Consider the following 57,671-nt stretch of genomic DNA (forward strand, 5'->3'; position numbering starts at 1 on the left):
TCGTGTTTGCCATAAAAGATGGGCTGAACCATAAATATGGCGATCCTAACTACGATATCAAACAGTTAGCCTTAGAATGCGCCAGCAAACGTATGTATCCAGATATCCTCAATTACGATCGCGTGGTTGATGTCACTGGCTCCTTTAAAACACCGATGGGCTGCCGCAGTTTCTTGGGTGTTTATGAAGAAGATGGCAAACAAATTCACGATGGACGTAATAACCTCGGCGTGATCAGCCTGAATTTACCGCGTATCGCGCTGGAAGCTCAAGGTAGCGAAGAGGCATTTTGGGCACTTCTCGATGAGCGTTTAGCCATCGCCAGAAAAGCATTAATGACCCGCATTGCGCGCTTAGAAAATGTCAAAGCTCGTGTCGCCCCTATCTTATATATGGAAGGTGCCTGCGGCGTTCGCTTAAAAGCCAATGACAGCGTCGCGGAAATTTTCAAACATGGACGCGCTTCCATTTCATTGGGTTACATTGGGTTGCACGAAACCATCAATGCCCTATTTGGCACGCAAACTCATGTGTATGACAGCGAGCAATTACGCGAAAAAGCGGTCGCTATCGTCAACCGTCTACGCCAAGCCACTGACGAATGGAAAGCCCAAACAGGCTATGGTTTCAGCTTATACAGCACGCCGAGCGAAAATCTGTGCGACCGTTTCTGTCGCTTAGATACAGCTGAATTTGGCGTTATTGATGGCGTAACCGACAAAGGCTACTACACCAATAGCTTCCACTTAGATGTGGAAAAACAGGTTAATCCTTACGATAAAATCGATTTTGAACAGCCGTACCCGGCGCTCGCCAATGGCGGTTTTATCTGTTACGGCGAATACCCGAACTTACAGCACAACCTCAAAGCCCTCGAAGATGTCTGGGACTACAGCTATCAGCATGTTCCTTACTATGGCACCAACACGCCAATCGACGAATGCTATGATTGCGGTTTTTCCGGTGAATTTTCCTGTACTAGCAAAGGCTTTACCTGCCCAGCTTGCGGCAACCACGATACTAACCGTGTTTCCGTGATCCGCCGTGTCTGTGGCTACTTAGGCAGCCCAGATGCACGACCGTTTAATGCGGGTAAGCAAGAGGAAGTGAAGCGCCGTATCAAGCACTTGGGTAATGGACAGCTCGGTTAACAGCGGATAAATGCCATGAATTATCACCAATATTATCCTGTGGATGTGGTTAATGGACCCGGTACCCGCTGCACATTATTTGTCTCGGGCTGCGTTCATCAGTGCCGAGGCTGCTATAACCAAAGCACATGGCGAGTGGATTCCGGTATCCCTTTTACTCAAGAGATGGAAGACCAAATTATCCAAGATTTGCAAGATACGCGTATTCGCCGCCAAGGGCTCTCCCTCTCAGGGGGGGATCCTTTGCATCCTGCCAACTTGCCTGCCATTCTAGCGTTAGTGAAGCGAGTGAAAGCCGTCTGTCCAGATAAGGATATCTGGATGTGGACAGGCTATAAATTGGATGAGTTGGCACTAGAACAGCAAAAAGTGGTGAGTTTGATCAATACATTGATTGATGGAAAGTTTGAACAAGAACGGTATGACCCCGCGCTGCTATGGCGCGGTAGCAGTAACCAAGTTATTCATCGACTGCGTTAAGCTTCACGCGACCTAAGCTTCATGTAACCAATGTAATTTGGTACCAAACCCCAGCGTGTTATCCACCATTTTCACCGTCTGTAATTGGAGCTGCCAAATCGGCAGCTTCGCCTCTAAGGCGACAGGAAATCGCTGGCAATAAAATGCTTTCTGTACATCCGCTTCTTCATCAGCAAATTGGCGAATTTCTCCCACAAATTGAATACCTTGAATTTTGCCCACTTGCTTAGTTTGTGCAGAGATCGTTCCTGCCACACGAGGATTTTCCTGCATTAATTGACCGTGCTGCGAATCGGGGGATGTCATAAAAACCAAACGCATATTTTGGCGGTCAAAGGCGTAGTAGCAACTGGCAGCCCAAATATCATCTTGGTGAGAGGTAAACAGAGAAAAAACGTGTTGGCGAGCAATATAGCGCTGGATATGTTGTAAGGTGTTTTCGGGTGTCATTGCGAATGTCCATGTTAGACCGTTCAGAACACGCCCATAAAAATGGCTGGGCGTGCTTAAGCTGTTCTGAACGTTATCTGTACTTAGTTCGCACTACTATAACTTACTCATTCGAATTGCACCTAACATAAGGTTCTATATCAACAATGCTAGCATTCGAAGCTACTAATACTTCCCCTCTAATCCCTCTCGCTTTTACTCTAAATAATTCGAGTTGCAGCTAGGCGGCAAGCGAACGAGTCGCTAGGAGCATACACTAGTATGTGACTAGTGGGAGTGAACGCAGCCAACAACGCTGCGGCTCGAAGTATGACGAGTAAAATTATTTATAAATCGCTGCGGTACCATTCATCTCATTCTCACCGCTTGCAGAAATCACACGGAAAGATTTTGCGCCAGCTTCATCAGCTTTTTTGGCTAATTGTGCAGTCAGGTCATTTACACTTGCAGCACCACTTACAGACACATAACCAACTGCTGGCTCACTAGCTTGTCTAACTTCTTCAGCCGCCATTGAGCCAAATGATACAGCACCTAAAGCTAAAGCAGCAGCAAATAATGTTGATTTTTTCATGGTAAACTTCCTCATTGTATGTTTGATATTTACAGGGGTTTTTTCGTGTTCCCCTGTGATATGGATCATACTATGCCCTTTATTTTGAGATGAAAATTAGCTAATTTTGCTATAGTTATTCAAATTAATTGAACAATAACCTATATTGAGGTTACAAATTTGTGACAGGTTTATATCATTTTTTATTTATAATTTAGTATGTTATAAACTTTATGATCCGCGAGAAAATTCGCTGGAAGCCAACTAAATTCTCCTTATAAATCAGCACAGAATGCTAAATTCAATAACAAGAAAAACAAAATGACACAGCAAAATTGGTCGCTTTACTTAATTCGGCAGAAAAATAACGCGTTATATTGTGGGATCACCACCGATGTTCAGCGGCGTTTTCAACAGCATGAAGCGGGAACAGGTGCCAAGGCACTAAAAGGTAAAACACCTTTGACCCTCGTTTTTCATTGTACTGCGGGGGATCGTTCTGAAGCGTCTCAATTAGAATATCGAGTTAAGCAATTGAGTAAGCAGGCAAAAGAAAGGCTGGTCACTGACCAGCCTGATGATTTACAGCATTATTTAGCGGCTTACACATTGTCAAAATGCGATGAGTAAGTGACTTCACCTTTATGCTGGTCAATGGCGCCATTTTCGAGTCCGTAGACAAGAAAATGTTTCTGTAGACTTGGCCATTGGCAACGTAATTCATGGTTGGAAGCGGGTTCGAAACCAAAACGCCCGTAGTAACCCTCATCACCGAGAACGACGACAGCCCCATAACCAAATTCATTTAGGCTATCTAACCCTTCATAAACCAATTTTTCCGCGATACCTTGGCCTTGATAGGCTTTTTTAACGGCTAATGGGGCAAGTCCTACCCATTGAACATCTTCACCATTCACATCAACCGGGGTAAACCCGACATAGCCAATAACTTCGCCGTCATCGTTGGTCGCCACCACACCGAGGGTCAGTAACCCATCTTCACGCAGGTGCTGAACAAGATCTGCCTCCCCTTCAGTTGGGAAGGTTTCACGTAATAGCGTGTCGATACCCATGGCATCAACCGGGATTTCTACACGTATCAGCATGAGGTTAACACAGGCGTTTTATGCTCTGCGTCCTCACTGTCTTGCACTGATTTAATCACATCAGCGAGCTGTAATAGACCAAAGCGCAGCGGCGCAGGCATATTTTCAATTTCGAAGGCATCCATCAGGTTTTTAACATACAAACCTAATTCAGTATCCCCTTCAATCACCAAACGGCGTTGGAAAAAGAGCGTATCGGGATCTTCTTTGCGGGCTGCGATCAATACCAGATCATTGGCATTGCCGCTGACACTGACATCCGGTTCAGCCTGCTTTTGTACCACCAGCTGACCGTCTTGTAAGCTGATAAACCAAACAAGCTCTAAATCTCGGATCTCAACTTTCAGCCATTTCCCTTCCAGAAAATCGAGTTCGCCTTCTTTAACAGATTCACGAAACTGCCAACTTAATAGTTGTTCGAGTATTTGACGCTGTACGACAAATGGGGTCACTTTCAATGGAAACTTCAAAAATGAAGGGCCTTGAGTGATCAGTTGAGAACGAATTTTACCAAACACAGTACTAACTCCCGTATCAATTATCTGTCCACCACGCATAACTACTGGTTAAAGCAGCCGCTTGGACAATTTTAATACCTATAATGACTAAGATTATAGATAACATTGATGTGTAGATGTAAAGATAGTCAGAGATATATCGTTATTTATCCGATATAAGGACATATTTTGCCAAAAAATAACGTGATGATACCGATCCTATATCAATCTTTATCCATCTCGCCAATATTTATTTCCAATAATCTCTACACTTTTATAATAGTCACGAAATAACTATCTCGCCTACAACATTCCAAGCTTCTCTGCGCTAAATCAAAACCTCTACCAGACCCCTTGTCTAGAATGATCAATTGCTAAATTTTTATACAGAGAAAAAGCTAATGGAATTACTCTGCCCTGCGGGGAATTTACCTGCCTTAAAAGCTGCTGTTGATAATGGTGCCGATGCGGTGTACATCGGACTCAAAAATGATACTAACGCGCGTCATTTTGCAGGTTTGAATTTTACGGAAAAAAATCTGCATGAAGCAGAGCGTTATATCCACCAGCGTAAACGTAAATTGCATATTGCGATAAATACCTTCGCTCACCCTGATGGTTATCAACGCTGGCAAAACTCTGTTGATTTGGCGGCTGACTTAGGAGCCGATGCTCTGATCCTCGCCGATATAGCGATGTTAGAGTACGCGGCCAATAAATACCCGCATATTGAGCGCCATGTTTCTGTGCAAGCTTCCGCGACCAACACGGAAGCCATTCGTTTCTATCAGCGTAACTTTCAGGTACATCGCGTGGTGCTTCCTCGCGTGTTATCCATTCACCAAGTTAAACAACTCGCCAAAACCAGTCCTGTACCGCTGGAAGTGTTTGCTTTTGGTAGCTTGTGCATTATGGCTGAAGGCCGCTGCTATCTTTCTTCCTACTTAACGGGAGAATCACCGAATACCGTCGGCGCTTGTTCTCCTGCACGTTTTGTTCGCTGGCAACAGACTGAAAATGGCATGGAATCCCGCCTCAATGATGTGCTGATCGACAGCTACCAAAAAAATGAAAATGCCGGTTATCCAACCCTGTGTAAAGGGCGCTATGTGGTGGATGAGCAGAAATACCATGTTCTTGAAGAGCCTACCAGTCTCAATACCATTGAGCTGCTACCTGAGCTAATGAGTGCCAATATCGCTTCAGTAAAAATTGAAGGTCGTCAACGCAGCCCTGCCTATGTCACCCAAGTGACCAAGATTTGGCGTCAGGCAATCAATCGCTATAAATCCAATCCAGACGGTTTTGTGACGGATCCTAGATGGCTCAAAGCCCTTGGCGACCTTTCTGAAGGTAGCCAAACCACCCTTGGTGCGTATCACCGTAAATGGCAATAACTGGCACACATCATTCATCAGCATGGATTAATGGGTAACATAATGAAATATGCATTAGGCTCAGTACTGTATTACTGGCCAACATCAACCTTACAGGATTTTTATCAGCAGGCAGCAGACAGTGACGCGGATATTATTTATCTCGGGGAGACGGTATGTAGCAAGCGCCGTGATATGAAACCCAATGACTGGATTGAGCTTGCTAAGCAGCTAGCGGGAAGCGGTAAACAAATTATTCTCAGCACCCTTGCGCTGTTACAAGCGCCCTCCGAGCTGAAAGAAATCAGTAAGTTAGTCGATAATGGTGAGTTTTTGATTGAAGCGCACGATTTTGGTGTCGTCAACATGCTGGCAGAGCGCAAATTGCCTTTTGTGGCAGGTCATGGGCTTAACTGTTATAACGCCCCCTCACTGAATATTTTGCTACGCCAAGGCATGATGCGCTGGTGTATGCCCGTTGAGCTTTCCCGTGACTGGCTGGTGAATTTGCTCAATCAATGTGAAGAGTTAGGTATTCGCGATAAGTTTGAAGTAGAGGTTTTCAGCTACGGTCACCTACCACTGGCTTATTCTGCCCGCTGTTTTACCGCTCGTTCGGAAAACCGCCAAAAAGATGAGTGTGAAACCTGCTGCATTAATTACCCGCAAGGACGCAAAGTGATGTCACAGGAACAACAGCAAGTGTTCACGCTTAATGGCATCCAAACCCTGAGCGGCTACTGCTATAACTTAGGTAACGATATTTCGTCCATGCAGGATTTGGTGGATATTGTGCGGGTTTCCCCTGAAAGCCTTGAGTCCCTCGATGTGATTAGGCAGTTTAAAGCCAACCAATACGGGCAGTCCCCACTTCTCATTCCCGACCAAAGCTGTAATGGCTATTGGCGTAATATTGCCGGATTAACCCTAGAGGCGTGATGGGCTTTTGTCTATTTTGACTTGATGAGCTGTGATTAGTCTTATTCTTTAAGTTAAATTTAAGTTCACCATTGAAAATTTAAGTTAAGTATAAAATAATCAGTCCTCCATTATGGATGAGGACTGATTATGGCAATAGGATATTTTTTGCGGGTGGGTGATAAAACAACCTGCGGAGGACAAATATTAACGGGAGACAATACCATGCAATGGTATGGTGTTGCCGGTGCTCGTGAAGGCGATATGGTCAGTTGCGGCAAGCATTCTGGACGATTTTATATTATTGGCGGCTGCCAAAGTGTTTGGGATGAAGGGCGGAAAGTCGCGGGAACACTTGAAAGCATCAGTTCATGCCCCTGCCGAGCTCGTTTTATTAATTCAATTCAAGACTGTTATAGTGATGAATATAGCGATAAAAGTAGCGCTATCCCCCCGGTATCACCATCAATTTCCCCTTCCATTGTTACCAAAAAAATCTGCATTAGTTGCTTAATGAAAGCGGCTGAATCCGGCCAAATGCTTGTCGTTCGGGAAGGATGATGATTAATGAATAATTCGCATCCTATTTTTAATTATTCCAAACGTTATCCTACTGCAAAGCATTATTGTTTAATTTGCGGCTTACAGTATGAACGTTATTTTGATAAAGAAATTCAACACCATTATGGTGCCGCAAGCCCGCTTTTCAAGCAATCTTCCGAGGCTGAAATCGCGTGGGCTGGCCCGTGGTTGATTGATGTGACTCATCGGCATGACTTGCTGGCAGATTTAATACAATTAGAGTCTAAATCTCCTGCATTATCTTGGCTAGTCAGTGACGTATCGCTGGATAAGTTAGCGTCTCACTTCTCTGACCTTCTTAATGTGAGTTTACCTGATAACAAAACGGCCTTATTCCGGTTTTATGATCCCCGCGTGACGCACAATATGCCCCAAGTACTCACTCTTGAGCAATTTAATGAGATAACGATGCCTCTTATTGCATGGTATTACCGCTTTGAAGGGCAATTTTATGCATTACAAGGAGGGCGATTAAATGCAGTTTAGCGAAGAACAATTAACCAAAATTCAAAATATCGAACAAAGTGATTATGTCGCCCAAGTTATTGCTGACTTTTATCAACATCACCCTGATAAATTACAAGTAATTGAAACATTAAATAGTCGTCTGCAATCTGTTCTTCGGTATTTGTTATCCCTAGGGTTTACCAAAGAACCTTTAATTCGTTCTTTTTTGTTCTATGAAGCGTGCTCCCCTTACTTTTATTTGAAGCCTGAAATTAGAGATATGCTTGAGGAAAACGGTCGAAATCCAGAGCAGCAATACCAAGATTTTTTACGGATAGCCATGAAATTGATTGAATGGAGAACTTAATATGCCAGTTCCTTTAATTATTGCAGGGGCGGGATTAATGACGCTGGGTGGACTCGCCGCAGTAACCCATGAAGCCTCAAAAATCGGCTTCCCCTCTTCATCAGGTAGTGGCGATGATGAGTGGGGAAATACTAGTTATGAAGATAAAATTCGGGAATATGAAAGCATTGCGATCGGTGGCGAATTTGATGACGAAGGAAAGAAACGAGGCAATAATCAAGGTGCTGCGGTAGGTGCTACAGCCGGGGCATCTGTTGGTGTTGCTGCCATTGAAGCCAGTAAAGGCTGTCAGGACTGCCCTGCGATCCCTTATATTGTTCCTCATCAAAATGATATTACCAATACACGCACTCCCAATGCTTATGCGTATCAGGCAAGAATTTGTAATACACAAATCAGAACTGTCGATACCCCCGCAGGGCAAATGCGATACATTGATGAATGGAAATGCACAATTCCCGTGCCAACCAGAACCCGAAACCTGTTAGTAGAGTTTGATGGCTGGAAACCTGATGAATGCAACTTTATTGAAACGAAAGATAATTATGACTTTCTTTTTGATAGTAAAGGAAAATTAAAACCATTCGCAAAAGATGGAGGCGGCATTTTCAAGCAAGCAAATGATCAGAATTGGCTATGTGAATCTGCTTTTAAGCAAAAGTCATATATAGACTGGCATTTTTCCCAAAGAAACATGTATGAATTTAGTAAAGGACTACTAAATTCATTATCGCAAGTACGTACACATTATTCACCTTAGGAAAAATTATGGATATTTCAATAAAGATAGATATTGAATTAAATGACCAATTATCATTAAAAATGCTAATGAGCATATTCAGTGAAATGATTGCATTTACTGATTTAATAACTAATAGCAAAGAGCTAGTTTGGTATTTCTGTGGTGACAGTCTTGAGGAAGCCTTAAATAAACCTGCATTTGAAAATAATTCTCCAACTTTATTTTTCAAAGAAAAACAAGATATTGATATTATTGAAGGTATATGGAGTGGTGATAGCAAAGCCCTTGTTATAAAAGGAAATAGTGTGAATTTAAAATATAATCTGGATTTTGATTTACGTGAAATTCAAAGTATAGCTATAGATAAAATAAAGGATATTTTATGTTCATACCTTAAGAAATTTGACATATTCTGCATTCGAGTAGATATAAATGACTATGAATATAAAAGCAGAAATGTTTTCCCGGACAGACTTCCCGTTGGCTGGATGCTTTATTTAAATAAAAAAATAACGCCAGAACAGATTCCCATGGCAGCCCAGCTTATCCATATCGATAATGAAAAAAATCACGGAACATTAATTATCAGTACCGAACATGTTTTTGATGGTACAAATAAAGAGGATATTAAAAAAGCCAATGAAATCGAAATTCAGCTTGCTGGGTTGGGGTTATTACCGTTAATTCGGGAAATATATAGTTAAGTTTTTAAGCGGTATTGAAAGTGTACAATGGCGTTCTAATAATTTACTTACTATCCCGACCAAAGCTGTAAGGCTATTGGCGTAATATTACCGGATTGACTCTAGACGGTCGTACTTAATAAGGCAAATACACAGAATTATTTACAGGGTCAAGCTGGTGAGTGAAACGTGAAATACTATCACCAGCTTATACCACCAGAACTATTTACAGATTCTTCGAGTTACCAATCGCTAGGATTTAATCATCTTCAAATCGGCTTTTCGTTGCTTCTTTTGTACTTCATAGAAGTTCTCGTGAGAACCTACATGAAGGAGATACAACTCAAGCTTATTTGAAACCCATGAATAACCTAATAAAACTGTTAGTTCATTTAGCCTGAATTTATGAACTCTCATGTGAGCCAAGTCACCTTTCTTTAGCTCACCGATTAATGGATTATCAATAATCCGATCAATTTCGTCCTCAATAATTTTCACATCACTTTCTGGCAATTTTTTCATTGCCTTTTCAAACCTTGCCGACTGATAAACATCAATTTCGTTTTGTGGTTCGGACATATCGAGACACCTTATTGTGTTCGACCTCTGCCTGCGCTAATAAAAGTTCCTCGATAAAGCTATATGGCAGATCCGGGTTATCTTCGGCTATACGCCCAATTTTAGCCCAGTGCTCAATTTGTTTAGGAACAGATCTGCTTTTTGCTTCCGCATGAACCTTAGCGTCAGACACGAAGTCGTCGTCTAATCTAACGGAAATAGCCATTTTAATTCTCCCCCGCCAATTGGCGCATTTAGTAGCTAGTCTTTATCACTGGCCAAGATATTGCGACATTTAATCGCACATAGCAACAATACACTACATTATATCCATTGTAAATACTTTTACTGTCACACCCATATCTGCAAACACGCCGCGAAACCTTGTCCGATTCTTCATCAATAACCTGTCTATACTCAGAATATCCCCCAAACAGATACGGAGTTATCTCCTTTGAATTCAGTTGACGTGCTGTAGATTAGATAAGCAACTAAACTCACAAACTAATAAGGAAATACCCGTGATAAAACGTACCCTGCTCGTCATGACACTTTTTTTAGCGGGATGCTCAACATCCCTTGAGTACACCAAAGCGGATCTCGAAAAAAACCAAGAGGTGGGTTACTCCGATTCTGGGTACTATCGCGTGGTATTTAAAGGGAAAAAAATTCTTTCAGTCCCTGAAAATGCCCATATTGTGGCAGGCACTGAAGATAATGTGGTTGGAAAATTGACCCAAGATGGCAAAACGGGTGAGTTTGTGATTGCAGGGCTTGCCGCCAAAAGCAATGGCAACATTAGTTCCCAAGTGGGTGGCCACGATTATAATTTGAGTTTCCTATTAACCGATGAAAATGATTTACCTCTTTCATCAGTCAATTACATCATTATCAATGACTGTAATGGGGAAGCCTATTCGGGCAAAACCAATGCTAACGGACGCACATTTTCGGTTTCAACTGCTGAAGAATGTAATTTAAGTCTTAGCGTTGTAGAGTGATTCTCAAAAAGTAAGCGGTCTAAAATCAACCGCTTACTTTTTATTTATGCAGATGTTTACGCCACCGATGAATGACATGACTAAGGTGGCGCAGTTCGCCATCTCGTAACATGCCAATAAACACACCAATAAACGAGTAAATCACCCCAAGCACCAGCATCATCACAATATCCATCAAGATATCTCTAAATGGCAGTCCCATTTGGTTGATCCCCGCCATCGCGTTAGTCGCCCATGTGGATGGCAACGCAGAGGCTATCATCCGTACCCAGTCCGGCATGGCCTGCAGTGGCCAAATCGTACCGGACATATAGAACACCGGCGTGGTGATAAACGCCAATGTCAGGTAGATCATTTCCACACTACGCAAACATTCCGTGACCAGCTTCCCTAACCCAATAACGGCGAGTAAGAATGGGAAGGTCAGCATCCAAATCTGGTACAACGGCGCTTCTTGCCGATAACCCAAAATCCATGGCCATAAGGCAAAAAACACGGTCGAAAGAAATAACCAGATAGGCACCAGCGCCGACAACGCTCCAAGGTAAACCGCTAATGGGGGTTTACCTTTTGGTGTGGAGCGAATGGCAATACTGACCCGCACACACGCAATTAATAAGGAGTGCTGCAATAACATCACCAGCAAGCCAGGGAAGATAATCGCCGCAAAGCTAATACCGGGGTTATACAGCGGCTCAGTCTCACTGCGAACAGGGGCAATAATCACTTTTGCTTGTTCAGGACTGAAACCCGCTTTTTCCAGTAACTGGGTGTTATAGGCGCTCAATAGCGTTTGATACGCTTTCGATAGCTCTTGCTGGATTTGCCCGCTGGCTAAGCGGTTTGTGGCATCCCCATAAACCGGTACCGTGATATTTTTGCCACTAAGCAGATGCTTTTCAAAATCTGTTGGAATGATCACGATAGCGAATAGCTGCCTCGCAATCATATCCTGCCGCGCTTGGGCTAAATTATCGTAACTGTGTAGCTGAACTTTGGGTGTGGCGTCTAAATCGCGGATCAGCTCACGACTTGCGCCTGAGTGATCCATATCGATAACCGCCACAGGCAGATCCCACAATACCGGGCGCGCATAGACCAAACTCATAATACAGAGAGAAACGAGCAGCAGCAGCCACATCGGTTTCTCCAGCATGCCCAGCAGTACCTTTTTAAACGTCGCAAAATAGACCGTCATCATACGATACTTCCTTGGGTTTCTAGCCGTTTCACTAAGCGCTTACGGATCAAAAATGCCGTCAGTAACGGATAAATCAGCAAGAATAGGCACACTTGCACAATGCGCTCAAACGAGATTTCCCGTAAGAAAATATCAAACATGGCATTTAAGGTGTGAGTAAGCGGCTCCGCGTTCGAAATAATCCGTGCGGGCAAAATCATCGAGAGCTCCGGTACCGCCATGCCTGAAAACGCCAAGGCAATACTCACCAGCATCCCGATTAAGCTGTACGCCATTATCGCGCTGGACGTGAAGCTAAAGAGTAATAACCCGATACTTTGCGCCGCTATCACATAGAAGAAGCCCACCAGCATCATATACAGCGGGTTCCCCACCACTTTTGCATCGAAGATAGTGACCAGGGCCGCCAGCTCAACAATCAGTAACGTCGTGAAAAATAACGTATATGGCGCCATTTTGCCTAACAGTGCCATTGAAAATGGCTTCACGCTTTGAAGAATGGTGCCGCGAGACATGGTGTAAATAGTGGCAGTGACCACAAACAGTTGCAGCATATGGATGGTCGCCGCAAATTGTTGGTAATAAATATAGCTGCCACTTGGGTTAAAGAGGCTATCGTAAGAGAGCGTGACTTGCGCCAATGCCGGTAGCGATTGCCCCATCGATTTTGCCATTTCTTGACGGTATTTGGCGTTAAGTTCCGCAACCAAGCCGCTAAAATCTTGAATAGCATAACTGCCAGATGCGTAAAATAGCGCATTGTAGTACATGCGCAATTCAGGCTGGCGTCCTCGTAATATATCCTCCTCAAAATTTTGGGGGATATAGAGCAAGGCATAATCTTTGGCGCTGCCCAGCTGTTTGATGGATGTCACTAAGTTGCCATCAATCGCTTTCACTTCCGCATGAGGACCCGCATCAAGATCACGAATAATTTGCCTTGAAATGGGGCTGTTGTTGTTATCTACCACCGAAACTGGCACATCCATCAGCGTTCCTTCTGAGAAGTTAGCACTGACTAACGTAAACAGCATCAAAGGGAATAGCCAACTCAGCCAGTGAAAGACTGGGCTACGGATCGCCATTTGGGTTTCGCGGCTAAAAGCATGTTCAAAACCATGCCAAGCGAATTTGAGTTTCATGCCGTCACCTGTTATTTATCCCAGTGCCACAAGACGCTCATCCCCGGTCGTAATCCTTCAATCGGTTGTTGTGGATACAAGCGAACTTCAAAGGTTTTCAGGTCGAAATCCCCTGTCGCACGGGTGGCTCGTTTAGTCGCGTAATCCCCTTTCGGTGCAATATAGCGAACTTCGGCTTCCACGGTTTTATCCCCTAAGGCTGGAACCGTCAGCTCAATTTTGTCCCCTTTTTTCACCCCCACTAAAATATCTTCACGTAGGTTATAAACAAAATAGGCTTGAGGAAGACTGATCAATGAGATTAGAGGGCTACCTGCATTGAATAATTCACCAATTTCTGCAGGGATTGGACCGACTTCACCATCCACAGGGGCTTTAACTTGCAAGTCATCCAGTTGAACTTGGAGTTCAGCCAGTTTTTGCTCTGCTTGCTTCACTGCGGCTTCATATTGTTGACGCTGCTCGATACGATCGCCGTTTTTCCCTTCTTCCAAACGTGCCTTAGCACTTTGGACTTGTTGGAATGCAACATCTTTTGCTTTACGGGCGGTATCTAACTCATTCGCGGAGACATACCCTTTGCCTGAAAGATTATTTAAACGGGTAAATTCACGAGAAGCATTTTGGTATTGAGAATTTGCTTGAGCTACCGCAGCTTGCAGGTCACGCAGCGTCTCTTCACGAGTCCCATTTAAGGATTGGTCGAGTTGGGCTTGAGCTTGATCCTTAGCCGCTTTTAATGCCGCATATTGGGCTTGTAACTCTGGGCTTTCTAAGGTGATCAGTAACTGCCCTTTTTTCACATCATCCCCGCGTTCTACATGGCGTTCAATGACTCTGCCTTTGGCTTTTGAAGTCACGATGACTTCCGGTGCGTCCACTTCCCCTTGCAATAATAAAAATTGATTATGGGAATGAAAAAGCGCCGCAGCAGCAATTAAGATCAGCATAAGCAAGATCAGTATGATGGTTCTTTTTTTCATTATGTATGTGGGCCTTGAATAATAACGGAGGAAACTACTTTTTCATTATGACAACAAATTAACACTAACGTTAAGAAATTTGTGCGCAAAATCACGCTTTAGCGGTCTTTTTTAGTCTGAGGGGCTTTGGCGCTTATGTCAAATAATGATGTTTTGCTAATTATTAAATGACGATTACTTAACCAGCCCAATAAGATACAATATCCCCCAAAATATATAGCTAAACCCACTGAGCGCAGTCAACATCCCCATAATGTGAAATATAGAATCTGAAATATAATGAGCCATGCTCTAAATAGTTCGCATTATGGGTAGGCAGCAAGAGAAGATATCTCTAGGAGCATACAAAAGTATGTGACTAGAGGAGCTGAGCGCAGCCAACACCCCCATAATGTGAAATATGACGAGCATGTACGAATTCGACTTGATTTTATTACTACTACAACAAATGTGCGTCTACCTTGTTATCGCTTGGGCACTCAGCCGCACTCCGTTGGTCACCCCACTTCTTAAGGTTACTATCCGCTTACCTCATAAAGTGATGTGCTACCTGATTTTCTCAGTATTTTGCATCATCGGTACTTATTTTGGTTTACATATCAATGATTCCATAGCTAACACTCGTGCTATTGGCGCCGTACTTGGCGGATTATTAGGCGGCCCTGCAGTGGGTTTTGCTGTTGGGTTTACTGGTGGGATCCACCGATACTCTTTGGGTGGAATGAGCGCTTTCGCTTGTATGATCTCGACCATTGTCGAAGGCTTAATTGGTGGACTGGTCCATCGATACTATATGAAGCGCGGGGAAATTAATAAAATTTTTAACCCTGTTACCGCCAGCTGCGTTACCTTTTTCGCTGAAATCATCCAGATGCTGATTATTTTACTCATCGCTCGCCCATTCGATGAAGCCTATGAATTAGTGAAAAATATTGCCGCACCGATGATCATTGCCAATACCATCGGGGCAGCCATGTTTATCCGTATATTGCTGGATAGACGTGCCATCGTCGAGAAATACACCACAGCATTTTCTGCTCAAGCCTTGAAAATAGCCTTATGTACTGAAGGTATTTTGCGTAAAGGCTTCAATGCGGATAACAGCATGAAAGTGGCGAAAATTATTTATCAAGAGTTAGATATTGGTGCGGTGGCCATTACGGATCGAGAAAAAATTCTCGCCTTTATCGGACTAGGCTCCGATCACCACATTCCGGGGACACCTATCTCATCCATTCAATCTAGGCAGGCCATTGATAATAATGAAGTGGTCTATGCCGATGGTAACGAAACTCCCTATAAATGCTCATTAAGCTCTTCATGCAAACTGGGCTCGACCCTCGTGATCCCACTGAGAGGTGAAAACCAGCGAGTCATTGGAACCATCAAATTATACCAAGCCAAAAATAGCCTCTTTAGCTCCATCAACCGTACGCTAGGGGAAGGAATTGCCAGCCTATTTTCTGCCCAAATTTTGGCGGGACAATATGAGCGTAATAAACAATCCTTACTGCAATCGGAAGTCAAACTGCTTCACGCACAAGTGAACCCGCATTTTCTCTTTAATGTGCTCAACACATTACAGGCTGTGATCCGCAAAGATAGCCAGCAAGCAGGACAGCTTGTGCAATATATCTCCACCTTCTTTCGTAATAACTTAAAACGTCCAGAGCAGAATGCGACACTAGGGGAAGAAATTGAGCACATCAATTCATACCTACAAATTGAAAAGGCGCGATTCCAAGAGAGTTTGCAGATCCATTTAGATATCCCCGATGAAGTTAAACAGGTGGAATTACCCGCGTTCACACTGCAACCGATTGTCGAAAACGCAATAAAACATGGCACTTCACAGTTATTAAATACCGGATACATTACAATACGTAGCTATATTCGCTGTGAACATGTCTATATTGAAATCGAAGATAATGCTGGCTTATACCAGCCAAGTGGACAATCTGACGGCTTAGGAATGGGCTTAGTCGATAAACGCTTGCGCCTGAAATACGGTGAAAAATATGGAATAGGCGTGGAGTATGAACCTGAAAAATTCACCCGCGTGAAAATTCGATTGCCCTACATGTCCACTTAATCACATTGCACATAATAAATGATAATAACGCTATGAATGTATTGATCGTTGATGACGAACCCCTAGCACGTGAAAACGTGCGCTGCTTACTCGAGGAGCATGACGATATCGAAATTATTGGCGAGTGCGCCAATGCCATTGAAGCCATCGGTTTGATCCACAAAAAAAAGCCTGATGTGGTGTTTTTAGATATTCAAATGCCCCGAGTTACGGGATTAGAAATGGTGCGTATGCTCGATCCTGAAGAGCGCCCACATATTGTTTTTCTGACGGCATTTAATGAGTTTGCTATCCAAGCTTTCGAAGAGCATGCTTTCGACTATCTACTTAAACCCCTTGAACCAGAAAGATTGGCAAAGACTTTAGCTCGTTTACGCCAAAATAAACACAAACAGAATCTCGAGCTTCTCGATAACAACGAACCGCTCAAATTTATTCCTTGTACCGGACACAGCCGCATTTATTTGATGAAATTAGATGATGTCCAATATGTCACTTCACGTATGAGCGGCGTGTATGTGATGAGTACCCAAGGACAAGAAGGCTTTACCGAATTAACCTTGCGCACATTAGAAATGCGTACGCCGTTAGTGCGTTGCCATCGTCAATATTTAGTGAATATGGCCCAGCTCAGAGAGATTTTATTTGGGGATAATGGACAAGCCGAATTGGTGCTATGCTCAGGTGGGCATATTCCCGTTAGCCGCCGCTATTTAAAACCGTTGAAAGAGGCGTTAGGGTTAATTTAACGAGTGACTCAGGAGAAAAGGTTATGGCTGATTTTTACCTGCAAATTCGAACCAATTCGATGACATTGAAAAATCTCGACACCCATGAAGAACGCAGTGCAACGGGTGAGTTTTCAGTCCAAAGGATGGTTATCGGGGATTTTTTTAAAGCCGAGTTTGTGCTGTATCAGTTGGTCTGCGATATGGGTCTAAAAGTCCGTCGTCCTTTTGCGTCGAAACATCGTGTTTTGGTTCAAGCCCTCGAAATTATTGAAGGTGGCGTGAATATGGTGGAAGAGCGCCTATTTAGCGAAATTGTTTACGGGGCATTTAATCAGCGAGTGAAAAAAGTGGTGGTGAGCCGATCACCACTGCCTATGCCTCAGCGAGAAGCAAAAGCCTTATTAACTGCATAAAAAAACCCGCATTTAAAAAATGCGGGTTTTTTGTATTTATCTCAGCCACATTTACGTGGCTGGATAGCGTAATTATGCGTTGTGGCTGCTGCTACGACGACGTGGCGCTGCATTGTTGCCATCTTGGCGCGGTGCAGAGTTACCACGGTCACGGTTGCCACCATCGCGATTTCCACCACGACGGTTGCCGCTGAAGCCTTCACGATCACCACCGCTACGACGACCATCACGATCGCCACCACGGTCATTACGACGACCTGCACCGAAACCACCTTCGCTGCCGCCTTCACGACGCGGGCCACCACGACGTTCGCCACCGCCACGACGCTCAAATGGTTGAGCATCACCGATCAGTTGCATTTGCATTGGTTTGTTCAGTACACGCGCACGGCTTAAGTGAGTTAACACTTCGCTTGGCATACCTTTTGGTAACTCGATAGTTGAGTGAGTACCAAACAGTTTGATATTACCAATGTAGCGGCTGCTGATGTCTGCTTCGTTCGCAATCGCACCAACGATATGACGAACTTCAACACCGTCATCACGACCCACTTCGATACGGTACATTTCCATATCGCCAACATCACGACGCTCACGACGAGCACCACGGTCGCCGCGCTCTGCACGGTCAAAACCGTTGCCGTTGCTGTTGCGGTCGTTACGGTCACGACGGTCGCCACGACGATCATCACGGTCGTTGAATTCACGACGCGGACGACGCGGTGCATCTGGTGGCAGGATCAGAGCGCGTTCGCCTTGAGCCATTTTCAGTAATGCCGCTGCTAAGGTTTCCATATCTACATCTTCAGATGGAGACATTTTCGCTAACAGTGAACGGTACTGATCTAAGTCGCTGCTTTCTAATTGCTGTTGAATTTGTTCAGCAAATTTCGCCTGACGACGTTGGCTTAATACGTCAGCATCTGGCAATTCCACTTCAGGAATAGTCAGTTTCATTGTACGTTCAACGTTGCGCAGTAAACGACGCTCACGGTTCTCAACGAACAGTAATGCACGACCCGCACGACCCGCACGACCGGTACGACCGATACGGTGAACGTAAGATTCCGCATCCATTGGGATGTCGTAGTTAACAACTAAGCTGATACGCTCAACATCCAGACCACGTGCTGCAACGTCAGTTGCGATCAGGATATCTAAACGACCATCTTTTAAGCGCTCTAATGTTTGTTCACGCAGTGCTTGGTTCATGTCACCATTCAGTGCCGCACTGTTGTAGCCATTACGCTCAAGCGCTTCTGCAACTTCTAAGGTTGCGTTTTTGGTACGAACGAAAATAATCGCCGCATCGAAATCTTCAGCTTCTAAGAAACGTACCAGCGCTTCATTTTTACGCATGCCGTAAACAGTCCAGTAGCTTTGAGCGATATCTGGACGTGTAGTAATGCTCGACTGAATGCGGATCTCTTTAGGATCTTTCATAAAGCGACGAGTAATACGACGGATTGGTTCTGGCATTGTTGCCGAGAACAGCGCAGTTTGGTGTTCTGCTGGAATCTGGCTCATGATGTTTTCAACATCATCGATGAAGCCCATACGCAGCATTTCATCAGCTTCGTCTAATACTAAGCCTTTCAGTTTAGAAAGATCTAAAGTACCGCGCTTCAGGTGGTCTAACAGACGACCTGGAGTACCAACAACCACTTGTGGTCCTTGGCGTAATGCACGAAGTTGAACGTCATAACGTTGACCGCCATATAAGGCAACCACGTTGACACGGTTCATGTGTTTAGAGAAATCGCTCAGTGCTTCAGCAACTTGCACCGCTAACTCACGTGTCGGTGCCAGTACTAAAATTTGTGGCGCTTTTAAATCAGGGTCGATGTTATGCAGTAATGGCAAACCAAATGCAGCGGTTTTACCACTACCTGTTTGTGCCATACCTAATACATCATTACCATCCAATAACAATGGAATACATTGTTGCTGGATTGGAGATGGTTTTTCGTATCCCAGGTCGCTTAGTGCGTTCAAAATAGATGCTGATAAACCTAGATCAGCAAAAGACATATCGGTCTCAGTCGTCATGTAAAGGTGCCTCATACTTAGTGGCGGCCAGTTTACATAACGGAGCGAAAATCATTTCGGTCATTATCATTTAAAATGTGAACTGGCTCAAATTGTGTTATTAAACGAACAAATAAACCCTCACCCGGGTGGATGATGGCTTAAAAATGAATAGAGAAATGTTCGTCAGCTATTGCTGGCCCGATTCTAATAGGTCGTCTTGTTCTTGGCCTAACAGCGCCAATTCCAACAATGCGTAGCGGTGCTCAACAAAGCTGTGTGCGTTGTTAGCTACCGTCAGTTTGAATAACGCAGTTGCGCTATCCTTATCCCCCAGACTTAGGTAATGCTTACCTAAATAGAAGTTAGTTTCACTGAGATGCTCAGCGAGCGAAGTGTTATCCGTAGATGTCTCTTTCAAACGCTCCATCAATGTCGTTTCATTGATATTGCCAAGATAGAATTCTACGATATTCCAGCCCCATTGCCCTTTCTCCGCTTGGTTGTAGCGGGCAGCAAGATTGTCTTGTGCCATACGCGGGTCTATGTCTTTCTCTACGAGATAAAGCCACAGAGTACGAAAAGGATCATTTGGATCTATCTGATAATACGCCAGCAGATCATCCTGCGCTAATTTGTATCGTCCACCGTAATATAATGCGATGCCACGATTCATTCGCGCGAAATTGTAAGTTGGATCAAGCTCTAAAACAGAATCAAACGCTTCATAGGCGGCATCATAGTTGCCAGCCTGCGTAAAATATATTCCTAAAAAGTTAAAGATTTCAGGAATATCCGGACGGATTGACAACGCAGTTGAAAAATCATTACGTGCCAGCGCCCTTAAACCGAGACTATCATACAGTACTCCGCGCTCATATAAAAGCTGCGCGTACTCATCATCGGTCAAAGATCGGCTCGCAAGGATTTGTTCCATACGAGCCAAAATCACTTCTTGTTGTAATGAAGGCTGCAATGGAACTGCAAAAACCTCGTTTTTACGCCAATCTTTATTACTACATCCAATAATAATAAAAAAGATGAACGCGGATAGCACACGAACTAAGGTGCGGCTATCGATAAAACGAAAGTTAATACAGTTCTGCATACTACGCCCTTACATTACCACTAGTCAGCAAATTTAGGCTGATAGCGCCCAAGTTTATCAGGCGCTACACTTTCGGTCAGCTTATTCTGCTGATTCCTGCTGTGCTGGAGCTTCTTCGCCAGCAACAGCTTCTTTCATGCTCAGGCGAATACGGCCTTGACGGTCGATTTCTAACACCTTAACAGGAACTTCTTGACCCATTTGCAGGTAGTCAGTCACTTTCTCTACACGCTTGTCAGCGATTTGAGAAATGTGAACCAGACCTTCTTTACCGCCACCGATAGCAACGAATGCACCGAAGTCAACAATACGAGTCACTTTACCTGGGTAGATACGACCCACTTCAACTTCTGCAGTGATGTCTTCGATGCGACGAATTGCTTCTTTCGCTTTCAGGCCATCAGTTGCTGCGATCTTCACAGTACCGTCATCTTCGATTTCGATAGTTGTGCCTGTTTCTTCCGTTAATGCGCGGATAACAGAACCACCTTTACCGATGACATCTTTGATCTTGTCTGGGTTGATACGGATGGTGTAAATGCGTGGAGCGAACTCAGAGATCTCTTCACGTGGACCATTGATAGCTTGTTCCATTGTGCCAAGGATATGCAGACGCGCACCTTTAGCTTGGTTCAGAGCCACTTGCATGATTTCGCGAGTGATACCTTCGATTTTGATATCCATTTGCAGTGCGCTGATACCGTCACGGCTACCCGCTACTTTAAAGTCCATATCACCTAAGTGGTCTTCGTCACCTAAGATGTCAGACAGGACAACGAAATCGTCGCCTTCTTTCACCAGACCCATCGCGATACCCGCAACAGCCGCTTTAATTGGTACACCAGCATCCATCAGAGCCAGAGACGCACCACATACAGATGCCATTGAAGAAGAACCGTTAGATTCCGTGATTTCAGAAACCACACGTACTGTGTACGGGAATTCTGCTTGTGAAGGCATAACTGCCAGCACACCACGTTTCGCTAAGCGACCGTGACCAATTTCACGACGTTTAGGTGAACCAACCATACCAGTCTCACCAACAGAGTATGGAGGGAAGTTGTAGTGGAATAAGAAGCGGTCAGTGTATTCGCCCATTAATTGGTCGATAACCTGTGCATCACGCTCAGTACCTAATGTTGCAGTAACCAGCGCCTGAGTTTCACCACGGGTGAACAGTGCAGAACCGTGAGTACGTGGCAGAACACCAGTACGAACGTCCAGCGCACGAACCATGTCTTTCTCACGACCATCGATACGTGGCTCACCACGGATAACGCGGCTACGAACAACTTGTTTTTCTAAGTGAGCAAGAATGTCTGACACTTCAGAAACATCGACGTTTTCATCTTCAGCAACCAGAGTTGCAATCACTTCGTCTTTGATCAGGTCAACTTGAGCATAACGCTCTTGTTTCTCAGTGATACGGTAAGCATCGCCCATACGGCTTTCAGCCAGTGCAGCAACGCGATCGTTCAGAGCTTGGTTAACTGGCTCTGGCTGCCAATCCCATTTCTCTTTGCCCGCTTCTTTGACTAATTCATTGATGTTCTGAATAACAACTTGTTGTTGATCGTGACCGAACACAACTGCACCCAGCATTTGCTCTTCGCTTAACAGTTCAGCTTCTGACTCAACCATTAATACTGCGCTGTCAGTACCTGCAACTACTAAATCCAGACGGCTTGATTTTAATTCATCAGCAGTTGGGTTCAGAACATATTGGTCATTGATAAAACCAACACGTGCAGCACCGATAGGACCATTGAATGGAACACCAGACAGTGCCAGTGCAGCAGATGCACCGATCATCGCAACGATATCTGGGTTAACTTGTGGGTTAACAGAAACAACGGTAGCGATGATTTGGATTTCGTTCAGAAAGCCTTCTGGGAACAGAGGACGTAATGGACGGTCAATCAGACGTGCAACTAAAGTTTCGCCTTCACCAGGACGGCCTTCACGACGGAAGAAGCTACCTGGGATACGACCTGCAGCGTAAGTACGCTCTTGGTAGTTAACCGTTAAAGGGAAGAAATCTTGCCCTTCTTTAACTTTTTTCTGTGCCACAGCAGTCACGAATACTGCAGTGTCATCCATGTTTACCATCACCGCCGCCGTTGCTTGGCGTGCGATCATGCCTGTTTCTAATGTTACGGTATGCTGGCCATACTGGAACTTACGAACAATAGGATTTAACAAAATATTACCCTTTTTGTAAGGCTACGAGAGATTCTCAAGTAGCATGGTTTATTTTCTGACTACAGCCTCGCGACTAATGAGAGGATTGATATTCCAATCATCAATTCTCTCATTAGCCGCGCGAATACGGATGTAGTTTTAAGTGGTTTTAATTAAAACAGTCAATTATCGATAATAGCTTAACATTTTAGTTAAGTATAATTCGAGTATTACTTCAACTTTCAATTAACTTTTAGAAGAAAAGGGGCCATTTGGCCCCTTTCCTCTGAAACTGACAAGATTAACGACGCAGACCCAGACGCTCGATCAGCGCTGTGTAACGTGCGATATCTTTACCTTTCAGGTAAGCTTGTAAACGACGACGCTGAGCAACCATACGCAGCAGACCACGACGGCTGTGGTGATCTTTTTTGTGCTCGGAGAAGTGACCTTGCAGATGGTTGATTTGTGCAGTTAACAGAGCGATTTGAACTTCGCTTGAACCAGTGTCGTTTTCACCGCGGCCGAATTCAGCAACGATTTTCGCTTTCGCTTCAGTACTTAGAGACATAATAAACTCCAAAATAATATAAATTTAAGTGATGAGAGCCAATCTCTAATTTAGCATCTCAAGATTTAGCGCCGTCATTCTACGCTGCTTAGGGCAGCAAAGCAATAAGCGCCATTATGCGGACGGTTCATTTTCAACGACCAAACGCTTCGGTGCAATACGTCCATCTTCACTAATCAGAGCGATACCGATAAACCGCTGCTCTGAACCACAAGTGACGCGGATCATGTCGCCTTCCACGAGGTCTTTTACATCACCACGTACAGGTTGACCCTGTTTAAAATACGCGGCTGTTTCCTCAGTAATATTCACTGCAGGAAAATGAACCACTGCGGTATCCATTGGCAATAATAGAGAATCGAGCAAGGATTCAAAAGACCCTTCTCCCGCATCCACTTTTGCCCGTAAAGCAGCTAATTGCTCCAACGTGACCATACGATCGTAAGGATAATTTGCCACTTGTACACGACGCAGATAAGTGACGTGCGCACCGCATCCTAACATTTCACCTAAATCGTCAATAATAGTCCGAATATAGGTGCCTTTAGAACAGTGAATTTCCAGTTCTAATTCGTTGTTATCCCAACGAATAAACTGAAGTTCATACACTGTAATTGGGCGTGCTTCACGCTCTACCGTAATACCTTTACGCGCGTATTCATACAATGGGCGCCCTTGATGTTTCAGCGCTGAATACATGGAAGGCACTTGCAGGGTATCCCCACGAAAATGTTCGAGGGCTTCCTCAAGTTGCTGTGCCGTAAAAGTGATATCGCGTTCGCTAATGATTTCCCCATGGGAGTCGGAAGTATCCGTTCGTTGACCAAGGCGAGCAATCACGCGATAGCGCTTATCTGAATCGAGTAAAAACTGTGAAAATTTCGTCGCTTCGCCAAGGCAGACTGGCAGCATGCCTGTCGCTAGTGGGTCAAGTGCCCCCGTGTGCCCAGCTTTATTCGCGTTGAAAAAGCGCCGCACTTTTTGCAGCGCATCGTTTGAGGAAATATCGGTGGGCTTATCTAACAGCACAACGCCGTCAATATTGCGCCCGCTACGACGACGCCCCATTATTTTTCCTCTTTACTATCTGTACCTGCACGACGCTCTTCGTCATTACGAATCACGTTCGATACTAAGTTAGACATACGCATACCATCAACTAATGAGTTGTCATATTCAAACGTTAACTCAGGAATAATACGTAAGCGCATTGCTTTCCCCAGTAATGAACGAATGAAACCTGACGCTTCATTTAATGCTTTAATGCCGTCTGCAACCATCTCTTCTTCACTTTTTTCATTCGCAAAGTTGAAGAAAGTGACGAAGACTTTACCGTATGCCAGATCCCGTGACAGCTCTACGCCAGAAACGGTTGCCATGCCAATACGGGGATCTTTGATTTCGCGCTGCAAGATAATCGCAATTTCTTTTTGCATTTCTTGAGCTACGCGCTGAGAACGACTGAATTCTTTTGCCATCGTTAATCTCCTGACAATAAAGGGGGCAATAGCCCCCTCATTAATACTATTTTGTCACCACGATACTTCGTGGGTACTCACAAAATTAACCGTCGATTGAACGTTTAACTTCGATAACTTCAAAGACTTCGATCATATCGCCGACACGGACATCGTTGTAGTTCTTAACACCGATACCACATTCCATACCGTTACGAACTTCGCTAACGTCATCTTTAAAGCGACGCAGTGATTCCAGCTCACCTTCGTAGATAACCACGTTATCACGCAGAACGCGGATTGGATTATTACGCTTGATGGTACCTTCAGTAACCATACAACCAGCAACTGCACCAAATTTCGGTGATTTGAACACATCACGGACTTCTGCAAGACCCATGATTTGCTGTTTGTATTCAGGTGCCAGCATACCGCTCATCGCTTGTTTGATTTCATCAATCAGGCTATAGATGACGGAGTAGTAACGTAAATCAACGCTTTCGCTTTCAACTACGCGACGAGCAGATGCATCGGCACGGACGTTAAAGCCAAGAATGATCGCATTAGAAGCTGCAGCCAGAGTTGCATCAGTTTCAGTGATACCACCCACGCCAGAACCGATGATTTTGATTTTAACTTCATCAGTTGACAGTTTCATCAGAGAGTCAGTGATAGCTTCACAGGTACCTTGAACGTCAGTTTTCAGTACGATATTCAGTTCAGAAACTTTACCTTCTTCCATGTTAGCAAACATGTTTTCCAGTTTAGATTTCTGCTGACGAGCTAATTTCACATCACGGAATTTACCTTGACGATACAGGGCAACTTCACGTGCTTTTTTCTCATCACGAACAACTGTCGCTTCATCACCCGCTGAAGGAACGCTGGACAGACCCAGGATCTCAACTGGCATTGAAGGGCCGGCGGACAGAACTTCTTTACCTAATTCGTTGCGCATTGCACGAATACGGCCGTATTCAAATCCACACAGTACGATGTCGCCTTTGTTCAATGTACCTTCTTGAACTAAGATAGTTGCCACTGGGCCACGACCTTTGTCTAGGTAAGATTCAACAACCACACCGCTTGCCATGCCTGCATATACCGCTTTCAGTTCTAAAACTTCAGCTTGCAGCAAGATAGCATCTAACAGTTCATCGATACCGGTACCCACTTTCGCAGACACACCGATAAACTGAGTGTCACCGCCCCACTCTTCAGAAATAACGCCGTACTGAGACAGCTCATTTCTGACGCGATCTGGGTCAGCTTCTGGTTTATCCATTTTGTTGACCGCAACAACGATTGGCACACCTGCTGCTTTCGCATGCTGGATAGCTTCGATTGTTTGTGGCATAACACCATCATCTGCAGCAACAACCAGAACAACGATATCCGTTGCCTGAGCACCACGAGCACGCATTGATGTAAACGCGGCGTGACCTGGGGTGTCTAAGAAGGTGATCATACCTTTGTCAGTTTGAACGTGGTATGCACCGATGTGCTGAGTAATACCACCTGCTTCGCCTGATGCTACTTTCGTTGAACGAATGTAGTCCAGTAAAGAGGTTTTACCGTGGTCAACGTGACCCATGATGGTAACAACTGGCGCGCGAGCTTCTTTAACTGCTGAGCCAGTGTCACGGTCGTTCATTACCGATTCTTCTAACTCATTCTCACGACGCAGAATAACTTTGTGACCCATTTCTTCTGCAACTAATTGTGCAGTTTCTTGGTCAATCACTTGGTTGATGGTTGCCATTGCACCCATTTTCATCATCGTTTTGATGACTTGGGAGCCTTTAACTGCCATCTTGTTAGCTAATTCGCCAACAGTGATAGTTTCGCCGATAACGACGTCACGGTTTACCGCTGCAACAGGTTTGGTGAAGCTTTGTTGTAAAGAGCTGCCTTTACGTTGCTTACCTTTAGTGCGACCTGAGCGACCTGCAGCGCGTTCTTCTTCGCGATCCGCTTTTTCAGAAAGTTTGTTGCCTTTCTTCTGGCGAGGTGCTTTAGCAGAACGGTTACGTGAACGACGACCTTCTTCTTTCTCATCACTTTCATCTTCCGCCGCACGAGCGTGGGTAGATGTTGTTGTGTGATAGTCGCTATCATCTTCAGATTTGCTATCTGAGTTCCAGTCTTCGCCTTTTTCTTCAGCCATTTTACGGGCTTCTTCAGCAACACGGCGCGCATCAGCTTCAACTTTACGTTGAGTTTCTTCTTCCGCTTTGCGTTTCAGTTCAGCAGCTTCGGCTTCAAGGCGCTGTTTGTCAGCGTTACTTTCAGTTGCCGCTTTGCTTGGTTTTTGATTTTCGCTTTGTTTCACTTTTTCTCTTTCCGCTACTTCGCGCGTAGCTTTATCAGCTGCTTCACGTTTTGCTTTCTCTTCGGCTTCACGTTTTGCGTTAGCTTCTGCGTCACGTTTTGCAGCGTCTTCTGCTGCACGTTTCGCTTCTGCTTCACGTTTTGCCAGTTCCTCAGCTTCGCGCTGTGCTTGCTCTTCCGCTTCACGCTGCGCCTGCTCTTCCGCTTGCGCTTCTTCAGCGTCGCGGTTCACATAAGTGCGTTTTTTGCGGACTTCAACATTTACCGATTTGCTTTTGCCACCGGTGACTGGAACACTCAGCGTACTACGAGTTTTACGCTGCAATGTTAACTTACTTGGCTGCCCCGCTGCTCCGCCTTGTTCACGGTTTAAGTGGTTCAGTAAAGTTTCTTTCTCAGTCTGGCTAACAGAGTCATTCGCACCTTTCGTGATCCCTGCTTCAGCAAATTGCTGTACCAGGCGCTCAACTGTGGTTTGAATTTCCGTTGCCAGTGATTTTACAGTTTCTGTCATGCCGTTCCTTCCTGCTACAGTGTTTACGCATCGTTTCCGAACCAGCAAATATTACGTGCTGCCATAATGAGTTCGCCTGCTTTCTCATTATTCAGACCTTCGATATCAATCAGGTCGTCGATGCCCTGCTCAGCAAGATCTTCCAGTGTACAGATACCGTGAGTAGCCAAATTATAGGCCAGAGTACGATCCATACCATCAAGATTCAACAAATCTTCTGCTGGCTGATTATCACCCAAGCTCTCTTTTTGAGCTAGTTCAATTGTGGTGAGGGCAGCTTTTGCTCTTTCACGTAGAACTTCAACGGTTTCTTCATCAAGACCGTCAATTTCCAGAAGTTCTTTAATAGGCACGTAAGCCAGTTCTTCTAATGTAGAGAAGCCTTCTTCAACAAGTGTTGTAGCAAACTCTTCATCAATATCTAGATGCTTAGTGAATGTTTCAATAGAAGCATGTGCTTCTGCCTGATGTTTTGCATTCAGCTCTTCCGCAGTCATGACATTCAGTTCCCACTTGTCATCACCACGATGGATTTTCAGTAACTGAGCCGCTAAGCGAACGTTTTGTCCATTACGTCCAATTGCTTGAGCTAAGTTGCTGCTTTCAACGGCAACATCCATCGTACAGTTGTCTTCATCAACCACAATAGATGCCACATCAGCCGGAGCCATAGCATTAATAACGAATTGCGCTGGGTTATCATCCCATAACACAATGTCGATTCTCTCGCCGCCTAACTCACTAGAGACAGCTTGAACACGAGCACCGCGCATACCAACGCAAGCACCAACTGGGTCGATACGTTTGTCGTTAGTTTTTACTGCGATTTTTGCACGAGAACCTGGATCGCGAGCTGCTGCTTTAATCTCGATGATCTCTTCGCCAATTTCTGGTACTTCGATGCGGAATAATTCAACCAGCATCTCTGGACGAGAACGAGTAACAAAAAGCTGTGCGCCGCGCGCTTCAGGACGAACATCATACAGTACGCCGCGAATACGGTCACCTGGACGGAAGTTTTCGCGTGGTAGCATATCTTCGCGCAGGATCACAGCTTCTGCGTTATTACCTAAATCTAAGGTAATGTTTTCACGGTTAACTTTTTTAACCTGAGCAGTGATGATTTCACCTTGTTGCTCACGGAATTGGTCAACCACCATCGCACGCTCGGCTTCACGTACTTTTTGTACGATAACTTGCTTCGCGGTTTGCGTGGTAATACGGTCAAATACAACAGATTCGATTTGGTCTTCGACGTATTCGCCTAACTGCAATTCAGGATCTTCGAATTGTGCAGCTTCCAGTGTAATTTCACGAGTTGGCATTGTGACTTCGTCAACAATCACCCAACGACGGAAAGTATCAAAATCACCGGATTTACGGTCGATTTCTACGCGAACATCAATCTCTTGCTCATATTTCTTTTTGGTTGCTGTCGCCAGCGCAGTTTCCAGAGCCTCGAAGATTTTTTCACGAGGGAGGGATTTTTCGTTAGAAACCGCTTCAACAACAGCCAGAATTTCTTTGTTCATCCTAGTTGCCTCATTGAACTTAATTAAAAGTGTGGTACCAAGTTAGCTTTCTGGATGTTGCCGAGGGCGAACACCTCATCCTTACCATCTACAGTAACCGTAATCATTTCACCATCAACGGCTTTGATAATACCTTGCCATCTACGACGGTTCTGCATCGCGATACGCAGTGACAGAGCCACCTCTTCACCCATGAAACGCTCATAATGAGCGATGGTGAACAGTGGACGTTCCATACCCGGTGACGATATTTCAAGGTTATAAATCACAGAAATTGGATCTTCGACATCCAATACCGCACTTACTTGATGGCTGACATCAGCACAGTCATCAACAGTGATGCCTTCTTCACTATCAATGAAAATACGCAGTGTCGACGTGCGCCCGCGAACAAATTCTAAGCCTACAAATTCAAAGCCTAGTGCTTCCACTGGTGCAGAAACCATCTCTGTTAATTTTTGCTCTAATGTGGACAAGCCCACCCCCAGACATAAAAAAAGGGCATAAAGCCCAGTTAATTCGATTGTCAAATAACAAAAAACCCCGAAATTCGGGGCTTTTGTAACTGGACCCATAGTACATGGGTTTACCGTGCTCTTAGTATACCTTGAAAATCTAGATAAATCGATGAGAAATTACGATAACGATATCTGATATTGTTGCGACAAGATATGTATGGCTAAGAGAAATGGTTGCGGGAGCTGGATTTGAACCAACGACCTTCGGGTTATGAGCCCGACGAGCTACCATGCTGCTCCATCCCGCGTTCGAAACGTGACTATTTTACACCGACTATTGTGAGTTCACAAGTCGTCTAAAATAATGGTGCCGAGGACGGGACTTGAACCCGTACGCCCGTTTTGTAGGCACTACCACCTCAAGGTAGCGTGTATACCAATTTCACCACCTCGGCACTGAGGCGAGGTTACTAATTTAATAATCAATAACCTCAAATTTTTAACTTCTTACTGCTTTACTACTAATGAAGACATAAAGTCGTCATTCGGAATCTGTCACACTTAACGAGGAATATCGCTCGTTGGTGTTGCTGGTGCTGCCGGAACGTCTGTTGGTTGCTCGACTTTTGCCGGTTCGCTAATGTTTTCCCACTTACTACCTGCACCAGTTCCATATTTATTGGCAGTCATGTTGCCAAGAATTAAACTGATGATGAAAAACACAGCAGCCAAGATTCCAGTCATACGGGTCATGAAGTTACCTGAGCCCGATGAACCAAACAGTGTTGCAGAAGCGCCCGCACCGAATGATGCACCCATGTCAGCACCTTTACCTTGCTGTAACATGACCAGACCAATTAGGCCGATAGCCGCGAGCAAGAAAACAACTAAAAGAGCTATATACATTTGAGTTACCTATTCAGTTACGGCGCATAGCCTATGCTATGACCCTTATACTGCACACCTACTCAAAACATTATTACAGAATTGAGCAGGTGCGAATACTAACCAAAGCTGAGCCGACAAGCAAGTCTATTTTGATTTCATTTAACTATTTGAAGAAAAAAACAGCAAACTATCGAAATAATGCTCAACTCAGTGATTCGCCTCCCTCCAGCGGATTTTTATCCACTAAAGGGAGAATGTAAAACATTAACCCGCTGCTTTAACTGCATCAGCAATACGGTTCGCCATTTCGGTGACAGTTTCTTCGTTCTCACCTTCAACCATGACACGAATCAGCGGTTCAGTACCTGATTTTCTCAGCAATACACGACCTTTACCGGCTAACTCTTTTTCCACTTGCTCATTTGCCGCAATAACAGCATCACTTTGCAGAGGATCGTGTTTGCCTTTAAAGCGTACGTTGACCAGAATTTGAGGTAGAAGCTTCATTCCGCTGCATAAATCGTGCAGGCTCATATGGTTACGCACCATGGCACTCAATACTTGCAGACCCGCAACAATACCGTCGCCTGTTGTGGTTTTATCTAATAAAATCACATGACCTGAGTTTTCAGCCCCCATGCGCCAGCCTTTTTCTTGGAGTTTTTCCAGAACATAGCGGTCGCCCACTTTTGCTCGTTCAAATGGAATACCCAGCTGTTTCAGCGCAATTTCTAACCCCATATTGCTCATCAGTGTACCGACAACACCACCTTTTAACTGGCCTTGGCGAAGCGCTTCACGAGCGATGATATACAGAATTTGGTCACCATCGACTTTGTTACCTTGATGGTCAACCATGATAATGCGGTCGCCGTCACCATCAAATGCTAAACCTACATCCGCTTTTTCAGCCAAAACACGCTCTTGCAGCTTACGAACGTCGGTTGCACCACACTCTTCGTTGATGTTGATCCCATTAGGATCGCAACCCATAGTGATGACTTGAGCGCCTAATTCACTAAAGACGTTAGGTGCGATGTGGTAAGTTGCACCGTTAGCACAGTCTAAAACAACTTTGAGGCTATTTAAGCTTTGCTCATTCGGGAAAGTCCCTTTGCAGAATTCAATGTAACGTCCTGCGGCATCGACGATGCGGTTCGCACGACCCAGCTCCGCAGATTCAACGCAAGTGATTGGTTTTTCCATTTCCGCTTCAATGGCTTCTTCAACTTCGTCAGGCAGTTTAGTCCCGTCGATGGAGAAGAATTTGATCCCATTATCATAGTAAGGGTTGTGGGAAGCTGAAATGACGATCCCAGCTTCTGCGCGGAAAGTGCGAGTCAAATAAGCCACTGCTGGCGTTGGCATTGGGCCAGTGAAGGAAGCAGATAACCCTGCGGCAGCTAAGCCAGCTTCTAATGAAGATTCCAGCATGTAGCCAGAAATACGCGTATCTTTACCAATGATAATTTTACGTGAGCCGTGACGAGCCAGTACTTTACCCGCAGCCCAGCCTAATTTTAAAACAAAATCAGGTGTAATTGGGCTATCGCCCACTTTGCCACGGATACCATCAGTACCAAAATATTTACGGTTACTCATACGCTAATTTTTCCTTTTCTGACAGAGTCATCTGAACGACTTGCATTGCTTGTACTGTCTCTTTCACATCATGAACTCGGATAATTTGCGCTCCTTGCATTGCCGCAATAGTGGCACACGCTAAGCTACCCGCTAGACGTTCTTGAGGTGGAACATTTAATAATTGTCCAATCATAGATTTTCGTGACATCCCTGCCAAGAGCGGTAGTCCGAAATCATGAAATTGATCTAAATGCGCTAGTAACTGGTAATTATGCGACAGGTTCTTACCAAAACCAAAGCCTGGATCGAGGATTATTTGCTGTTTATCAATTCCCGCCTTCATGCAGCGCTCAATTTCACGGGCAAGATACTCTTTAACTTCTTTTACTACATTCACATAATCGGGGGCATTTTGCATGGTTCTTGGTTGACCTTGCATGTGCATAATGCAGACGGGCAGCCCTAACTTTGCAGCGACTACAAGGGAGCCATCTTCATGTAACGAGCGGATATCATTGATGATATGCATCCCAGCTTTGGCTGCCTCATCCATTACTTGAGCTTTTGACGTGTCTACAGAGATCCAAACATCAAAACGCTTTGCAATCGCTTCCACAACAGGCACAACACGGTCAAGTTCTTCACTGATAGAAACCTCAGCCGCACCCGGTCGGGTTGACTCGCCGCCAATATCAATAATAGTAGCCCCTTCTTGTACCATTTTAGCGACATGATCTAGAGCATCATGATAACGATTATGAGTGCCACCATCTGAGAATGAATCAGGAGTAACATTCAAAATCCCCATCACTTGAGGAGTGGATAAGTCAAGGAGGCGACCTCGGGCTTTAATATGCATGATTATTTTTCCTTAACGTAAAAAACCCCAGTGACCTGGGGTTTTTAATTATTCAACTTGTCACGATAGCTTACTGTGGCTTGCTATCATTATTATCAGATGAATTATTTTCATCAGATTTTTCAGTTGGCTCTTCTGGTTGAGTTTCAGCTGGCTTTGCTTCAGGTTTTGATGCGCTAGTTGCAGCACCAAATGAACCTGTCACATTGTTCACTTTTTTATCCTCATCCCAGCCTGCTGGCGCACGTACTGGACGGCGGTTCATCAGGTCGTCAATCATTGGCATATCGATAGTTTCATATTTCAATAATGCATCTTTCATCGCATGCAGAATATCCATATTGTCAGTTAAGGTTTTATGTGCAACCTCATAACCACGGTCGATAATTGCTTTAATTTCTTCATCAATGATGCGTGCAGTTTCATCTGAGTAAGTCGAGCTATGTCCTGAACGACCTAAGAATGCTGGGCCTTCTTCTTCAGAATATAACACTGGACCTAACTTGTCAGAGAAGCCCCACTGAGTCACCATTTTTCTCGCTGTGCTAGTTGCTTGCTGGATATCACCTGATGCACCGGTTGAGATTTTGTCATAACCGTAGATCAGTTCTTCCGCAATACGACCGCCGTATGTACTTGCGATATTACCTTCTAACTTCTGACGGCTTGCACTGATTTGGTCGCCTTCAGGTAAGTAGAAAGTTACACCTAATGCACGACCGCGAGGAATAATAGTCACTTTATGAACAGGATCATGCTCTGGCATCAAATAACCGACGATTGCGTGTCCAGCTTCATGATAAGCAGTAGATTCTTTCTGCTCTTCAGTCATCATCAGTGAGCGGTGCTCTGCACCCAGCCACACTTTGTCACGCGCTCTTTCGAATTCCGCCATCGTTACAACGCGTTTATTTTCGCGCGCTGCAAACAGTGCCGCTTCGTTCACTAAGTTAGCCAATTCCGCACCGGAGAAACCTGGTGTTGCACGAGCCAAGATAGTTGTATCAACCGCAGGGTCGATAGGCACACGACGCATATGAACTTTTAAGATTTGCTCACGACCACGAACATCAGGTAAGCCAACCACAACTTGACGGTCAAAACGACCCGGACGCAATAATGCAGGGTCCAGAACGTCAGCACGGTTAGTTGCCGCGATCACGATAATACCTTCGTTACCTTCGAAACCATCCATCTCAACCAGCATCTGGTTCAGTGTCTGCTCACGTTCATCGTGACCACCACCTAAACCGGCACCACGTTGACGACCAACAGCATCGATTTCATCGATAAAGATAATACAAGGCGCCGCTTTTTTTGCTTGCTCGAACATATCACGAACACGTGAAGCACCCACACCCACAAACATTTCCACGAAGTCTGAACCGGAAATGGTAAAGAATGGTACTTTCGCTTCACCAGCAATAGCTTTAGCCAGTAATGTTTTACCTGTACCCGGCGGTCCTACCATCAGGACACCTTTAGGGATTTTACCACCGAGTTTTTGGAAACGAGCAGGTTCACGTAGGAAGTCTACGATCTCCCCCACTTCCTCTTTCGCTTCATCGCAACCCGCAACATCAGCAAATGTTGTTTTGATCTGATCTTCTGTCAGCATACGGGCTTTGCTTTTACCGAATGACATCGCCCCTTTACCGCCACCACCTTGCATTTGGCGCATAAAGAAGATCCAGACACCAATCAACAGCAGCATTGGGAACCAGGAAATGAAAATAGATGTCAGTAAGCTAGGTTCTTCTGGTGGTTCACCGACGACAGTAACATTCTTGTTCAACAAGGTGTCTAACAACTTCTCATCCTGCATAGGCAGATAAGTTGTGTAGCGGCTATTATCCGCTTTTCTGACGTTCAATTCACGACCTGTGATACGAACTTCACGTACCTGATCCTGGGCTAACTCATTGATAAACGTTGAATAATCAACTCTGCGACTATTCGAATCGCTTGGGCCAAAACTCTGGAACAAGGACATCAGAACAACTGCGATGACTAACCAGAGAATTAGGTTTTTCGCCATGTCACTCAAGGGATTAACCTCACCTTACAACTGTGTTAACAAATAACGCTCAGGGTACTATAGTTTTAGTCCTGTCGCTACAATGTATACTTCACGCGATCGTGCCCGCGAAGATTCGGGTTTACGAACTTTTACCTTCGTAAACAGGGAGCGGATATCCCTAAGGTATTCGTCAAAGCCTTCTCCCTGAAACACTTTAACGATAAAACTTCCCCCGGGAGCCAATACCGCACGGCACATATCCAATGCTAGTTCAACCAGATACATAGAGCGGGGAATATCCACTGCTGGTGTTCCGCTCATATTTGGGGCCATGTCAGACATAACCACTTGTACTTTTTTATCGCCAACTCGCTCTAACAAAGCAGCCAGTACAGCTTCGTCACGAAAATCCCCTTGGAGGAAATCCACGCCAACGATTGGGTCCATTGGTAATAGGTCACAAGCAATAATACGACCATTGTGACCGATTTGGCCGACAACATATTGCGACCACCCACCAGGAGCAGCCCCTAAATCAACAACGGTCATACCTGGTTTAAAAATCTTATCACTTTGCTGGATTTCATCCAGTTTAAACCATGCACGCGAGCGGAGCCCTTTCTTTTGTGCTTGCTGAACATATTTATCACTAAAATGTTCTTGCAACCAACGACTGGAGCTTGCCGAACGTTTTTTATTGGCCATTGCACTTTCCAACTATACTAATAGAAATACATTTCCCGACATTCTTCAAGTTACAGAGAGTTAGCTTCATTTTTTCTACCCAAGTCACATAAATCGAGCTGTTTATCGGGAAAGAGTTAACGCGCTGCCTACTGGTCACTGGATTACTTTCGGGTAATCATTAGCTGCTTCTTTACCATCGAGTAAGATTAATAGATGGTGATAGTTAACAGATGGCGGTAGAATATGCCATTTTCAATACTAACCAAGCAAAAAATCGATGAATCTTAACAAAAAACAAATTCAACACCTAAAAAGTCTCGCTCATCACTTAAACCCAGTTGTTATGATTGGCAACAATGGTTTAACTGAGGGTGTTTTGGCTGAAATCGAAGTCTCATTAACACATCATGAGCTTATCAAAGTCAAAATCGCTGGCGAAGATCGTGAAACTAAAAATTTGATCGCTGAAGCGATTGTTCGCGAAACAGGTGCAGCAAATGTTCAAGTTATCGGTAAAATTCTTGTTCTCTACCGTCCAACGGCTGAGCGCAAAATTAGTTTACCTAAATAATAACTGCTCATTTATATAAAAATGCCATTGAAAGCATGTTTTATATGACGAAAAAGGCCGCCTGCGGCCTTTCTCTCTAAATCAGTAAAATAATATAACCAATTCAGGGAAATAGGAATCAGATATACTCAACTTTAAGAATTTCGAACTCAACATCTCCGCCCGGCGTCTTAATCATTACGACATCATCAACTTCTTTACCCACTAATCCGCGCGCAATCGGTGAATTCACTGAAATTAAGTTCACTTTAATATCAGCTTCATCATCACCTACGATGCGGTAGGTTAACTCTTCATCGGTATCCAAATTCAATACGGTAACCGTCGCACCAAAGATCACTCGACCATTATTTGCCATTTTGGTAACGTCAATCACTTGAGAGTGAGAAAGTTTAGATTCAATTTCTTGAATACGACCTTCACAAAAACCTTGTTGCTCACGCGCTGCGTGATATTCAGCGTTTTCTTTTAAATCGCCATGTTCACGAGCTTCTGCAATAGAAGCAATAATTTCAGGACGACGGACAGATTTCAGATACTCGAGCTCTTCTCTTAGCTTGTTAGCACCAAATACCGTCATTGGAATCTGTTTCATTTGATAAATACCTCTAATTCAATCCTATCTAAAAATAAGTATCTTCCTGATTTTGTAACAACAGTACACCGAACACCATAGTACGTAGGGGGGTGTTCAAAAACTTAAGGTGTCAATAACTCAATCAGACCAACTTGCGCCTTATCTTATCATACTGTTCGCTATTTTAACTGAGAGTTAATAGCGGATCATCGTTTACTTTATTGGGCATTACACTTTAGTATGTGCAATATGTCTACCCTAATGCGTGAAATATATGTCGCTACTAACATCAACCAGAAAATTAATCTTCACTTTAGGACTTGCATTCATTACTTCGCAAGCAACTGCCATCCCTATCGATGATTATAAGCAGTATCTCCCTGACGGCACTAACCTTGCTCTGGTTGCGCAGAAAGTAGGAAGTAATACCCCTCTTATTGATTATAACGCTCAACAAATGGCTCTACCTGCCAGTACGCAGAAAGTCGTCACCGCCCTCGCTGCATTATTACAGCTAGGTCCGGACTACCGTTTCGTCACTAACTTCGAGACAAACGGAAAGCTCAATAACAACACGTTATCCGGCGACTTGGTGATCCGCTTTAGTGGCGACCCTACGTTAACACGTCAGCAAATTCGCAATATGGTCAATGCATTAAAGCAGATTGGCATTCATAAAGTCGATGGTGATCTTATTGTCGATATTTCTGCTTTTGCGAGCCATGACAAAGCACCGGGCTGGGTATGGAATGATATGACCCAGTGCTTCAGTGCTCCACCGGCTGCTGCCATCATTGATAGAAACTGTTTCTCAGTTTCCCTTTATCCATCAGATAAAGCGGGAGAAATGGCGTATATCAAAACAGCCAGCTTCTACCCTGTAAATATGTTTAGTGAAGTCAAAACTCTCGCTAAAGGCTCACCAGAAGCTCGCTACTGCGAGCTAGATGTCGTTCCTGGTGAATTGAACCGCTACACATTAACAGGCTGCTTAACCCAGCGTAGTGAGCCATTACCGCTCGCATTTGCAGTACAAAATGGGGCAAGCTACTCCGGCGCTATCGTCAAAAATGAGTTGCAGGTCGCAGGCATTGAATTATCCGGCTCAGTTAAAAAACGCACTCAACAAACGCCACAATCTCAAGTACTCGTCAAAACTGAGTCAAAGCCGTTGCATGACCTCTTAAAAATCATGCTGAAAAAGTCTGATAATATGATAGCGGATACGGTATTTAGAACGATTGGTCGTGATTATTACGGCGTTCCAGGTACCTGGCGCTCAGGCTCTGATGCAGTGAGGCAAGTCCTCAAGCAGAAAGCGGGTATTGATTTAGGCAACACCGTGATGGTGGATGGCTCTGGCTTATCTCGCCATAACTTGATAACTCCAGCGACCATGATGCAAGTTTTGCAATTTATCGCTAAAAATGACCAGCAGCTCGATTACATTTCGATGCTACCACTTGCTGGGCATGATGGAACATTGCGTTACCGTGGTGGTTTAGATGAGGCTGGGGTCAATGGCAAGGTGTCAGCAAAAACCGGTGCATTACAAGGGGTTTATAACCTTGCAGGCTTTATTACTACCGCAAGCGGTGAAAAAGTGGCATTCGTCCAGTTTATTTCCGCTTATGCCGTTCCTCAAAGCCAATATAATAGCCGCCGTGTACCTTTAGTTCGCTTTGAAAGCCGCCTCTATCGAGATCTTTACCAAAAGAACTGATCCCCCTGAGGATCCTTTTAAGATCTTTATAATAAAAAAGGCACAACCTTCGCAAGTTGTGCCTTTTTATATGACTCAAAGATAATTATTTTTGGTAGATGAATTCGACACCTTCGTCGTCATCTTCATCCCAATCATCATCCCAATCGTCATCAAGATCTTCTGCACCAGATAGCTGTTCTTTGTGGTAATCATCCCACATAAATTCAACTTTCTCTGGTTGACTGTTTTCATCTTCAACGGCCATATCACGCGGCTGGGTATTCATGAACTCCATGATATCCCAACACAGTGCTTTCACACCTTCGTGGTTCACGGCAGAAATCATATAATACTTATCTTCCCAGCCCATACCTTTAGCAATTTCAGCTGCACGTTTTGCAGACTCTTCTTCGCCTAAGATGTCCACTTTGTTGAAGACTAACCAGCGTGGTTTCTGAGCCAGTTTTTCGCTGTATTTCTCTAACTCACCGACGATGATCTTGGCGTTTTCCACCGGATCAGATTCATCGATTGGGCAAATGTCGATAAGATGCAGCAATACGCGACAACGCTCTAAGTGCTTCAGGAATTGGATCCCAAGTCCTGCACCTTCTGCAGCACCTTCGATCAATCCTGGAATATCTGCAACCACAAAGCTCTGCTCGTTATCCATACGTACCACGCCGAGGCTCGGAACCAAGGTTGTAAATGGATAGTCGGCAACTTTTGGCTTCGCTGCTGATACTGAACGAATAAATGTAGATTTACCGGCATTCGGCATACCTAGCATTCCCACATCAGCCAGTAACATCAGCTCTAATAAAATTTCGCGCGTTTCACCTTTCGTTCCCATGGTACGCTGACGCGGCGCACGGTTAACAGAAGATTTAAAACGAGTATTACCAAGCCCATGGAAACCGCCTTTAGCGACCATATGGCGTTGATCGTGACGAGTCATGTCACAGAGTACTTCATTGGTGCCAAGATCGCGTACACGCGTTCCTACAGGGACTTTAACCGTGATGTCTTCACCACGCTTACCTGTACACTCACGGCTTTGACCATTTTGACCACGTTCTGCACGAAATGATTTTTCAAAACGATAGTCAATCAGTGTGTTGAGGTTTTCGTCTGCCTGTAAATAGACATCACCACCGTCACCACCGTCACCACCGTCAGGTCCACCTTTCGGGATATATTTTTCACGGCGGAAGCTGACACAACCATTGCCACCATCTCCTGCCACGACCAAAATTTTGGCTTCATCTACAAATTTCATAATTCTTTCTCCGTCTGCTGGCCATTATAGTGCCTGATGGCGGTATTACCCAGAGATGGCATATTCTGAATATAAAAAGCCCCGCAAAAGGTTTTTGCAGGGCTTTAATTCAAAAATTAAAAGTCAGAAAACTTATTCAGCTTCGATGCTGATAAATTTACGATTGTTAGGACCTTTAACTTCAAATTTAACTTTACCGTCCGCTAATGCGAACAGAGTGTGGTCACGGCCACAACCAACGTTGTTACCTGCGTGGAACTTAGTACCACGTTGACGAACGATGATGCTACCTGCTAATACAGCTTCACCACCAAAACGTTTAACACCTAAACGTTTTGCTTCTGAGTCACGACCGTTACGAGTCGAACCACCAGCCTTTTTATGTGCCATTAATCTGCTCTCCTAAATCTTAAGCGATGACAGTGATCTTAACATCAGTGAACCACTGACGGTGACCTTGCTGCTTACGGCTGTGTTTACGACGACGGAACTTAACGATTTTAACTTTATCGCCACGACCGTGTGCAACCACTTCCGCTTTCACTTTAACGCCTTCAACGATAGGAGCACCGATTTGGATCTCATCGCCATTAGCAACCATCAGAACGTGATCAAATTCAACAGTTTCACCTGTTGCGATGTCCAGCTTTTCTAAGCGAACAGTTTGACCTTCGCTAACTCGGTGTTGTTTACCACCACTTTGGAAAACCGCGTACATATTAACTCCGCTTTCCGCGTACCCGCTAAATATTTCAATTCCAGAGTACGCTATAAAATATTCACAATAGGGCGCGAATTCTACGCAAAAAAGCAGCAGAACACAAGCCTATAATGCAGTTAGATTACAAAAAATACGACTTTTTTATCGGCCCTATCTTTTTCCGGCTGATTTCTTAGGAATATCTTGAATTGTTACTTATTTAAACATTTTTTGCATTTCACCCGATAATCTTATTATTAATAGTGTTATGCTTACGCCATTACTGTGATATCGGTTTTCCCATTTTTGACTTAGGGAATGCCCCAAAAACTAATAATATGAATATATTACAATGAATTTAGAATCTATCGTTGAACTGACAGCCGAGGATATGTCAGCAGTAAATGAAGCGATCCTCAGCCAATTAAACTCAGACGTAGCATTAATTAATCAATTAGGTTATTACATCGTTAGCGGGGGCGGAAAAAGGATCCGTCCAATGATCGCGATCCTCGCAGGACGATCCCTTGGCTATTCTGAACACAAACATATTCAAGTTGCTGCATTAATCGAATTCATCCATACCGCCACTTTATTACACGATGATGTGGTCGATGAATCTGATATGCGTCGTGGAAAACAGACAGCTAACGCCGTATTTGGTAACGCGGCAAGCGTATTAGTCGGCGACTTTATTTATACTCGATCCTTCCAAATGATGACGGATCTGGATTCAATGCGTGTTTTAAAACTGATGTCTGAAGCCACTAACGTGATCGCTGAAGGTGAAGTTTTACAATTAATGAACTGCAACGATCCTGACATTACTGAAGAGAGCTACATGCAAGTGATCTACAGTAAAACCGCCCGTCTGTTTGAAGCGGCTTCTCATGCATCCGCTATCTTAGCCAATGCCACGCCTGAGCAAGAAAAAGCGCTGCAAGATTATGGTCGCTATATTGGGACCGCATTCCAGTTAGTTGACGATCTTCTAGATTATGATGCAGATAATACCCAGTTAGGTAAAAACACTGGCGATGATCTTGATGAAGGGAAACCAACATTACCACTACTGCACGCAATGCAGCATGGGAATGCGGAAGAGTCTGCGCTAATTAGGCAAGCGATTGAGCAAGGAAATGGTCGCCATCTCTTAGAGACCGTCCTTGGCACAATGAAACGCTGCGGTTCATTAGAATACACTTACCAACGCGCGCAGGAAGAAGCTCAAAAAGCCATTGATGCTTTAAATGCTCTGGAAGACTCCGTGTATAAAGAAGCATTAATTGGTTTAGCGCACGTTGCTATTCAGCGCCATTCATAATTACGATAGAGCTCGAAACCAATATTAAAAAGGGTGAAACCAATTTCACCCTTTTTTCATGGTTATTCATCTTCTGGTTCAGGCTCGATTTTTGCCAATAGCGATGATAAGCCGTGACGCAGAATGTATTTCACAAACATTTTGCGCTCATCTTCTGTCAGTTGGTAATAAGCCTCAGACCAAATTTGCAGTGCATCAATACGTTGCACTTGATACGGTGTCGATGGCTCATGAAGTGACAGCTGACCTTGGATCTCATTCGGCAAGCTTTCCATATAGTATTCAACGGCCTTCCCCTGAACACCTCTTTTACGACGATTTTTCCAGCCCTCCCTTCTCGCCATTAAGTTAATTCCCTGAGGTGAAGATGGAAGGCCTTCTAATCCTGCTAATTCTTTCGCAGTGAACCACAATTTTTTCATAATATCACTTTTACGCTTAGCTTATATTTTGCAACCTGCTTTTGTCGCTATACCAAAGTTATTTTTCTAAAAATTTATTCGATTCAATACTGTATGTAATCTATGTATGGCTATTTTGATTAATAAGGTGAATTAAAGCTAAAGCACCTTTACGCATAATAAACGATAAGATCTTCACGCGTTCATCATGGGAAAGCTGGTTATAAGCTTCTTGCCAAATATGCGCATGTTCATCACGCTTCATTTGATAACCTACCGAAGTTTCATACATCACAGTGAACTCTTCGAAATCAATGGGAACCGAGCTAATATGGTATTCCAATGCTTTTCCTTGAATACCTCTTCGCTTTCGACTCAACCACTTTTCTCGCCTCGCCATGGCATTAATGCCTTGGGTACTTGTCGGAAGCCCTTGGCGTCCAACGAGCTCTTTTGCTGTTAACCATTCCTTGTTCATTATCGACGCTCCTTGTCATTATGATGACAACTTCGATTAACTATAAACTTTCTTTATTTTCTTAATCGTTTCAATATCCATTTTTAATATTTAAATATAATAGTTAATAAATTATATCGATATAGATGCTTTTTGTTGTATATCCGCTAGTTATACCAATAACTTTGTATCAACTATTTTATATTGATGGATTTATAGTGCTGATTCAGAAACCCATTCTTTTCAAATAATTCAATATATTATTAAGAAATATAAATCTTCGCGATAAACAGAATAAATATAAGAAAATATAAAAAACAGAGAGCTAACCAAAATGAGTTATTTTTATTTTCAAAGTGTTAGCTAAATTCACAATAATCATCTGAACCTTTCCGTTATTTTCACAAAAACAACGATAGTTTCATAAAAATAAACTTTTAGAAAAAATCAGAAATTATTATTGGGAAATTCTGTTATTTTATTTCCAATAACAGAACGATTGCACTGAATGTATCACAATACTCTGTTAGATGTACCACTAACTCTACATGATTCTGAGTAAAAAAAGGATTAAAAAATGATGTTACGGAAATCAAACTGGCACCCAGCAGATATCATTGCGGCTTTACGCAAACGTGGAACAACCCTAGCGGCGATTTCTCGCGAAGCAGGGCTGAGCTCATCAACACTCGCGAACGCGCTATCGAGACCTTGGCCTAAAGGTGAATGGATCATCGCAAACTTTTTAGGTATACATCCATCAGAAATCTGGCCTAGTCGCTATTATGATCCAATGACGGGTGATTTATTAGAAAGAAAAGTTCGTGAAAAGCCAAAGAAAATCCAGGAGACGGGTGAATTAGAAAACAAGGAACTAGAAGAGGAAAAAGATCTAAAATCAGTCGCTATTTTTGATCAGAACTGAAAGACAAGACACCTAACCATTTTCTTGAAAAACGGCAAGATTCATTCATTGTACCTTCAAGGGGCTTCCCTTTATTTTGATAAGTGAAAACTTACCAAGTATAAAAATAAAGGGCGGAATCGCATGACAGCAATTCCGCCCTTATTTAAGCGCTAAATCTTAATTGGCATTAGCCATTAATGAATTTTTCACCTAATTCGATATCTGCTTTCAGTACGCTTAACATATCTTTCAGTGCTTTCTCTTCAAATGCACTTAATTTACCAATTGGTAAATGTTTTTCGATACCGTTTTTGCCTAATACAACAGGTTGTGCGAAGAAACGAGCGTGTTCACCTTCGCCTTCAGTGTATACACACTCAACCACATTGCTTTCGCCTTGCAGACCACGGATCAAAGATAAGCCCAGACGCGCTGCCGCTTGACCCATAGACAGTGTTGCTGATCCGCCACCCGCTTTAGCTTCAACCACTTCAGTACCTGCGTTTTGAATACGCTTAGTCAGAGCTGCGATTTCTTCATCGGTGAAGCTAACACCAGGAATTTGAGACAGTAATGGCAGGATTGTCACGCCTGAGTGACCACCAATAACTGGCACTTCAACTTCGTGAGTTTTCTTGCCTTTTAATTCAGCAACGAAAGTATTTGAACGGATGATATCCAGTGTCGTTACACCGAACAGACGGTTTTTATCATACACGCCAGCTTTCTTCAGTACTTCGGCCGCGATAGCAACGGTGGTGTTCACTGGGTTAGTGATAATACCGATTAGTGCTTTCGGGCAGGTAACCGCAATTTGCTGAACAAGGTTACGTACAATGCCTGCGTTCACATTGAACAGGTCAGAGCGATCCATACCTGGCTTACGTGCGACACCTGCAGAAATTAATACTACATCCGCACCTTTCAGTGCTGGGGTTGCATCTTCACCCGCGAAACCAACCACTTTAACGTCGGTAGGGATGTGGCTTAAGTCAGCGGCAACACCTGGAGTTACTGGCGCGATGTCGTAGAGGGAGAGTTCTGAACCTGCTGGGAGCTGGTTTTTGAGAAGAAGGGCGAGAGCCTGACCGATACCACCTGCTGCACCTAGGACTGCAACTTTCATTCTAAAACTCCTTAATTGTACTTTAAAATATATGAATTCATCTGACTACGCACTAAACACATTACTTATAAAAAACAATTCTTTAACAGTTAGAGAGAAGTGTTAACGCGAGATAAATCACCAACACAATAGTTCTATTCTAAACAAATTCCTTATCTGTTAATGAGATAACGGACACTTTTTTAACAAATAGTTTTTATTGCTATTGCATTTAACATTAAACCTAATTTTATTTGACGATTTATTCAGCACCGCTTGATTATTTAACAAATTTTTTACAGTAACTTCTTGTTAAATCAATTCATTTTTAAGTTAAATTTCGAACCAATAATTTAAGATAAACCCCTTATTACTACCAGAGAAGCCTTATCTTAAATCGCTCATTAAACACTCAAAAATCAATTTTCTTGCATAAAAATGCACTTTTCAACATAATACAACTCAGTTTAATACCAAAAGATGGGTTAATTATGCGCACTATGTCGAAACAAGAAGACTTGGTAAAAGCCTTTAAGGCACTCCTTAAAGAAGAAAAATTCAGTTCACAAGCCGAAATTGTGATCGCTCTTCAAGAACAAGGCTTCGAAAACATTAATCAATCTAAAATTTCCAGAATGTTGACAAAGTTTGGTGCTGTACGTACCCGCAACGCAAAAATGGAAATGGTGTATTGCTTACCAACTGAGCCTGGTGTCCCTACTGCCACCAGCCCACTGAAGAACTTAGTTCTGGATGTTGACTACAACCACTCTGTTGTTGTGATCCGTACCAGCCCAGGAGCTGCACAGTTAATTGCTCGCCTGCTAGACTCCTTAGGCAAAGCTGAAGGCATCTTAGGCAGCATCGCTGGCGATGATACAATTTTCTCAACGCCAACCAACGATTTCACAACTCGTGAACTGTATGAAGCCATTTTGGTACTTTTCGAGCAAGAACTTTAGTCCTTTCGAAAAATTTTAGATATCGAAAAAGAGGGAACCCAGTTCCCTCTTTGTATTTTTAGCTCTATAGTGACGCGTCTTCCACTGATTCATATCGAGATAAGCCCGTGTTATTTGAGATCTTACGGAACATCGTTCACTACGGTTTCCATTTTTTAGTGCCCTTTTTATTTGGCTATTTATTTTGGCGAAAAAACTGGAAGCTAGCTGGGCTCTTAATGGTTTCCACCATGGTTATCGACCTCGATCACCTTCTCGCCGATCCTATTTTCGATCCTGATCGTTGCGGCGTAGGCTTCCACCCTATGCACACCATTTGGGCTGCCATCGCTTATGTCGTCTTATTTTTCTTCCCTTCATGGAAATTCAAAGCCATCGCCGTCGGCTGCCTGTTCCACTTATTTACAGACTCGGTGGATTGTTATCTTGGAAGCGTTAAAAAAGAGATGCAAGGCACTGTGTTAAGCTGCTCCGGATTACCAGAACGCGCAAACATCGAACTTCCTCAGCAACTATAACGAAAAAGCCCTAACTTAGGTTAGGGCTCTGATTCACGATAGCGCTCATAGACTATTCGTCATATTACTCGTCAGATTTTGCTTCAGCTTTATGCTTTAGCCCTGCCAGCAGTTTTTCATGAATACCACCAAAGCCGCCATTACTCATCACCAGAATATGGTCACCGGGCTGAGCCGTCTCCACCACCATATTAGCGAGAGTATCAATATCTGCGTGCCAGCGCGCAGGCTGCACACAATGCTCTGCAATTTCTGTGACCATCCACGGAATATTGCTAGGTTGGAATAAGAAGACTTCATCCGCACGACCTAAAGCGGGTGCTATATCATTTTTACTGATCCCCATTTTCATGGTATTTGAACGAGGTTCCAGTACAGCAATAATACGAGAAGTACCGCCAACTTTGCTACGTAATGCTTCTAACGTCGCTAAAATTGCCGTTGGATGATGAGCGAAGTCATCATAAACACTGACCTCATTTTCAACACCACGTAACTCAAGACGGCGACGGGCGTTAATAAATTTATCCAATGCTAAACAAGCTTCTTTCGCAGGTACGCCAACATGGTGTGCAGCAGCAATCGCCATCAAGCCATTTTGGATATTGTGATTACCGACTTGGGACCAATTCACTTCGCCCACTTTTTCTTGTTGGTAATACACCTCAAACTGGCTGCCATCATGATTAAGTTTTACGGCATGCCACTCACCGTTTTCTCCCACCAACTCTTGTTCGCTCCAACACCCCATATTCATCACTTGCTTGAGGTTATTGTCGTTACTCGGCATAAAGATTTTGCCGCTACTTGGCACAATACGCACCAAGTGATGGAATTGCTTTTGAATCGCTTCGAGATTTTCAAAAATATCCGCGTGATCGAATTCGAGGTTATTCAAAATCAACGTTTTAGGGCTGTAATGTACGAATTTGGATCGCTTATCAAAGAATGCGCAATCATACTCATCTGCTTCAATAACAAAGAAAGGACTTTTACCAATCTGAGACGAAACATCAAAGTTCCCTGGCACACCACCAATCAGAAAGCCAGGCTCATAGCCACAATCTTGCAGGATCCACGCCAGCATTCCCGCAGTTGTTGTTTTACCGTGAGTCCCTGCAACTGCCAATACCCAGCGCTCAGGAAGAACATGATCATGAAGCCACTGTGGACCAGAGGTATAAGGTAAACCACGCTCTAATACGGCTTCAACACATGGATTTCCACGGGTCATCGCATTCCCAATCACCACCATATCAGGGGTTGGCTCTAACTGCGCAGGGTCGAATCCTTGAATTAGTTCAATGCCTTGCTTTTCAAGCAATGTACTCATCGGTGGGTAGACGTTTGCGTCGGACCCAGTCACTTTGTGCCCTAACGAACGAGCTAAAATAGCTAAGCTGCCCATGAAGGTTCCGCATATGCCTAAAATATGTATGTGCATTCTTTTCCATCCAATAGCATGAGGTTTGTCACTATTCTACTCATCAATCACAGGTTTATAAATGTATTAGCCTATTAATCTTTTCTTTATTTAGATAAACTCTCCGCCCGAGGGTACAATAAAGACCCGCAAATTTCTGTCAATTTTATTCAGGACCTTCGTCATGAAAACATTAGGCGAATTCATCGTCGAAAAGCAACAAGATTTTCCTCATGCAACAGGTGAGCTGACTGCATTACTGTCAGCAATCAAACTGGGCGCTAAAATTATCCATCGTGATATTAACAAAGCTGGACTCGTTGACATTCTCGGCACAAGCGGTGTTTCGAATGTTCAAGGTGAAGTTCAGATGAAGCTTGACCTGTATGCAAACGAAAAACTGAAAGCGGCTTTGAAAGCGCGCGGAGAAGTCGCTGGTATCGCCTCAGAAGAAGAAGATGAAATCGTCATTTTCGAAGGTGACCGTGCAGAAAACGCGAAATATGTCGTTTTAATGGACCCTCTGGATGGTTCTTCGAATATCGATGTAAACGTTTCCGTTGGAACAATCTTCTCTATCTACCACCGTATTACTCCAATTGGTCAACCGGTTACAGAAGCTGACTTCTTACAACCAGGTAACCGCCAAGTTGCTGCGGGCTATGTGGTTTACGGTTCATCAACCATGCTGGTATACACCACTGGTTTCGGCGTTCATGCCTTCACCTACGACCCATCATTAGGTGTATTCTGTCTGTCTCATGAAAAAGTCATGTTCCCAGCAGAAGGTAAAATGTATTCCATTAACGAAGGTAACTACATCAAGTTCCCTATGGGCGTTAAGAAATATATTAAATACTGTCAGGAAGAAGACAAAGCGACAAACCGCCCATATACCACGCGTTATATCGGCTCTTTAGTGGCGGACTTCCACCGTAACTTACTCAAAGGCGGTATTTACATTTACCCTAGCACAGCTAGCCACCCAACAGGTAAACTGCGCCTTCTGTACGAATGCAACCCAATTTCATTCTTAGCAGAACAAGCAGGCGGTAAAGCAAGTGATGGTACTAACCGCGTGTTAGACATCATCCCAACCAAGCTGCATCAACGTGTGCCGTTCTTTGTGGGAACGAAAGCCATGGTTGAGAAGGCGGAATCCTTTATGCGTGAGTACCCTGACGCAGAATAATCAAACATTCCGTTTGACCTGAAGGCGAGACTCTCTCGCCTTTTTTGACTGAATTTCTCTCCAACTAGTGAGTTTTACCTCTCTTTGCGGCTATAATGTCCCCCACGTTATTTTAAGCACTCATAAGGATACATTTTAATGGGCCTGAACAATGTACCGGCAGGTAAAGAACTGCCTGAAGATATCTACGTAATCATCGAAATCCCAGCTAACGCTGATCCAATCAAATATGAAGTTGATAAAGAATCTGGCGCACTGTTTGTAGACCGTTTCATGTCTACTGCGATGTTCTATCCGTGCAACTACGGTTACATCAACAACACCCTGTCTTTAGATGGTGACCCAGTTGACGTTTTAGTACCAACTCCATACCCATTACAACCAGGTTCAGTTATCCGTTGCCGTCCAGTTGGCGTACTGAAAATGACTGACGAATCTGGTGAAGATGCGAAATTAGTTGCAGTACCGCACACTAAACTGAGCAAAGAATACGATCACATCAAAGATGTGAACGACATTCCTGAACTGCTGCGTGCGCAAATCACTCACTTCTTTGAGCATTACAAAGATTTAGAAAAAGGCAAGTGGGTTAAAGTTGACGGTTGGGAGAATGCAGAAGCAGCTAAAGCTGAAATCATCGCTTCTTTCGAACGTGCTGCAAAAAAATAATTAATCCCTTCTGTGGATAGAAAAGCGCTGGTTTTGACCAGTGCTTTTCTTTGCCTATATCTTCCCCTCTCAATATTAGTGTTTTTTCACAATTTCATAATATTCAGTGATATATATCGGCGGTTATACAGCCCGAAACTCCAATCAGAACTAACCAACCAAACATTTAACTATTATTGGATTAATTATCTGCTTTTAATAAAAAACTCGAAATAATAATAATTAAAAATAAATATTTCTCAGATTATAAATCTGTGATTGACATATCAATATAGGAATATATTTCCTTAGTAAAAAACAGCCGGATTAACTTTAATTTCTTTATTATCATGATATTAAATTAACAACCCAGCCAAATTAGTCAATTTGATATTATTTAAATCAATATAGATTCAGGTGTAGAGTATTTACATAAATCATTAATTGTATAAATGTAAATGGGAGTCTAGCGTGAATCAATCAGAGCTTCTTGCTCGCCAAAGTGCGAACCTACTCACACCCGAATTCGAACAGCAGTACCATAATATTGTGGCGAACTTTTTTAGCCGCGATCCGAATAAATGGCCTATATTTAATGATCCAAAAATCCAAGCTATCACCCAATTTCGTAAAACGACACTCGCAGACAGTCAGCTAATCAATCAATATCCAAATGGCGCTCAGTGGTTCAATCAGCTGGCGCAGCAATCCCACGTCCAACAACAGATTAATTTACCGGGAGATCAACAAGATACCCTGCTAGCCTTTGCTTCCGCATTATGTAAAAACTGGGAAAACCCATTATCTGTCGAAAACGTGATTGCGATGCCTTCAGACCCTGCATTATACGGCTCTATGCTTGGTCTTTTAGGCAACCCCAACATGGTCTATTGCGAATATTCTGGCGTCGCCGACTCGATGGAAAAAACAGTGATTAGACAAGTCGCTAACTTAATTGGTTATGATGAAAACCAAGCGTCTGGATTATTCACTCAAGGCGGAACCATGTGTAATTTATATGGTTACCTATTTGGTATTCGTAAAACATTAAAAGATTCTCGCCAGCTAGGTATGTCTGTGGATCAAGACTATCGGATCATCAACTCCCAAGGTGGCCACTACTCCAACATGACTAACCTGTCATTACTGGGTGTGGATATTCAAAACAAAACCATTCGTATCAAAGTCTCCTCGGATAACACCATCGACTTACATGACTTAGAGCAGCAGATCCGTGCTTGTTATACCGTCCACTGCAAGATCCCCGTGATCTTATTAACCGCAGGTACCACAGATACCTTTGGTGTCGATGAAATAAAACAGGTTTATGAATTGCGAAACCGTCTGTGTGAAGAATTCGAAGTGACAGAAAAACCGCATATTCACGTGGATGCTGCGGTCGGCTGGCCAATTATTTTCTTCATTAATTATGATTTTAATACCAACCCGCTCGCTATCAACGAAGCCACACTGTTTGGATTACGCCATACCGTCGAAAAATTCAAACAACTTAAATATGCTGATTCCATCACTATCGACTTCCATAAATGGGGCTACGTTCCTTACACCTCGAGCTTAGTGATGGTACGTGATGGCAATGATTTCAAAGCGCTTGAAAACTCACCTGAAAACTTCACGTACTTTGAACACGATTTAGAAGGGCAAACTCACCTGCAATCCACCATTGAGTGTAGTCGCAGTGGGGTTGGGATTTTTGGCGCCTATGCAGGGCTACATTATCTCGGTATTGAAGGGTACCAAACTATCATTGCTCACTGCCTACAAAATGCTAACTACATGCGCAACCAGTTGATTGAAATGGAAAATGCGGCGGTTATGGTGCCTCAAAATCAGGGGCCTAGTGTCGGATTTCGTCTCTATTCCCCTAAATTGAATGCGGATCCACAGGACATTTTTAACTATGAATTAAGTTGCGCTAGCGATAAAGCAGCTTATGAAACCATGATTAGAAATAGCAAATGGCACCGCAATCTGTTCTTAACACGCGGTAAAGCTGGGCTATTCACCAATTGGGTGGATTCCATCGCCTGCTCAACTTATGCCGAACATAACCGTTTTGTGTACATTCCAGGCGAAAAAGCGGTCTTTATGAACCCAACAACAGAACGCCATCATATTGATGAGTTTGTGAAAATGCTCCAAGCAATGAGCCGCGCTTAACATTTATAAAAAACGCCGACCACTGAATTTTCAATGCTCGGCGTTTTTCTTGATGACTCATTACAGATAAACTACTGATTACTCTTCTTCATGGCGCTTCAGCCAATCACCACTTTTAATGTGAGGCAGGCCTTCAACTGAGTGTTTATAGAGATAAATCCACGCATTACCGTAAGGTGTTGGAATTAACTCACGCTCATAATCTTGTGAATTTTTCTTCAGTTCGTCTAACTCAGTCAGAATAGACGGATTGATACGATAAACTTCGCATTCAATCGTGCCATTCCCTCTGATAACCGCTGGATAATATCCAAGGTCATACAGTTCATAACCTTCTAGCTTATGCTCACCTAGCAGCTGAGCATAAGTCATCCAGTGATGATTCCCTTGCTTGCGCCTTAAACTGCCATAAACAATGATACGCATATATTAAAACTCGAATTGATAAAGCAGGTCCAAAGCCTGATTAACGCCAGAAACGGCTTCTAAAAACAGTTTCGGCATGACCCTATAGCGTAAAGTGAGCGTCGCTAAAGAATCAAATATGCCAACTCCATACTTAACTTGCAAGTCGTTCGTAATTTTCCCACTCACAACCACTTTCGAACTCTCACCCACACCTTGCGTATCGACGGCTAAATCTGACACTCCAAATGTTTCACCAATTTTACCTACCAGTTGACCACTTTGAGCAACCCCCAACCCGATCAACATCGAGGTCATTTGTGACCCATTCGCGTCCCCGCTATCGAGCCCTTCCCCTCTTAACAGATAGGAAAGTGCCTCTTGCTGGGTTTTTGCGGGCTCAGAGAATATCTCAACTTTTGGTTTATCGGCAAGTCCTGTTACCTTCACACCTGCAATCACATCATTGGCCGTGTTTTCAGGGTTACGGATTGCTTCTAAATTTAAGAACGGCTGATCAGCAGGCCCTGAGAATTGAATCTGCCCTTTACGCACAATCAAGTCTTGTCCATAAGCGCGGAAACGTCCTGATGGAATATCTACCTGGCCATTTAAGCTTAACCCTTGTTTATTTTGAACGACTTTCAGTAAACCAGTGAGCCGCGCTTTTAATCCAAACGCATCCAGACGCACATCATTACCAATATTAATATTTAAATTGGTTTGAATTGGAATCGACGGCTGTTTCGGACTGATCGGTTTAAGCTGTGCATCCAGCATGACCACATCCGAAGATGCACTCACCGCAGACTCAGGTAATTCTTGCACCGTAATACGCGCCCATGGAATAGTGACGCTGCCATTTAAGGTCAGCAATTTCGGTGACGCTTCCAGAATCAAATCAGGCTGCACATCAATTTTGATCATTGGCGGCAGAGAAACTCGTAAGTTATTCCCTCTCGCCAGTACTTTCGCTCGCCATGCATCAATGTTGCGCCAGTCCGCATCACCATCAATATTTAGGTAACCCTCTGGTGTTTTAATCTGCCCAGTCATGACTGAACTGGTGCCATTAAAGTTAATCGCTAATTGACTATTTTGAATATCAAACGGGATCAACCCAGACTTCACTTCTAGCCCAGATAACGTGACATTACCGTTCATTAGCGGGTTATACGCAGAGCCACCGACACGTAGATTTGCATTCAGGTTTCCATTCGCAATGTCTTTTTCGCCAAGTAACGGTTTAATTAAACCTAATGTAATGGCGTTAATTTCAATATTGCCGGAGAGTAAACGCTTTCTTTCGAGGTCAGAAATTTGCACATTACCTTTAAATTGACCATTGTCTGCAATCTTCAACAACCAATTCAAATCCGCGCGACCGTTCTTAATACCCGCATTTAATGTCAACGTATCAAACGCGATAGGCAAACGCGCACCATCAACAAACTGCACGACTTTGACCCCATCACCGCTCAAGTCAACTTTCACTTGCGGCAGGCTACCATCCGCTTTCCAGATGGCATTTGCACGCCCTGTGAACACCCCATTCACTCGGGTATCACTTGGCATAAATGGTTTGATCATCGCAAGATCAAAACGTTCTAATACAATATCAGCGCTACCACTTTTACCCGCTTTAACTGGCTTCGGCACACACACGCGAGCATTCGGGTTTACCCAGCAGTGACTACCAATAACCACTTCTTGAGTGGTGTTATTGTAGTTCAAGGACATGGCTTGACTCAGGCGCCACTCCCCAACTTCAGTATCAAATAAGGTATTGCTTAAATTCCCTTTCCACACTTCCGTCTGGCGATCAAAGCCCCCTGCCAGCGCGAGCTGTCCTGAAACGGGTTTCCCTGTCACATTCAGTTTTAACGTATGCTGTTTTTCAGTCCCTTTGGCATCTAGCGTTAGGTTACTAATGGCTAAATCTGCTTGGCGTAGTCCGCGCACCACCACAGATAAGTCACCTTTGATTTGGTCACCTGTTGCCACATTGCCTTTAACGGTGGTGGTCTCAACCGTCAAATCTTGCCATCTCACGCCACGCGCCGTTAAATCCGCCAGCGCTTGTGGTGCTTGTAAATCACCGCGAAGTTTTAAATCCCCGATGATCACGCCACCTAGCCCAGGCACTAACCCATTCAACGCTGGGGCATTAATTTTGGCATCAAGGTTCCATTTATCCGCTAAAGAGCCCTTCACATTCACGCTGTTTTTACCCAGCAAGAGGTTAAAATCTGGGATATTCCATTGCCCTGCGGCATTCCCTTTGGCTTGTCCACGCGCCTTTAATATGTGCTGTTTAACATTACCATCTAAGGTGATTTCAGGGATTTCTAACTGCCAGCTTCCACCATATAAGCTGCCTCGCGTGGCAATTTTTCCTTCAACTTTAGCTGGCCATTCTGGGTATTGCTTCGCCGTATTAATGCCCGATAACGTCAAAACCATATTCCAGCTAATGGCTTTACTCCAATCCGCCACCCCTGATAGGTCTGCATTACCTTGCAATGCAGATAAGCGTAAACGGGTTAAATCAATTTTTTCCTCATTCCCTTTTGCATCTAATAATAACTTAGATGGCGGTAGGTCTTGCCCCGTGATGGCGGAACGCAATGAAAGGTCATAGCTAGAAGGGCGGCCATTTAAGCGCAAGCGAGTGTCATCAAGCTTATATTGGCTTTCACCCACCAGCGGCCAAGTTAATTTTTTGCTTTCTAAAGTCAACTCAATCGGAAAATCTGCCTGCGCTAAATCGGTCTGAGCTTCTAGTGTCGCCGTAATTGGACCATTCAGATTCAATGCCAGCATTAGCTCATCCATCAATCCACCCTTAAGCGTTAAATCGACTTTCTGCCCATTTAAATCTTCAAGACGGCTTTCACCAATAACGGATAGCGCGACTGGCCATTTTTCTTGCAGGGAAATCGATCCAGAAACCGCAACATTTCCTTGAGGCGCATCGACTTTTAGCTGCTTCAATAAAACATTCTGCCCTGCATTTTCTAACTTCAAATTCAGGCTATTAATCGTAATTTCCGTGTCGCCTTTTAATTGGAAATTAGAGGCATTGATCCCCTCAACATTCAGGTCAACCGGTAGAATAATTTCAGGTAGCTCCGCTAATAGCGGCTTAGAAAATAACGTTTTAAGCTGATCACCAAGGGAAGGCTGCTCACCTTCAGGCACAACGGGTTCAACCGGTTTTGGCGCCTCAGTCGGCTCGCTAGGCGGTAAGCTTATGGCAAGGTTAATAATATCGGTTGGCGTGATCTCGATAGCTCTTTTTTGCCATGTGATCCCCGTGGCAAACTTGTCGAGATCAATCACGGTGCCATCAACATTAACGTGAGTATCGACTAGTGCTAATTGAGCTAAACGAATGGTTAGCGGGGCATTCAGTTCTGTTAGCGGCTCAGAAGGCGGTGTCTCTTCAGACGGTGGGAATTGGCTAGTATCCACATTCACCATCACGCTTTCTGTTGATAAATCATCAATACATACTTCACGGCTGGTCAGGCACTTTAAACGTAACGCAAGGTGGATTTTCTTCGCATCCACGTCCACACCCGGCATTTGGTACTTCACGCCAGAGAGCGTCAAATCGTTAATGTCACCATCAATGGAGGCAATGGTCAGTTCAGGTACAAAACGTGTGGCCGAGTTCAGCGCAAAATGCAGACCCGATTTGGTACCTAACACCCAATACAGCGCACCAACAACCAGAACTAACAATAGTAAAATGGTGATTGCAATCCACTTTAGCCATTTCATCCATTTCATAGTTCTGTCCCCAATCCGATGTAAAACTGAATTTTGTTATTATCTGGATCGCCAATAGGTTTAGCTAAATCAAATTTAATCGGTCCAACCGGAGAAACCCAGCGGATCCCCACACCAGCGCCCGTTTTAAAATCACTATTTTTGAAATCGTCTACCGCTTCACCGCTATCAATAAAAGTGGCACCCCACCAGTTACCCGTGAAATTATATTGATATTCGACGGATCCAACCGCCAGCTTGGATGCCCCTGTAAGCTTGCCGCGACTATCTTCTGGGGAAATTTTTTGATAACCGTAACCACGAACGCTACCGTCACCCCCAGCAAAGAAACGTAAGTCTGGCGGGACTTTGTCAAAATTATTGGTTTCAATCCAACCAAGGTTTCCACGCACAACAAACCGGTGCCCTTCCCATGGCGTGCGGATCCACACATTCTTGGCTTGCAATACTAAGAAATCGATATCCGAGCCCCATATTTTATTCGAGTAATCGATAGAATAGCGCTGGCTATCACCCCAGGTTGGCATCACGCCACCTCTTTGGCGAATTCGGCTGACGTTTGCCCCCGGATACAGCAACATCGTCGTGTTGGTCACATCCGCTTGGGTAAAGTTACTCAACATCCAGCGCATATTCACGCCATACTGCCAACCGGTTGAATAGTCCCAATTACGAGACACGTTTAGCGTGGTGGTATTCGCTTGAGTATCGTTCAAATCCGTACGTTTAAACCCACCTTGAATCGCATAATATTGCTCTAGAGGGTTCGCCTTGAGTGGAATTTTATAGCTGGCATCGATCAACTGTTCCGGCTGAGAGAGGCTAATGCTGGAGGTTAAACTTTGTCCTCGTGAGTTAATCCACGGCTTATTCCATATCGCTTTTACGCGGGGTCCCACATCGGTCGCGTAACCACCACCCAGCTCAAGGAAGTTTTGCGCTCTAGGGATCATGACCCCTTCCATGGGTAATAGATCTGTATGCTCTTCACGAGCTTTTTGAATATTCGGCGTGACTAGCGCAGAGTTGAACCACCCTGTTGATGCCAAACGTTGGTTATATTCTGCGAGCTGTTCTGACGTGTAATATTCCCCTTCTTTAAAAGGAGATAGGTTTTCGAGGTAGTCCTCACGAATTTGTGAGCCTTCAAAGGTTAATTTACCAAAGCGGTAGCGCTCACCACTGTTAAAATCAAAATCCCAATAGGCAGCATGATGATCAAGAGAAATGCCTAGCTGGCTTTTTTCCATCATGGCATCGAAATACCCTTTACGGAGAGCTAGGCTACTGAACTTACCTTTAAAATCTTCATATTTACCATCATTTTGGATCGTGCCATATTTCGGCGTGTTTTTTTTCAGCATCTTGGCGTAATCAGGGTCTGTTTTCGCTCCCCCTTCTAACACCACATTGACACCTTGTAGAAGAATAGGCTCCCCCGGAGAGACCTTGGCCGTCAAAATTGAACGGGCAGGCGGAGTTTTCTCTTCATAGCTAAATTCTACCGTAGGCTCATAATATCCCAGTGGTTTTAACCCTTCACGAATCGCTTTTTCTACCCGAGCACGAAAACGTCCATTTGCAACGACTTCATCTTGTGAAATATTAGAAAGCTGAATACGGACATTCTGGTTGAGTTGCCCTTCAAGCCCTTCAATATTAAGGCGTAGATTCGCAGCAAATACCGCTGGTACCGCCGTTGTTAGGCATACTGCACAAAGGGTAAGATATTTCGACACGCCTGCTCCTAGGGTGATAGACAATTTGGCTTATTATTCAACAACGACTTATTTTGAGTAAAATAGACCACTGACACAAGTTTTTATCCCA

General features: G+C 43.9%; 56 protein-coding genes, 2 tRNA genes and 1 pseudogene (1 of these 59 cut by a window edge). 23 read left to right on the plus strand and 36 right to left on the minus strand.

Translation table 11 applies throughout. The annotated features are described in order from the left end of the window. Together nrdD and nrdG are read left to right on the plus strand one after the other, a co-directional pair. A protein-coding gene (gene nrdD / locus H0913_RS16910) for an anaerobic ribonucleoside-triphosphate reductase (protein WP_181477666.1) crosses the window boundary here: on the plus strand, positions 1-1,151 show its 3' portion. Its footprint begins 988 nt before the window's first position; only the last 1,151 of its 2,139 coding nucleotides appear in the window; its start codon lies off the left edge, out of view; its stop codon occupies positions 1,149-1,151. Between the two features lie 15 nt (positions 1,152-1,166). Further along, positions 1,167-1,631: an anaerobic ribonucleoside-triphosphate reductase-activating protein gene (gene nrdG, locus H0913_RS16915; protein ID WP_181477667.1), complete on the plus strand. Its 465-nt coding sequence runs from the start codon at positions 1,167-1,169 to the stop codon at positions 1,629-1,631. Positions 1,632-1,643: 12 nt separating this feature from the next. Here the strand turns inward: nrdG and H0913_RS16920 are convergent, their stop codons facing one another. Both H0913_RS16920 and bhsA read right to left on the minus strand, forming a co-directional pair. Further along, positions 1,644-2,081 (minus strand): YhbP family protein, encoded by a 438-nt coding sequence (locus H0913_RS16920; RefSeq protein ID WP_154638009.1) that lies wholly within the window; start codon positions 2,079-2,081, stop codon positions 1,644-1,646. 322 nt (positions 2,082-2,403) lie between these two features. Further along, positions 2,404-2,655, minus strand: coding sequence for a multiple stress resistance protein BhsA (gene bhsA / locus H0913_RS16925; protein WP_154603012.1), 252 nt, complete (start codon positions 2,653-2,655; stop codon positions 2,404-2,406). A gap of 300 nt (positions 2,656-2,955) precedes the next feature. Between bhsA and H0913_RS16930 the strand changes: the two genes are divergently transcribed. Further along, positions 2,956-3,264: a GIY-YIG nuclease family protein gene (locus tag H0913_RS16930; RefSeq protein WP_154603013.1), complete on the plus strand. Its 309-nt coding sequence runs from the start codon at positions 2,956-2,958 to the stop codon at positions 3,262-3,264. On the opposite strand, the gene H0913_RS16935 is transcribed toward H0913_RS16930, so the two are convergent. Next, positions 3,237-3,740 (minus strand): GNAT family N-acetyltransferase, encoded by a 504-nt coding sequence (locus H0913_RS16935; protein ID WP_036949091.1) that lies wholly within the window; start codon positions 3,738-3,740, stop codon positions 3,237-3,239. The genes H0913_RS16930 and H0913_RS16935 overlap by 28 nt on opposite strands. Continuing rightward, the gene (gene ubiT, locus H0913_RS16940) at positions 3,734-4,258 is read right to left on the minus strand and encodes a ubiquinone anaerobic biosynthesis accessory factor UbiT (RefSeq protein ID WP_181477668.1); all 525 of its coding nucleotides are present in this window, start codon (positions 4,256-4,258) and stop codon (positions 3,734-3,736) included. Before ubiT ends, H0913_RS16935 begins: the two co-directional genes overlap by 7 nt. 380 nt (positions 4,259-4,638) lie before the next feature. On the opposite strand from ubiT, the gene ubiU reads away from it, so the two are divergent. The 7 genes from ubiU (at position 4,639) to H0913_RS16975 (ending at position 9,373) form a co-directional block, all read left to right on the plus strand. Continuing rightward, on the plus strand, positions 4,639-5,634 hold the full coding sequence (gene ubiU, locus H0913_RS16945) for a ubiquinone anaerobic biosynthesis protein UbiU (protein WP_154628813.1): 996 nt from the start codon (positions 4,639-4,641) through the stop codon (positions 5,632-5,634). Between the two features lie 42 nt (positions 5,635-5,676). Continuing rightward, entirely contained in the window at positions 5,677-6,552 is an 876-nt protein-coding gene (locus H0913_RS16950; protein WP_154638007.1) for a U32 family peptidase, read from the plus strand. 129 nt (positions 6,553-6,681) lie between these two features. Beyond that, positions 6,682-7,092, plus strand: a complete 411-nt coding sequence (locus H0913_RS16955; RefSeq protein WP_154638006.1) for a PAAR domain-containing protein — start codon at positions 6,682-6,684, stop codon at positions 7,090-7,092. A 6-nt stretch (positions 7,093-7,098) separates the two neighbouring features. Continuing rightward, positions 7,099-7,599: a DUF4123 domain-containing protein gene (locus tag H0913_RS16960; protein WP_154638005.1), complete on the plus strand. Its 501-nt coding sequence runs from the start codon at positions 7,099-7,101 to the stop codon at positions 7,597-7,599. Then, positions 7,589-7,927 carry a hypothetical protein gene (locus tag H0913_RS16965; RefSeq protein WP_154638004.1) on the plus strand — a complete coding sequence of 113 codons (339 nt, stop codon included), beginning with the start codon at positions 7,589-7,591 and terminating at the stop codon, positions 7,925-7,927. Before H0913_RS16960 ends, H0913_RS16965 begins: the two co-directional genes overlap by 11 nt. A 1-nt stretch (position 7,928) precedes the next feature. After that, a complete protein-coding gene (locus H0913_RS16970) occupies positions 7,929-8,687 on the plus strand; it encodes a Tox-REase-5 domain-containing protein (RefSeq protein ID WP_154638003.1) in 759 nt (252 codons plus the stop codon). 8 nt (positions 8,688-8,695) lie between these two features. Next, positions 8,696-9,373, plus strand: a complete 678-nt coding sequence (locus tag H0913_RS16975) for an Imm52 family immunity protein (protein WP_154638001.1) — start codon at positions 8,696-8,698, stop codon at positions 9,371-9,373. A 231-nt stretch (positions 9,374-9,604) separates the two neighbouring features. On the opposite strand, the gene H0913_RS16980 is transcribed toward H0913_RS16975, so the two are convergent. After that, the gene (locus tag H0913_RS16980; RefSeq protein WP_154638000.1) at positions 9,605-9,931 is read right to left on the minus strand and encodes a type II toxin-antitoxin system RelE/ParE family toxin; all 327 of its coding nucleotides are present in this window, start codon (positions 9,929-9,931) and stop codon (positions 9,605-9,607) included. Continuing rightward, entirely contained in the window at positions 9,906-10,136 is a 231-nt protein-coding gene (locus H0913_RS16985; protein WP_154637999.1) for a ParD-like family protein, read from the minus strand. Before H0913_RS16985 ends, H0913_RS16980 begins: the two co-directional genes overlap by 26 nt. Before the next feature lie 295 nt (positions 10,137-10,431). Between H0913_RS16985 and H0913_RS16990 the strand changes: the two genes are divergently transcribed. Further along, positions 10,432-10,911, plus strand: a complete 480-nt coding sequence (locus tag H0913_RS16990) for a hypothetical protein (RefSeq protein WP_232368803.1) — start codon at positions 10,432-10,434, stop codon at positions 10,909-10,911. 40 nt (positions 10,912-10,951) lie between these two features. Here the strand turns inward: H0913_RS16990 and H0913_RS16995 are convergent, their stop codons facing one another. The 3 genes from H0913_RS16995 to H0913_RS17005 are packed head-to-tail and all read right to left on the minus strand — an operon-like array spanning position 10,952 to position 14,237. Next, positions 10,952-12,109, minus strand: coding sequence for an ABC transporter permease (locus tag H0913_RS16995; protein WP_154603113.1), 1,158 nt, complete (start codon positions 12,107-12,109; stop codon positions 10,952-10,954). Next, entirely contained in the window at positions 12,109-13,254 is a 1,146-nt protein-coding gene (locus H0913_RS17000) for an ABC transporter permease (RefSeq protein ID WP_154603018.1), read from the minus strand. The genes H0913_RS16995 and H0913_RS17000 overlap by 1 nt, the downstream gene beginning before the upstream one ends. Before the next feature lie 11 nt (positions 13,255-13,265). Continuing rightward, entirely contained in the window at positions 13,266-14,237 is a 972-nt protein-coding gene (locus H0913_RS17005) for an HlyD family secretion protein (RefSeq protein WP_154603019.1), read from the minus strand. A gap of 409 nt (positions 14,238-14,646) precedes the next feature. Between H0913_RS17005 and H0913_RS17010 the strand changes: the two genes are divergently transcribed. Genes H0913_RS17010 through H0913_RS17020 form a run of 3 tightly spaced genes read left to right on the plus strand, consistent with a single transcriptional unit; the run spans position 14,647 to position 17,473 of the window. Continuing rightward, a complete protein-coding gene (locus H0913_RS17010; protein ID WP_154603114.1) occupies positions 14,647-16,329 on the plus strand; it encodes a sensor histidine kinase in 1,683 nt (560 codons plus the stop codon). A 32-nt stretch (positions 16,330-16,361) separates the two neighbouring features. Next, positions 16,362-17,078, plus strand: a complete 717-nt coding sequence (gene btsR / locus H0913_RS17015; RefSeq protein WP_154603020.1) for a two-component system response regulator BtsR — start codon at positions 16,362-16,364, stop codon at positions 17,076-17,078. A 23-nt stretch (positions 17,079-17,101) separates the two neighbouring features. Continuing rightward, positions 17,102-17,473 carry a YjaA family stress response protein gene (locus H0913_RS17020; RefSeq protein ID WP_154603021.1) on the plus strand — a complete coding sequence of 124 codons (372 nt, stop codon included), beginning with the start codon at positions 17,102-17,104 and terminating at the stop codon, positions 17,471-17,473. A 72-nt stretch (positions 17,474-17,545) separates the two neighbouring features. Here the strand turns inward: H0913_RS17020 and H0913_RS17025 are convergent, their stop codons facing one another. From H0913_RS17025 to rlmE, 16 genes are all read right to left on the minus strand, one after another. Further along, on the minus strand, positions 17,546-19,522 hold the full coding sequence (locus H0913_RS17025; RefSeq protein ID WP_154603022.1) for a DEAD/DEAH family ATP-dependent RNA helicase: 1,977 nt from the start codon (positions 19,520-19,522) through the stop codon (positions 17,546-17,548). A gap of 169 nt (positions 19,523-19,691) precedes the next feature. Continuing rightward, positions 19,692-20,609, minus strand: coding sequence for a lipoprotein NlpI (gene nlpI / locus H0913_RS17030; RefSeq protein ID WP_154599704.1), 918 nt, complete (start codon positions 20,607-20,609; stop codon positions 19,692-19,694). Between the two features lie 81 nt (positions 20,610-20,690). Then, positions 20,691-22,811 carry a polyribonucleotide nucleotidyltransferase gene (pnp, locus tag H0913_RS17035; RefSeq protein WP_154637997.1) on the minus strand — a complete coding sequence of 707 codons (2,121 nt, stop codon included), beginning with the start codon at positions 22,809-22,811 and terminating at the stop codon, positions 20,691-20,693. A 280-nt stretch (positions 22,812-23,091) separates the two neighbouring features. Further along, entirely contained in the window at positions 23,092-23,361 is a 270-nt protein-coding gene (gene rpsO / locus H0913_RS17040; RefSeq protein ID WP_006814502.1) for a 30S ribosomal protein S15, read from the minus strand. Between the two features lie 114 nt (positions 23,362-23,475). Then, complete coding sequence (gene truB / locus H0913_RS17045) at positions 23,476-24,429, minus strand: tRNA pseudouridine(55) synthase TruB (protein ID WP_132496364.1); 954 nt, start codon at positions 24,427-24,429, stop codon at positions 23,476-23,478. Further along, entirely contained in the window at positions 24,429-24,839 is a 411-nt protein-coding gene (gene rbfA, locus H0913_RS17050) for a 30S ribosome-binding factor RbfA (protein WP_036949056.1), read from the minus strand. The genes truB and rbfA overlap by 1 nt, the downstream gene beginning before the upstream one ends. 85 nt (positions 24,840-24,924) lie before the next feature. Next, entirely contained in the window at positions 24,925-27,663 is a 2,739-nt protein-coding gene (infB, locus tag H0913_RS17055) for a translation initiation factor IF-2 (protein ID WP_132496363.1), read from the minus strand. Positions 27,664-27,686: 23 nt separating this feature from the next. Then, entirely contained in the window at positions 27,687-29,195 is a 1,509-nt protein-coding gene (nusA, locus tag H0913_RS17060) for a transcription termination factor NusA (protein ID WP_154603024.1), read from the minus strand. A 23-nt stretch (positions 29,196-29,218) separates the two neighbouring features. After that, entirely contained in the window at positions 29,219-29,671 is a 453-nt protein-coding gene (gene rimP / locus H0913_RS17065; protein WP_006662411.1) for a ribosome maturation factor RimP, read from the minus strand. Positions 29,672-29,884: 213 nt separating this feature from the next. Beyond that, a tRNA-Met gene (locus tag H0913_RS17070) sits at positions 29,885-29,961 on the minus strand. A gap of 57 nt (positions 29,962-30,018) precedes the next feature. Continuing rightward, a tRNA-Leu gene (locus tag H0913_RS17075) sits at positions 30,019-30,108 on the minus strand. 106 nt (positions 30,109-30,214) lie between these two features. After that, complete coding sequence (gene secG, locus H0913_RS17080; protein ID WP_036949048.1) at positions 30,215-30,559, minus strand: preprotein translocase subunit SecG; 345 nt, start codon at positions 30,557-30,559, stop codon at positions 30,215-30,217. Positions 30,560-30,805: 246 nt separating this feature from the next. Further along, complete coding sequence (gene glmM / locus H0913_RS17085; RefSeq protein WP_036949046.1) at positions 30,806-32,143, minus strand: phosphoglucosamine mutase; 1,338 nt, start codon at positions 32,141-32,143, stop codon at positions 30,806-30,808. Next, positions 32,136-32,984, minus strand: a complete 849-nt coding sequence (folP, locus tag H0913_RS17090) for a dihydropteroate synthase (RefSeq protein WP_181477669.1) — start codon at positions 32,982-32,984, stop codon at positions 32,136-32,138. Before folP ends, glmM begins: the two co-directional genes overlap by 8 nt. A 70-nt stretch (positions 32,985-33,054) precedes the next feature. Continuing rightward, entirely contained in the window at positions 33,055-35,022 is a 1,968-nt protein-coding gene (gene ftsH / locus H0913_RS17095) for an ATP-dependent zinc metalloprotease FtsH (RefSeq protein ID WP_036949042.1), read from the minus strand. A 57-nt stretch (positions 35,023-35,079) separates the two neighbouring features. Continuing rightward, positions 35,080-35,709: a 23S rRNA (uridine(2552)-2'-O)-methyltransferase RlmE gene (gene rlmE, locus H0913_RS17100; protein ID WP_036949039.1), complete on the minus strand. Its 630-nt coding sequence runs from the start codon at positions 35,707-35,709 to the stop codon at positions 35,080-35,082. Positions 35,710-35,968: 259 nt separating this feature from the next. Here rlmE and yhbY point away from each other — a divergent pair, with 259 nt between their 5' ends. Next, positions 35,969-36,262, plus strand: coding sequence for a ribosome assembly RNA-binding protein YhbY (yhbY, locus tag H0913_RS17105; protein WP_154603026.1), 294 nt, complete (start codon positions 35,969-35,971; stop codon positions 36,260-36,262). Positions 36,263-36,380: 118 nt separating this feature from the next. On the opposite strand, the gene greA is transcribed toward yhbY, so the two are convergent. Further along, positions 36,381-36,857, minus strand: a complete 477-nt coding sequence (gene greA / locus H0913_RS17110) for a transcription elongation factor GreA (protein ID WP_036949035.1) — start codon at positions 36,855-36,857, stop codon at positions 36,381-36,383. 256 nt (positions 36,858-37,113) lie between these two features. Here greA and dacB point away from each other — a divergent pair, with 256 nt between their 5' ends. Then, positions 37,114-38,562, plus strand: a complete 1,449-nt coding sequence (gene dacB / locus H0913_RS17115) for a serine-type D-Ala-D-Ala carboxypeptidase (protein WP_154603027.1) — start codon at positions 37,114-37,116, stop codon at positions 38,560-38,562. Between the two features lie 85 nt (positions 38,563-38,647). Here the strand turns inward: dacB and cgtA are convergent, their stop codons facing one another. The 3 genes from cgtA to rplU form a co-directional block, all read right to left on the minus strand. Next, positions 38,648-39,823, minus strand: a complete 1,176-nt coding sequence (gene cgtA, locus H0913_RS17120) for an Obg family GTPase CgtA (protein ID WP_154628831.1) — start codon at positions 39,821-39,823, stop codon at positions 38,648-38,650. 132 nt (positions 39,824-39,955) lie between these two features. Beyond that, positions 39,956-40,213 (minus strand): 50S ribosomal protein L27, encoded by a 258-nt coding sequence (rpmA, locus tag H0913_RS17125; RefSeq protein ID WP_004905922.1) that lies wholly within the window; start codon positions 40,211-40,213, stop codon positions 39,956-39,958. A gap of 19 nt (positions 40,214-40,232) precedes the next feature. Next, entirely contained in the window at positions 40,233-40,541 is a 309-nt protein-coding gene (gene rplU, locus H0913_RS17130) for a 50S ribosomal protein L21 (protein WP_006658010.1), read from the minus strand. 334 nt (positions 40,542-40,875) lie between these two features. On the opposite strand from rplU, the gene ispB reads away from it, so the two are divergent. Beyond that, the gene (gene ispB / locus H0913_RS17135) at positions 40,876-41,847 is read left to right on the plus strand and encodes an octaprenyl diphosphate synthase (protein WP_154637995.1); all 972 of its coding nucleotides are present in this window, start codon (positions 40,876-40,878) and stop codon (positions 41,845-41,847) included. 62 nt (positions 41,848-41,909) lie between these two features. Here ispB and H0913_RS17140 read toward each other — a convergent pair whose 3' ends face one another. After that, positions 41,910-42,269 carry a DNA-binding protein gene (locus tag H0913_RS17140; RefSeq protein ID WP_154603030.1) on the minus strand — a complete coding sequence of 120 codons (360 nt, stop codon included), beginning with the start codon at positions 42,267-42,269 and terminating at the stop codon, positions 41,910-41,912. 100 nt (positions 42,270-42,369) lie between these two features. Next, a complete protein-coding gene (locus H0913_RS17145) occupies positions 42,370-42,726 on the minus strand; it encodes a DNA-binding protein (RefSeq protein ID WP_154603031.1) in 357 nt (118 codons plus the stop codon). A 556-nt stretch (positions 42,727-43,282) separates the two neighbouring features. On the opposite strand from H0913_RS17145, the pseudogene H0913_RS17150 reads away from it, so the two are divergent. After that, positions 43,283-43,537: pseudogene (locus H0913_RS17150) on the plus strand (helix-turn-helix domain-containing protein); the annotation flags it as partial. A 262-nt stretch (positions 43,538-43,799) separates the two neighbouring features. Here the strand turns inward: H0913_RS17150 and mdh are convergent. Beyond that, complete coding sequence (gene mdh / locus H0913_RS17155; protein WP_154603033.1) at positions 43,800-44,738, minus strand: malate dehydrogenase; 939 nt, start codon at positions 44,736-44,738, stop codon at positions 43,800-43,802. Positions 44,739-45,208: 470 nt separating this feature from the next. Between mdh and argR the strand changes: the two genes are divergently transcribed. Both argR and H0913_RS17165 read left to right on the plus strand, forming a co-directional pair. Next, positions 45,209-45,679, plus strand: a complete 471-nt coding sequence (argR, locus tag H0913_RS17160; protein ID WP_036949013.1) for a transcriptional regulator ArgR — start codon at positions 45,209-45,211, stop codon at positions 45,677-45,679. Positions 45,680-45,786: 107 nt separating this feature from the next. Then, positions 45,787-46,197: a DUF6122 family protein gene (locus H0913_RS17165; RefSeq protein WP_181477670.1), complete on the plus strand. Its 411-nt coding sequence runs from the start codon at positions 45,787-45,789 to the stop codon at positions 46,195-46,197. Positions 46,198-46,261: 64 nt separating this feature from the next. Here H0913_RS17165 and mpl read toward each other — a convergent pair whose 3' ends face one another. After that, positions 46,262-47,641, minus strand: coding sequence for a UDP-N-acetylmuramate:L-alanyl-gamma-D-glutamyl-meso-diaminopimelate ligase (gene mpl / locus H0913_RS17170; protein WP_154603034.1), 1,380 nt, complete (start codon positions 47,639-47,641; stop codon positions 46,262-46,264). 163 nt (positions 47,642-47,804) lie between these two features. Here mpl and fbp point away from each other — a divergent pair, with 163 nt between their 5' ends. The 3 genes from fbp to H0913_RS17185 all read left to right on the plus strand — a co-directional run bounded on the left by fbp (position 47,805) and on the right by H0913_RS17185 (position 51,641). Further along, positions 47,805-48,812, plus strand: a complete 1,008-nt coding sequence (gene fbp / locus H0913_RS17175) for a class 1 fructose-bisphosphatase (protein WP_036949007.1) — start codon at positions 47,805-47,807, stop codon at positions 48,810-48,812. Positions 48,813-48,950: 138 nt separating this feature from the next. Continuing rightward, a complete protein-coding gene (ppa, locus tag H0913_RS17180; protein WP_006658000.1) occupies positions 48,951-49,481 on the plus strand; it encodes an inorganic diphosphatase in 531 nt (176 codons plus the stop codon). A gap of 450 nt (positions 49,482-49,931) precedes the next feature. After that, positions 49,932-51,641: a pyridoxal phosphate-dependent decarboxylase family protein gene (locus H0913_RS17185; RefSeq protein ID WP_181477671.1), complete on the plus strand. Its 1,710-nt coding sequence runs from the start codon at positions 49,932-49,934 to the stop codon at positions 51,639-51,641. A 78-nt stretch (positions 51,642-51,719) separates the two neighbouring features. Here the strand turns inward: H0913_RS17185 and H0913_RS17190 are convergent, their stop codons facing one another. Genes H0913_RS17190 through tamA form a run of 3 tightly spaced genes read right to left on the minus strand, consistent with a single transcriptional unit; the run spans position 51,720 to position 57,580 of the window. Beyond that, positions 51,720-52,067, minus strand: a complete 348-nt coding sequence (locus tag H0913_RS17190) for a gamma-glutamylcyclotransferase family protein (RefSeq protein ID WP_154603036.1) — start codon at positions 52,065-52,067, stop codon at positions 51,720-51,722. A gap of 3 nt (positions 52,068-52,070) precedes the next feature. Next, positions 52,071-55,841: an autotransporter assembly complex protein TamB gene (gene tamB, locus H0913_RS17195; RefSeq protein ID WP_269749698.1), complete on the minus strand. Its 3,771-nt coding sequence runs from the start codon at positions 55,839-55,841 to the stop codon at positions 52,071-52,073. Then, positions 55,838-57,580: an autotransporter assembly complex protein TamA gene (gene tamA / locus H0913_RS17200; RefSeq protein WP_181477672.1), complete on the minus strand. Its 1,743-nt coding sequence runs from the start codon at positions 57,578-57,580 to the stop codon at positions 55,838-55,840. Before tamA ends, tamB begins: the two co-directional genes overlap by 4 nt. Positions 57,581-57,671 lie beyond the last annotated feature (91 nt).

It is taken from the genome of Providencia rettgeri, assembly GCF_013702265.1.
GTDB classification, from domain to species: Bacteria; Pseudomonadota; Gammaproteobacteria; order Enterobacterales; family Enterobacteriaceae; genus Providencia; species Providencia zhijiangensis.

Bases quoted from the DNA above. Each gene is read 5' to 3' on its own strand.
- H0913_RS17005 (WP_154603019.1), bottom strand. From the start codon at position 14,237: ATGAAAAAAAGAACCATCATACTGATCTTGCTTATGCTGATCTTAATT.
- H0913_RS16920 (WP_154638009.1), bottom strand. From the start codon at position 2,081: ATGACACCCGAAAACACCTTACAACATATCCAGCGCTATATTGCTCGC.
- H0913_RS16980 (WP_154638000.1), bottom strand. From the start codon at position 9,931: ATGTCCGAACCACAAAACGAAATTGATGTTTATCAGTCGGCAAGGTTT.
- cgtA (WP_154628831.1), bottom strand. From the start codon at position 39,823: ATGAAATTTGTAGATGAAGCCAAAATTTTGGTCGTGGCAGGAGATGGT.
- greA (WP_036949035.1), bottom strand. From the start codon at position 36,857: ATGAAACAGATTCCAATGACGGTATTTGGTGCTAACAAGCTAAGAGAA.
- rlmE (WP_036949039.1), bottom strand. From the start codon at position 35,709: ATGGCCAATAAAAAACGTTCGGCAAGCTCCAGTCGTTGGTTGCAAGAA.
- H0913_RS17190 (WP_154603036.1), bottom strand. From the start codon at position 52,067: ATGCGTATCATTGTTTATGGCAGTTTAAGGCGCAAGCAAGGGAATCAT.
- rplU (WP_006658010.1), bottom strand. From the start codon at position 40,541: ATGTACGCGGTTTTCCAAAGTGGTGGTAAACAACACCGAGTTAGCGAA.
- rpsO (WP_006814502.1), bottom strand. From the start codon at position 23,361: ATGTCTCTAAGTACTGAAGCGAAAGCGAAAATCGTTGCTGAATTCGGC.
- nlpI (WP_154599704.1), bottom strand. From the start codon at position 20,609: ATGCAGAACTGTATTAACTTTCGTTTTATCGATAGCCGCACCTTAGTT.
- ftsH (WP_036949042.1), bottom strand. From the start codon at position 35,022: ATGGCGAAAAACCTAATTCTCTGGTTAGTCATCGCAGTTGTTCTGATG.
- rpmA (WP_004905922.1), bottom strand. From the start codon at position 40,213: ATGGCACATAAAAAGGCTGGTGGTTCGACTCGTAACGGTCGTGACTCA.
- H0913_RS17020 (WP_154603021.1), top strand. From the start codon at position 17,102: ATGGCTGATTTTTACCTGCAAATTCGAACCAATTCGATGACATTGAAA.
- secG (WP_036949048.1), bottom strand. From the start codon at position 30,559: ATGTATATAGCTCTTTTAGTTGTTTTCTTGCTCGCGGCTATCGGCCTA.
- H0913_RS16975 (WP_154638001.1), top strand. From the start codon at position 8,696: ATGGATATTTCAATAAAGATAGATATTGAATTAAATGACCAATTATCA.
- infB (WP_132496363.1), bottom strand. From the start codon at position 27,663: ATGACAGAAACTGTAAAATCACTGGCAACGGAAATTCAAACCACAGTT.
- folP (WP_181477669.1), bottom strand. From the start codon at position 32,984: ATGCATATTAAAGCCCGAGGTCGCCTCCTTGACTTATCCACTCCTCAA.
- H0913_RS17000 (WP_154603018.1), bottom strand. From the start codon at position 13,254: ATGAAACTCAAATTCGCTTGGCATGGTTTTGAACATGCTTTTAGCCGC.
- H0913_RS16935 (WP_036949091.1), bottom strand. From the start codon at position 3,740: ATGCTGATACGTGTAGAAATCCCGGTTGATGCCATGGGTATCGACACG.
- yhbY (WP_154603026.1), top strand. From the start codon at position 35,969: ATGAATCTTAACAAAAAACAAATTCAACACCTAAAAAGTCTCGCTCAT.
- H0913_RS17025 (WP_154603022.1), bottom strand. From the start codon at position 19,522: ATGACGACTGAGACCGATATGTCTTTTGCTGATCTAGGTTTATCAGCA.
- fbp (WP_036949007.1), top strand. From the start codon at position 47,805: ATGAAAACATTAGGCGAATTCATCGTCGAAAAGCAACAAGATTTTCCT.
- ubiU (WP_154628813.1), top strand. From the start codon at position 4,639: ATGGAATTACTCTGCCCTGCGGGGAATTTACCTGCCTTAAAAGCTGCT.
- nusA (WP_154603024.1), bottom strand. From the start codon at position 29,195: ATGAACAAAGAAATTCTGGCTGTTGTTGAAGCGGTTTCTAACGAAAAA.
- ispB (WP_154637995.1), top strand. From the start codon at position 40,876: ATGAATTTAGAATCTATCGTTGAACTGACAGCCGAGGATATGTCAGCA.
- truB (WP_132496364.1), bottom strand. From the start codon at position 24,429: ATGGGGCGTCGTCGTAGCGGGCGCAATATTGACGGCGTTGTGCTGTTA.
- H0913_RS17145 (WP_154603031.1), bottom strand. From the start codon at position 42,726: ATGAACAAGGAATGGTTAACAGCAAAAGAGCTCGTTGGACGCCAAGGG.
- H0913_RS16930 (WP_154603013.1), top strand. From the start codon at position 2,956: ATGACACAGCAAAATTGGTCGCTTTACTTAATTCGGCAGAAAAATAAC.
- H0913_RS17140 (WP_154603030.1), bottom strand. From the start codon at position 42,269: ATGAAAAAATTGTGGTTCACTGCGAAAGAATTAGCAGGATTAGAAGGC.
- dacB (WP_154603027.1), top strand. From the start codon at position 37,114: ATGTCGCTACTAACATCAACCAGAAAATTAATCTTCACTTTAGGACTT.
- glmM (WP_036949046.1), bottom strand. From the start codon at position 32,143: ATGAGTAACCGTAAATATTTTGGTACTGATGGTATCCGTGGCAAAGTG.
- rbfA (WP_036949056.1), bottom strand. From the start codon at position 24,839: ATGGCAAAAGAATTCAGTCGTTCTCAGCGCGTAGCTCAAGAAATGCAA.
- H0913_RS16965 (WP_154638004.1), top strand. From the start codon at position 7,589: ATGCAGTTTAGCGAAGAACAATTAACCAAAATTCAAAATATCGAACAA.
- H0913_RS16995 (WP_154603113.1), bottom strand. From the start codon at position 12,109: ATGACGGTCTATTTTGCGACGTTTAAAAAGGTACTGCTGGGCATGCTG.
- mdh (WP_154603033.1), bottom strand. From the start codon at position 44,738: ATGAAAGTTGCAGTCCTAGGTGCAGCAGGTGGTATCGGTCAGGCTCTC.
- H0913_RS17010 (WP_154603114.1), top strand. From the start codon at position 14,647: ATGTACGAATTCGACTTGATTTTATTACTACTACAACAAATGTGCGTC.
- mpl (WP_154603034.1), bottom strand. From the start codon at position 47,641: ATGCACATACATATTTTAGGCATATGCGGAACCTTCATGGGCAGCTTA.
- H0913_RS16985 (WP_154637999.1), bottom strand. From the start codon at position 10,136: ATGGCTATTTCCGTTAGATTAGACGACGACTTCGTGTCTGACGCTAAG.
- H0913_RS16960 (WP_154638005.1), top strand. From the start codon at position 7,099: ATGAATAATTCGCATCCTATTTTTAATTATTCCAAACGTTATCCTACT.
- ppa (WP_006658000.1), top strand. From the start codon at position 48,951: ATGGGCCTGAACAATGTACCGGCAGGTAAAGAACTGCCTGAAGATATC.
- H0913_RS16955 (WP_154638006.1), top strand. From the start codon at position 6,682: ATGGCAATAGGATATTTTTTGCGGGTGGGTGATAAAACAACCTGCGGA.
- nrdG (WP_181477667.1), top strand. From the start codon at position 1,167: ATGAATTATCACCAATATTATCCTGTGGATGTGGTTAATGGACCCGGT.
- H0913_RS16950 (WP_154638007.1), top strand. From the start codon at position 5,677: ATGAAATATGCATTAGGCTCAGTACTGTATTACTGGCCAACATCAACC.
- bhsA (WP_154603012.1), bottom strand. From the start codon at position 2,655: ATGAAAAAATCAACATTATTTGCTGCTGCTTTAGCTTTAGGTGCTGTA.
- btsR (WP_154603020.1), top strand. From the start codon at position 16,362: ATGAATGTATTGATCGTTGATGACGAACCCCTAGCACGTGAAAACGTG.
- H0913_RS16970 (WP_154638003.1), top strand. From the start codon at position 7,929: ATGCCAGTTCCTTTAATTATTGCAGGGGCGGGATTAATGACGCTGGGT.
- tamB (WP_269749698.1), bottom strand. From the start codon at position 55,841: ATGAAATGGATGAAATGGCTAAAGTGGATTGCAATCACCATTTTACTA.
- argR (WP_036949013.1), top strand. From the start codon at position 45,209: ATGCGCACTATGTCGAAACAAGAAGACTTGGTAAAAGCCTTTAAGGCA.